Here is a 57,671-nt window from a genome sequence, read left to right on the forward strand (position 1 = left end):
GTGAATTCCACGGCCAAGCTGGGTAATGGTTAGCTTGTTCTGATGCACTGCACTTTTCACACAGGCTTCAAGCGCCTGTCGGCGCTGGCTGTGCATATTGGGCGTGACGGCTTTCACAAAACGGGTTAGCATTTGCAGAACATTCATGGCGTGTCCTTGATAGGTTTGTTTGGCGATAGATCTGATCACCGAACGCCATGAATGTTCCTTCTGAATTCATCTTTTTGTTTTAGCTAACAATTTTGTGGGGATACCTCAGCCTCTGAGGTATTTAATAACCTGATGCGTGAAATTGCCGAACAGCAGGAAAACATTGGCGCTGCCATCCGGATTTTTAACCAGAACGTTGAAGACTTTAACAACGGCATTCAGGTGTTTCCCAACTCGCTGGTAAATGCCAGCCTGAATAAAAAAAGCCGGGTTACCCCCTTTCATGACAGTGAGGCAGAGGCCGGCTTTGAATATAAGTTAAAGTAGTTCTATATCATCCAGCTCAAAGCAGGGTAATGGCAAGCTCAGTTTTATCTTTGACCTCAAACTTGGCCTTGCTCCATGGTGCAGGGCCATAGGCACCCCCATTGTTAGAAAAACCATAGCCTTCTTTGGGCATCCCCAGCAAATTGGTGTCGAGCTTTCTGTTATCGTTTTCATCGTGGATGACCTTGATGCCATACTCACCCGCTTCCACCTCCTCGAAAACCACCTGGTGCTCCGCTTCAGTCACTTTCACTTTATGAAGCTTATAGGGGGTATTGTTGTTGTAGTTTTCCTCGCCTTTAAACATCGAAATCAACAGGTGCCCCTGCAATTTGCGGATATCCTTGATGGTAAGGGCCACTTCATCGGCCAACGCCGGGGCCATAGCGCCAAACAACAACATACCGGCGGTCGCCGCAGTAACAATAGATTTTTTCAAGTTAAGTTGTGACATGGTTTACACTCCTGAGTAAATAAAAAAAGCGGTAGCATCAGTCGCCCCGAATGGCGAGAGATACCGGAATTCTGATGGCATGGATGGCCGGCAGTATGCCGCCCAACAGACCGATAGCGACGGCAAGCAGTAACGCCTGGACCATCCATAATGGTGAAATGCTAAAGTTAAACATGATCTGGCTCAGGTTGGCGGCATTGTTGGTGGCCGCCGTGACGCCATTAAGGCCGATGTATAACGGCAATATACCGATGATGCCACCAATGATGGCCAACAGAATCGATTCGAACACGACTGACAGGGCAATAGCGCTTGGATGGAAACCGATGGCCTTGTGCACAGCAATTTCCTTGCTGCGTCCGGCGATGGCCGAATACATGGTATTAAGCGCCGCCACCACAGCGCCCAGCGCCATTATCAGCGCCAGCGGAATACCCAGCCAACGTATCAAGCGGGTGATGTTTTCAGATTGCTGAGCAAAGTAGGCGTTTTCGCTGACCACCCGCACATTAAGCCTGGGGTCGTCCAACCACTGTTGTCGCACCTGTTCTATATCCACATCCCCGGCAAAGGCGATACGCAACGACTGAATACTACTGCCGCGCTGATAATCGTTTTGCACCGTATTCAAGTCTGCCCAGACTTCCGACTCAAACACACTGTAGTTGTCAGCAAAAATGCCCGCCACCAGCCACTCTGAACCACCGAGCTTGATGGTCTTGCCCACTTCCAGTTGCGGATACTTGCGGGCAACGCCCTGACCGACAATCACCTCACGCAGACCAGGCTTAAAATAACGCCCGGTCACCAGTTTAAAATGTGGACGCATTTGCCCGGCACCGCCACTAACCCCACGCAGCGCCAGACTGAGCGAGCTGCGTTCGCCGTTCACCTCCGGTAACATAGTCACAGCATTAACAAACATTTCCGCCGAGTACAGTGGTCGGCTGTGCTCATCACGAATGATCTCAGGATGATTAAGCATGGTGTTCACTTCAACAGGAAACAACACGCTCTGCAGTTCTGAGCTGGAGCCGGCCCGCATGGCAATCAGGGTGCTGTCCCAACCGGATTTTTCCATAATTTTGTTCATGCCGTGGATAAGCGTCAGGACTGTCAGCAGTACGGCAGTTACACAGGCAATACTGAAGATGGCCACAAAAGAGCCCGCCATACGTTGCGGCAGACTGAGCAAAGTGATACCGCACAATGCGACCAGCTGTCGGTTAAAAGTATTATTCACATTCACGTCCTCAAAGTGTGGCTGATGCCCAATCGATAAATACGGATGATCGGTGTCAGGCAACAGACGGCTGCCAGCACCACCGCTATGCCGCCGACTTTCCAGTAGGTAACAGGGTCAATGTGAATGCCCGGCAAAAAAGTGGCAAACTTCATCTGAACCAGATCAATGCTTACCGCGGCACAAATTACCCCGAGTATCGCGCCCGCCAGCACCATGTATAAGGCCTCCATGTAGATCAGGGTTGCCAGCATATCCGAGGAAAAGCCCAGTGATTTCATCACTGCCAGCTCGTTCATCCTCTCGCGTACCGACTGGCTCATGCTATTGGACGCTATTAACAGCAAGGTAAAGAACACCGCCAGCACCACCAGTCGCAGCAGCCAACTCAAGTCCACAAACTGCCGGGCCAGCTCTTTGATAAACACCTGCTCTGTCGTCGTTCGGGTGGCAGCAGGCGAATTGGCAAATAGTTGATCAATCTGGCGGCTGAGCGCTTCGGTATTGCTACCTACCCGGGCTTTGGCCACCAACCAACTGGCTTCATAACGCCCGTAAGCTCTGGCCTCATCAAAGAAGTCGTGACGCAGAAACAACATTGAATTGATGGTATCCGGGGTGGCGGTGTCGTAAATGGCCGCCACTTCCATCTCCCAGGTGAATGAACCACTGTCATTGTTAAGCCAGATGGTCGATTGGATCGGCACCTTGTCACCTACCTGCCACTGGTGTTTTTCGGCCAGCTTCCGGCCAACCACCATGCCGCTTTTCAGCCGGTTCCAGTTAATTCTGTCCTCAGCCGTCAACAGGTACTCGGGGTATATGAGCTGATAACTCTCAGGCTCCACCGCTACTGCATGCAACTGGTTGCTTTCATCCCGGAAAAAACCACCAAACCAGCTGACATGAGTCACCTTTTCCACCTCTGGCAACGCCTTTATCTTTTGCCCGTAATGAATGGGCAAACTCGAGGTAATGCAAATTTTATGGGTGGTCATCAGCCGGTACTGGTTGTTGTCGGTACCGCTGGCTTCAAGAGCAGTATTAATAGCTGAGATCACCGTAAACAGATAAAACGCTACCACGATGGACAGACAGGTCAGCCAGAATCTGGCCGGCCTGCGCATGGCATTTTTCCAGGGCAGAATGACATTAATCATGCCATGGCCTCCGGGATGGCGATGTCAGCATTGTCGTTGATGGTCTGCTCAAGGTTAATCACCCGGGTGGCAACATCAGCCGCTTTAGCGTCGTGGGTGACCATCACTATGGTTTTGCCAAAATCACGATTAAGGATGTGTAGCAACGACAGAATCGCATCGGCAGTTTTGCGGTCAAGGTTACCGGTCGGCTCGTCACACAACAGTATATCCGGATCGGATACTATCGCCCGGGCGATGGCTACCCGCTGCTCCTGACCGCCGGAAAGCTCTCTGGGCAGGTGATTTGCCCGTTCCGACATGCCCACCAATGCCAATGCCGTTGCTACCTGCTTGCGCCGCTCGACTTTGTTAAGCCGGGTCAGGGCCAGCGGTAACTCGACATTGGCAAAAGCACTTAATACCGGCAGCAGGTGGTTAGACTGGAAGATAAAGCCAACATGTCTGGCCCGCCAGCGGGTAAGCTCTGCCTCAGAGCTTTTGCTGATAACCTTGTTGCCAACTAACACTTCGCCGGCGGTGGGCCGGTCGAGACCGCCCATCAGGTGCAACGCCGTGGTTTTGCCCGAGCCGGAAGGCCCCATCAAGGCCACAAATTCACCTTTATCGATAGTGATATTGAGATCATTAAACACCACCACCTTATTACTGCCTTTGTGGTAGATTTTGCTGATGTTTTGCAACGCTATGCCGTTTTCCATGAGCCTGTCCGCCTTATAACTTATTGATTGCTGGTGATGATTATTTAGCCGCCAGAAAACTGACCTTGACCGCCATATCCGGTAATATCCGCGCATCGGTTTCAAGCAGCTTAACCCGCACCTTAATGGTGGCCTTCTGACGATTTGCGGTTGGAATAATGGTCAACACTTCGGACTTGATGGTCCAGTCCGGGTAAGCATCCAGATGCGCCACCGCCGGTTGCCCCGGGGAAATCCGGTTAATAAAGCTTTCCGCCACGTCGACTTCGATTTCCAGCGAACTCATATCAACTATGGTGGCGATACCGGTTCGAATCGAACCGCCGCCAGACATCCCGCCCGAGATCAACTCGCCCACCTGGGCATTTTTCTGAATAACCATGCCGGAAAATGGTGCCCTGATGATATGCTGATCGACGCTGTAGCTTGCCAGCTTCACCTGCTGTACCGCTTTTTGGTTCAATGCCTTGCGATAATCAATTTGCGCGTTGAGCTGAGTAACCAGCAAGCGTGTGGTATCCAACTCTTCCTGAGTAACCACGTTGTTCCCAAGCAGACTTTCAATCCGTTTCAGTTGAATTTCTGCCAGCGTAAGCCGGCTGTAAAGCTCGCCAAGGCTTGCGTTACCAGCCTGCAGCTCCGCTTCAGTCCCGGCCAGATGATACTTAGCTTGCCGACCATCAAGCTGCGCCAGCACATCATTAGCCTCGACCAGCTGACCCTCCTCAATCAGCAAGGTTTCGACCTTACTGGTCACCAGTGAGGAAATGGTCGCGACCCGCCGGGCAATGATATGGCCGCTGGCATCCAGCACCTTACCCTTTTGCTTGTCCTCAGCAGAGTCTGTCAAGCCGCTACCGCCCTGAGCAGCAGTCAATGCCGCGTAACCTGTCTGTGCAACCGGGTTACTCTGCCGGGCAGTAACACCAGCATTGACAGCACCTTGCTGCAACAAAACGGCCATCGGTGCGACCTGCTGCCGGTTTTTGTCATAGTAAAGATAACTGCCGAAACCAAGGCCCATAACGATCACCAGCACCAGCAGCGGCTTGTTAGTTGAACGATGAAAGCCATCGTCCCTGGGCAGCGACAACTGGGCTATTTTAGGGTTGGAGTTCTCACTCATCAGTTTAGTCTTTTCGCTTGTAAGTTAATTGACGATCTAAAACAGGCTATTCCAGCTCGATTATTGCTATTTCAAACTCAAAGCTACCGGCAGGGCCAATCCAACTCAGCACGTTAACAGCTGACATATCGAGTGCCCGAAAACCTGCCAGGGGTAAGGTTACCGCTTGCCAGTCCTCTGTTACGGTGAAAGGCTGACTGGATGGCATCCAACTGCCAACAGTGAACGCATCCAGCCGGTACTGGCCGGGGGTGCCGCGAATGTTAAATTTAATACGGGTAATCTCACTAAAGTCACTGCCGGTATCTATGCTGGCAGCAGTTTGCCAGGCCACACCAGCCCAGGGGTAAGCAAAACCAGGACGGGTAGTTCCCGTTACCTTTAATACCCCTTGCTGCACGCTAATTTCTGCCGATGACTTTCCCTGCACCATGCTGTCGCTGCTGGCAGCAAAGCCGCCACTGCGGGCAGTTAAACCAGTATTAAAATCAGCGACCAGCCCGGCAGTTACAGCGGTGCTCTTAGCGGGCAATTCAGGCTGATGCAACCAGCCGTTTTTCCAGATAGCAGCAGGCGTCAACAAGCTGGTTAACTCTGTCATAGGATCCTGACTCAGCAGTAACATATCGGCCTTGTAACCCGGCCGCAGATAACCGACATCTGTCAGGCCAAAGGCCTTAGCCGGGGCCGAGGTCGCACTTTGCAGTACCTGCAGGCCTGACACACCAGCACGTTGCAGCAGTACCATCTCTACCAAAAGGCTGACGCCATGGGCGGTATTAGGGTTGGGTGCATCTGAACCAGCCAGCAGCAAGATACCGGCCCCGGCCATTTTTGCGGTATTAGTGGCCAATACCTGGTAGCGCTCCTGCGGGATCTGAAAATTACCAAAGCGCTGCTGCAAACTGCTGATAGCGGCAGCAGTAAGCTGTGCGGGCGGTGCCTGCAGCAGTAACTCGTCATTAATCTGATTAACAATCATCCCTTCCATTACGGTCATGGTGGGGATAATAAAGCGCTGCTCATCGGCCATCAGCTGCAGCAGCTCTGCGCTTACCGGCTCACTGAAGAAACTATGTACCAGGCCATCAGCCCCGGCGGCTATTGCTTCCTCGGCTGAGGGTAAATCAGCAATATGCACTACCGCCAGCACGCCCTGCTCTTTGGCTGCGGCTATTACTGCCTGCAGGGTTGCCAGGTCTATCGAGGGCGAGAAACGCCGCAAGGCTTTAGCGGAGGTATAGACGATTTTAATAAAATCAGAGCCCTCGGCCAGGCGATCACTAACAAACTTACTGGCCTGCACAGGGTTTTCAATTACCGGTATTGCCATACCATATTGAGTACCATGACCTTTCGGAGCGGTTACCAGTGTGCCAGCGCCATAGATATCAGCTTGTTTAGTGCGTTCAGTACCGGCCCTTGCTGCTTTTTGTGCTAGCAGAAACTGATGATCGCCAAACATATCCAGTACCGTGGTAACGCCAAAATCAAGCGCTTGTTGCAAGGCATCACCCCAGGCATGCACATGGCCATCAATCAGCCCCGGCATTAACCATTGATTATTACCGTCTATCAGTGGCAACTCGCTATCGGGTTTATCCAGATGCAATTGGCTTACCCGGCCAGCACGTACTTCAACATAGCGTTCTTCACGCCACTGCTGGCCATCAAACAACTTCACCGGTCCCAGCACAAAACTGTTGCTGCTAACGTCTGATGCGGCGGTGGCAGCGGGTTTAAGCTGATAAGTTGCGTCCGGTTGCGGCAACAACATAAAAACCAAGGCAAGCAGCACCGCAGTACCAATAAATACTAAGGTTTTCATTATTTAGCTCCAATAACACGACGAAACACAAACAGACATAACAGGGTTAGCCCGGCAGTGGTGAGTAACAGCAATGCCAGATGCAGCAGTGCAGCATGCCCCTGATCCATTGCCAGTAATTTCAAGCCCAGTTGTGATAAATGATAACTCGGCCACAGCCACGCCAACTGCTGCATAACGTGTGGCAGCATAGTAACGGGCACCCATAAGCCAGATAAGAATGCCATCGGCAAATACAGCAGATTGACTACCCCGGGCGCAGCCTTATCGCTTAAGGTTAAGCCCAACAGCAAGCCAATTAGCGCAAATGGCACTGTACCCAGTAACATCAGCAGGGCTAAACTTAACCACTGGCTGTGGTACAGCCGCACTTCACCAAATATCGCAGCGGCGCTGAATAACAGCAGAATAATAACCAGTGCAAACACCAGGCTGGTGGCCATTTTTGCCAGCAGGTAGGCGCTGAATGGCATCGGTGACAAACGCTTTAAGGTTAACCAGCCCTGCGCCCTTTCACTGGCAATATTCATCGCAAAATTAAACATCGCCGGGCCCATAATGCCAAAACAGCTGTACGTCACCAGCATATAAGCGGCATGGCTATTGCTGCCAGAAGGGCTGAACAGCACGCCAAAAAACAGATAAAACACCAGCGGAAAAGTCAATGACGGTATAACAAAACCCGGGGTGCGCCAGACGCTGACTAAATCGTACCAGGCTTCTTTTTGATATATCGTTATAACACTCATGCGGCGTGCTCCTGTTTTGCTGAGTCAGCATGTTCACTTCCAGGAGACTGGGTAAGTTGTAAAAAGGCCTGCTCCAATGCCACCTGCTTCACCTCCAGCTGACTCACAGTGTCATCCAGGCTTAGTAAAGCCAGTACCGTTTGTTCAGCGTGGCTGCTATGTAAGGTAATGCCATCCTGTTGGCGGCTTAGTTGCAACACCCCCGGCAGCGCCAGTAAGGCCGCATCAGTTAAGGCGCTGCAACATTTAATCACTTTGTACTGAGTGAGGGCTTTTAATTCGCCGGGGCTGCCATTGGCAATAAACTTGCCCTGATGCAGCACCATAATCCGATTAGCCAGTTGTTCAGCCTCTTCCAGATAATGAGTGGTCAGCACTATGCTTATCCCTTGCTGCTGCAGTTGGCTGATTTGCTGCCACAAATTGCGCCGGGCCTCAACATCCATGCCCAGAGTCGGTTCATCCAGAAACAACAGCCGCGGCTTGCCGGCTAAGGCAAGGGCAAATAACAGGCGCTGCTTCTGGCCACCAGACAAGCGGCCAAAACGTTGTTTGGCGTGCGCTTCCAGCCCGGCCAGCGTTACCAGTTCTGTCGCGCTGTAGCCGGCCGGATAGTAACTGGCAAATAAATCACAGTGTTCGGCCACCGTTAAGGTGGCTGGTAAGCTGCCAATTTGCAGCATCACGCCCAGTTGCCGGCGCAGCGCTGCACTGCGGCTGGCGCCTTGCTGCAATTGGCCCAGCAAATGAATTTCTCCGCTATCTGCAGCAATAAGCCCTAAAATTGCCGAGATAAGGGTGGTTTTACCGGCGCCATTAGGCCCGAGAATACACAGCACTTCGCCAGCCTTAACTTTTAAATCAACACCGTCCAGCACGCTCTTGCCGGCAAAGCTTTTACTAAGCCCTTTTAGCTGTAACAGAGTAAGTTTGTTATTGATTGCTGAATTCATAAGTTCGGGCTCCTTTGCTGGTGAGGGTAAGTATGCGCCGGGTACCGGGCAGCGCGCAGTGTGCTTTGTCAGCAAATGCTGATGACAAATGTCACTGGCTTAAGCCTGGCTGACAGTTAATAATCAGCTTAAGCATTCAATAAACGGTGGTGGCAATGGATAAAAGGCTGAGCCTGGAGCGGAAAATGAGTTGGGTTTATCTGATAAACCTTATTTTCTATTTTATCCCGCTTTTTACCGTGCGCTTTGCAGTATGGCAGTACGTCAGTATGGCTGTGGCTTTGCTGCTGTTTCTGGCCTGCTATTTTTGGGCTCACCGCAGCAGCCGCAATAAGATGCACTGGCCCATTTTAGGCATAGTGCTGGTGGCGACGCTGATCACCCCGATTAATCCCGGCTCAGTGTCCATGTTTGCCTATGCCGGCTTTTTTATTGGTTTTGCCTATGCTTTGCGCCGTTATCTGCTACTGATGAGTCTGTTAATCGGCTTGCTGGTGCTGCTGGATTTAACCCTTGATATTCGCTGGAACCTGTTTTTAATTATGGGCATACCCATTGTGTTAGCGGTCAGCTTTCTGGGCCGGGCTGAGCAGGCAAAGCAGCGCCATTATCTGTCTAGCCAACAAAGTGAAGATGAAATAAAGCAACTGGCGGCCATGGTCGAGCGCGAGCGGATTGGCCGCGACCTGCATGATATATTGGGCCACACCTTATCGAGTGTTATCCTGAAAGCCGATCTTGCGGCAAAACTGTTAGCGCATCAGCAAACGGAGCACGCCCAACAACAGTTAACCGAGCTTAGCCAGATTGCCCGCGATGCGCTAAGCCAGGTGCGGCAAAGTGTCTCGGGTTACAAACATCAGGGGCTGACCGCCGAAGTAGCTAAACTGCTTGGCCGGCTGCGTGATGCCGGTTTTCAGGCCGAATTAACCGGAGAAGTACCAAGGTTGGACAACCGGCGCGAAACGGCAATTATTCTGGCGCTGACAGAGCTGGTTACCAATGTGATGCGCCATAGTAAAGGCGACAGCTGCCAATTAAGTTTTCAGCAACAAGGGCCTGCGTTGCATATTTGCCTGAATGATAACGGCCAGTATGCACAGATGAAAGAGGGCAACGGCCTGACCGGTTTACGTGAACGGTTAGCCGCAATGGGCGGCACCCTGACACTGCAACAGCAAGATGGTGTCTCAGCCATTATTCAGCTGCCGCTGCAGGAGCCCTCACTGTTACAGGACGCTACGTAATGAATATTTTACTGGCGGAAGATCAGGCCATGATCCGTACTGCGCTGGCAAGCCTGCTGCGACTGGAGGCAGGCTTTGCAGTAACAGAGGCCGCTGACGGTAACGCCGCACTGGAACAACTTAAACAACAGCCATTTGATTTGTTGCTAAGTGATATTGAAATGCCCGGGCAAACCGGAATTGAACTGGCACAATTCGTTCAACAGCAAAAATTGATGACCAAAGTAATCATTATTACCACCTTTGGCCGGGCCGGCTATGTTAAGCGGGCGATGGACGCCGGGGTAGGTGGTTTTTTATTGAAAGATGCGCCGGTAGAGCAACTGGTGCAAGCCATCCAGCAGGTGATGGCGGGTAAAAAAGTGGTCGACAGTGAACTGCTGTTAAACTCGCTGGGCGAGCAAGACCCGTTAAGTGATAAAGAGCGCCAGGCACTGCGCCTGGCGGCAGATGGCAAAAGCACCAGCGAAATAGCTGCCGCGCTTTTTATTGCCGAGGGCACTGCCCGTAACTATTTGTCAGAAGCCATTAGCAAACTGCACGCCGCCAACCGGATTGACGCGGCGAGGATTGCCCGGCAAAAAGGCTGGCTGTGATACTACTTTGCTGGAGGGTTGGCTTTGATCAACAACAGTTTCGATTAGAAGTAACCGATTAACCCTAAGCCAACCGTTGAAGCCCTGGACGGGCGGATAAATTTGTCAGGAACGAATTTAAACAGCCTTGCTGGCCCGCAGGGTAAACTTCATGGATGAAGTTTATAAACGAGCCCCCATGGATGGGTTCACGGCGTGTTGGCGTGGGTTAACCGGTTGCGACCAAACTGCCTGTTATCCTAAAAGCTTTACAGCCAAGCGCATTTTACGCCACACTGAGATCATTTGCTGCAATAGCGGACATTGATATGGATTTTCGCAATAAAATCAAAGCCGACAGGCCACTACAAAGCCGCAGTGGCGATTTGCAAAGCGCGCTGGAAAGTGACCGTGGCCGGATTATTAATTCGGCCGCCGTGCGCCGGCTGCAGCAAAAAACCCAGGTATTTCCGCTGGAGCGCAATGCCGCGGTACGCAGCCGGTTAACCCATTCATTAGAAGTACAACAAACCGGCCGCTTTATTGTCCAGACCATCTTCCGGCTGCTATCAGTTGAACAACAGGCCGCCTATGGATTGACCGGCTTAGAGCGGCCAATAGAGTCGCTGGTAGAAATGGCTTGTCTGCTGCACGATGTCGGCAACCCACCCTTTGGCCATAGCGGTGAAAGCGCCATAAACAGCTGGTTTAGCCAGATATTGCCTGAACTTAGTGCCCGCCATCAGTTGCAGGATAGTCAGCTATGGCACACCCTGAGCATTGAGCTGGCCCAGTTTGAAGGTAATGCTCAGGCAATCCGGTTGGTACATAGCCTGCAACGGATGAACCTGACCTATTCACAAGTTGCCTGCATTTTAAAATACACCCGCTTAGCTACTGAGCGTAAACCCGATAAAAGTCACAACCAAAGCTATTTACAGAAAAAGCCCGGCTATTACTTTGCCGAGCAAACGTTTGTAGAGCAGCTATGGCAACAATTAGCAACCGAACCCGGCAACCGCCACCCGCTCACTTATATTATGGAAGCCGCCGACGATATCTCCTATTGTCTGGCTGATTTGGAAGACGCGGTAGAAAAAGGCCTGTTCAGCCTAGCCGAGCTGGCCCGGCAGCTTAACCTGGCTTTTGCCAAACTGGAGCCGCTGGGCCGGCTGATTGCCACCCACAGTGGCGCCAGTGAGAGCTTTTCAGCATTGGTCAAAGCCGCACTGGATAAAGCGCAAGCCGAGCCGATTAACAAAAACTCCGAGTTTTTTATCAAGTTGCGGGTTGGCATGATCCACCCCCTGGTGCGCCATGCCGCCGAACAGTTTATCGCCAATATCGATAAGGTGTATCACGGCAGCTTAAACCGCGCCTTGCTGGAAGATGACAGCCAGTACCATGCCATTACCGCCACCTTTAAGCAGGTGGCCCGCCAGTTTGTATTTAACCAAGCCGAAGTTGAAACCCTGGAGTTACAGGGCCAGCGGATTATTGGCGGCCTGCTTGAATGCTACCAACCGCTGTTGATGCTGGCGGCCACCGATTTTACTGCCGCGCTGGCCGACCAGGGTTATGCTTTTGGCCGGGAACAGCGGCTGGCACACCGCTTGCCGAATAAACATGTGGCCGCCTATCAGCTGGCGGTCGCCGCGATCAGTGACGACCACACCGGACATGACCAGCACTCAACGTTAGAGCTGTACTACCGCTGCCGGCTGCTGCAGGACTTTATCAGCGGTATGACTGACCATTTTGCATTTGATGAATATCAGGCGCTGGTGCTTTGCACCAGCTAACTGTTTAGCCATTGCCACTGCCGTAGCGGCAGGGTTTGACGGTTGCCTTATCCAACCACTTTGCGGTTTTTACGGTTCGCTTCTATGCTTGCTGTTTGTTGTAAATGTCTTGTTTAAAATTTTCAAGGAGGAACATCATGCAAGATCGTAAACGCTTATCAAAAAGTACTTTCGCCTGTACCCTGTCTATTGGCTTAATGAGTTTAAGCCTGCCTGCCAGTGCAAACAGCCTGAAACTGGATATTGAACCAGGCTTATGGCAACACAGTTTCAGCATTAAAACCGCCAGTGGCGAGCTGGAACGTGCCATGCAGCAGCTGGAGCAACAATTGGCCAGCATGCCTGCAGCCCAGCGGCAAATGATGGAAAGTATGATGGCCAGCCAGGGCATGTCTTTTGATTTAAAAGGCAGCTCTATCCAGGTTTGCCTAACCCAGCAGGAAATTGATCGCGGCCAGCTGCCACAACAGGACGGCTGTGAGCAGCAAATAAGCCAGACCGGCGACAACAGCTATAGTTTTTCCTTTAGCTGCGACACCAAACCACCCACCAGTGGTGAAGGTGATATGACCTTTAGCAGCCGCAAGGCGTATAGTGGCAGTGCCAGTTTTACCACTGAAGTAAATGGCAAAGCCGAACAAATGACCATGCAACAAAGCGGCAAGTGGCTTAAAGCTGATTGTGGCTGACTTTTTAAGCTAATACAGGACCCGTTATGCCCGCTACTGTCACAACCCAGAACTGTTATCCGCTGGCTAACCAGCTGCGCCAGCACAGCCGCTTAGTGTTTGGCTGTATGAGTTTAGGCGGAGGCTGGAACAATAACCCGCTGTGCGCTGCTGATATTACTGAAACCCATAAGGTGATAGACGCCGCGTTGGAAGGGGGCATCCGGATATTTGATCATGCTGATATTTATACCTTTGGTAAAGCCGAGCAGGCCTTTGGTAAGGTATTAGCAGAGCGCCCCGAACTACGGCAGCAAATGTCGCTGCAATCGAAATGCGGGATCCGTTTTGCAGATGATAAAGGCCCGCAACGCTACGATTTTTCAGCAGCGTGGTTAACCCAGTCGGTAGATGGTATTTTGCGCCGGCTGCAAATCGAACAGCTGGATATCTTGCTACTGCACCGGCCTGATCCGTTAATGCAGCCAGAGGAAGTGGCGGCCACGTTTGGCCAGCTGATCCAGAGCGGCAAGGTAAAACACTTTGGCGTGTCAAATATGCAGCAACACCAGTTAATGTTGCTGCAAAGTGCGCTGGTTGACCCTTTACTGGTTAATCAGCTGGAGCTGAGTTTAAGCCATCTGGCCTGGCTGGATGAGGGCACCACCGCAGGTTGCAGTGAGCAGCCAGCCGTCAACTTCAGCGCCGGCACGATAGAATATTGCCGCCGCCATAAAGTTCAGCTGCAGGCATGGGGCAGCTTAAGCCAGGGTCTGTTCAGCGGCAAAGATATCAGCGAGGCGCCAGAGCATATCCGGGCAACAGCTATGCTGGTGCAGCAATTAGCGGCCGAATATCAGGTAACTAAAGAAGCGATAGTATTAGGTTGGTTAATGCGCCACCCGGCGCATATTCAACCGGTAATAGGCACTACCAATATTCAACGGATTAAAGCCTGTGCAGAGGCCGGGGCAGTGCAATTAAGCCGCGAGCACTGGTATGCGTTGTACCTAAGTGCCCGCGGTACCCCATTACCATAAGTTTGCCACCCAGGTGCCCGAGGGTATTTAAGTAACGGCAGCCTCTGCAACAGAGTCACGAGGAATAAGATGGGGATCAAACACTTGTTGAACATTAATACTGCTTTGCTGGTAAACCTGCTTTAGCACCCAACGCGCTGCCATCTGCCCCATTGCACTGACTGGATAATCAATCGTTGATAACTTGGGGTAAGTATAATAAGCAAAGTTGACGTTATCGAAGCCCATTACCGAAAAGTCAGCCGGCACTTCATAGCCCAGCTCGCGGGCGGCGGTCAGGGCACCCGATGCCATTTCGTCATTGGCACAAACTACAGCACTGAATGGCCGGCCGCTGGCCAACAGCGCCTGCAGCCCTTTACTGCCGCCAGTTTCGCGAAAATCACCTTCAAAGAACAAAGCATCTTCGGCTGTTAACTGATACCCGGCCAGTGCCCGTTGATGGCCATGAAAGCGATCGCGGGCATCGGTTTTCCACATCGGCCCGGCAATGTAGGCAATATGGCGGTGGCCTTGCTCTAACAGGTAACGGGTGGCTAAATAGCCACCGAGCTCGTTGTCCAGGCTAATACAGCGATCCGCCAGCGCTGTTACCTGGCGGTTTAGCAATACAAAAGGGGTTTCTTTTTTGCTTAACTCAATTAAATACTGATCGCTGACTGCCTCTACATGCAAAATAAGCGCATCACAATTGCGGCTCAGCAAAAACTCGATACCATCTTCTTCGGTGGCCCGCTCACTGTGACCGGCCGCGATAATAACGTGCTTGCCCGCCGCCCGGAACTCGGCTTCAATCCCGGTCAGCATTTCACCATAAAAGGGACCATGTAATTCAGAAACCAGAATACCTATGCTGTTAGAACGACTGGACGCCAAAGACTGGGCAATAGAATTAGGCCGGTAACCAAGCTGCTCCATTGCCTGCAACACCTTATTGCGGGTGGCTTCGCTAACCTTAACATTATTATTCATTACCCGGGATACAGTAGCCAGTGATACCCCTGCTAATTCAGATACTTGGTAAATGGTTGCCATGACTATCCTGTATTAACCCTAACCGAAAGTAAGCAGGCGGCTAGCTTAGCACGCTGCCTATGATTTAGCAGCCAACTCAGCCGACACTTGCTGCACCCGCTGATTACTTAAGCGATACCGGGTCATCACCAGCGCCACCAATACCGAACATAATGCCGGCCATAGCGTGAAGCTTAGCAGTAAGCCATTAAGGGTCTCGGCTGACTGCGCTTGCCCCGCCTGATAGCCATACCAGGCCAGCAGCCAGCCAGCCATTGCACCGCCAATAGCTAAACCTAATTTAATAAAAAATACGATGGAAGAATACACCAGGCCAGTGACCCTCAGGCCGGTTTTAACATGACCATAGTCCACGGTGTCGGCCATTTTTGCCCATAACAACGGCGTGGCCATTTGCAGAAAAAAGCACCACAGAACATGCATAATAAAGGCCAGTTGCAGCTGATCAGGAGCAATAAAGAAACCCAGCGCACAAATCACTGCTGAAATCAGCTGTAAGCCGATATACGCCTTCACCTTATCAACCTTAGTGGCCAGATAAGACGCTAAGGCAACACCGGCAATATTACCGATCATACCCAACGTCATAAACCAACTGATTAAATCATCCCGCGCCAAATAATATTTAACATAGTAAATAGCCAGCGTATTACGCAGCACCATGCCAGTTAGCAGTATCATGGCGGCAACGCAAAGCACCCGCCACTGATCATTTTGCCACAGGGTTTGCAAGCTGCTTTTAAAGGTGAGCTTTTGACCAATCGGCGCTTGTACCCGCTCTTTCGTGCCGGCAAAGCACATTAAAAACAGAATTAAACCAAACAGGCTCATCGCCGCTATGGTCCACTGATAGCCTTTAGCCTGATCACCCTGCCCAAAAAACTGCACTAGCGGCAGGGTGCAGGCAGTCACAATTAAACCACCGAGCATACCAAACACAAAACGATAACTCTGTACTGACACACGCTCATTCGGATTGGCTGTTAGCACGCCGCCCAAAGCTGAGTAGGGAATATTAATAGCAGTATAAGCCAGCATTAACAGGGTATAGGTAACAAAGGCATACCATACTTTACCGTTTTCAGAAAACTCCGGCGTGGTAAAGGCCAGCACACTGCAAAAGGCAAACGGCAGTGCCAGCCACAATAAATAAGGCCGATACTGGCCATAGCGGCTGTGGGTGTTATCTGCCAGAGCGCCCATGAGCGGATCGGTTACCGCGTCGATAATCCTTACCAGCAGAAACATGCTGCCCACTACCGCCGGTGAAATGCCAAAAATATCGGTATAAAAGAAGGTTAAAAACAGCATTACCGTCTGAAACACAATATTGCTGGCCGTATCACCGAGGCCGTAGGCCACTTTTTCTTTTTTTGTCAGCATGCTAACCCCATGATGGCGTGTTAATAGTACTTATTATTTTTTGTTAGCAATTTTTCTGGCTGGAGCCTGTCTGTTGGCAAAACAGTCACGCAAGGCAATAGCACTGGCTTTTAAAATACGCTGTTGCGTGGCGTAATCTACATAGACTATACCAAAACGCTTGGCGTAGCCTTCGGCCCATTCAAAATTATCCATCAGGCTCCAGGCAAAGTAGCCGTCGATCCGCATGCCGGCATTTATCGCATCTGCCACGGCTTGCAGGTGTTGCTGAAAATAGGCTACCCGCTCATAGTCATTTACCTGCCCTTGCTGCAAGCTGTCTGGCATCGCCGCACCATTTTCAGTGATATAAACCGGCGGCAACTTATAGCGGCTATTAATATCCAACAAAATTTCAGTCAGCCCTGCCGGATAAATTTCCCAGCCCATGTCCGTTAATGGCGGGGAGGTTGGTGGCACATCACTGAACCAGCCTTTGCCATTATCGCGGTACACCGTGCGGGTATAGTAGTTAACACCCAGAAAATCCAGCGGCTGGGCAATAATTGCCATATCAGTTGCGCCAATTTCCGGCTGTTCACTAACGGGTAACTGGTGCAATAGTTCAGGGTAATGGCCTGCCATTAATGGCTGAATATACCACTGATTATGATACTGATCGGCCATCCGGGCTGCCCGCATATCGGCATCGCTGCTGCTGGCCGGATGGCAGGGACTGAAATTCAATACGATGCCGTTTAGTGCGCCGGGGGCATTCTGTTGTAATACCTGCATAGCCAGACCGTGGGCCAGCAGTAAATGATGAGCCACCTGACGCCCCTGCTTCCTGTTTTGAACGCCAGGTGCGTGAATACCAGCTTCGTAGCTTAAATAGGCGCTACAAAACGGTTCGTTTAACGTGGCATAAGAATATACCCTGTCGCCAAAAGCCTGACTTACCTTGTCTGCATACTCTGCAAATTTATACGCCGTTTCCCGGTTTAACCAACCACCGTTATCCTGCAGATACTGCGGCAAATCCCAATGGTACAGTGTGACAAAAGCTTTAATATTACGCTGCTGCAGTGCATCCAGCAGTTGCAGGTAAAAATCCAGTCCGGCCTGGTTAACGCTACCATCAATATTGATCACCCGGCCCCAGGAAATCGAAAAGCGGTAAGCATCCACACCCAGCGCAGCAATAAGCTCAATATCTTCGCGCCAGCGATGAATATGATCACAGGCCACCAAGCCATCTGAACCATCTTTAATCCGGCCCGGTTCGGCACAAAAGGTGTCCCATATACAGGGCAGGCGGCTGTCGGCAGCACCTTCAATCTGGAACGAGGCCGTCGCTACGCCAAAGGTAAAGTCGGGCTTTAGTAGGGCTGAATTAGCAGCTAAGGAGATTTTCATCAATTTGGCTATCTTCCGAACGTAAAGTTACTGGCAGCTGGACGACAAAAAATTTGCCAACAGCGTGATATATGCTATAAATGAAAGCGCTTACATAATACTAGACGGCCCTGACGTGAACGTCAATAACCAGTCCGTCAATAAAAAACACTATGCACCCGAGGGGGACAAGATGGCAGCATCACCATTACCAACAACAGCAGGCATAAGTGCCGGTGGCGGCAACGAAAACTACCGCTTTGCACTGACTGCCCTGACCTCACTGTTTTTTATGTGGGGCTTTATTACCTGTTTGAATGACATTTTGATCCCCTACTTAAAAATGTTATTCGATTTGAACTACACCCAGGCTATGTTGATCCAGTTCTGCTTTTTTGGTGCTTACTTTGTTGTCTCAGTGCCGGCCGGCATGTTAGTCAGCAAAATTGGCTATAAAGCAGGTATCGTTACCGGCTTACTGATTGCCGGTGCTGGCTGCCTGTTGTTTGTACCCGCTGCCGCCATGCATGTGTACGCCATGTTTCTGCTGGCGCTGTTTGTCCTGGCCTCCGGCATTACTATTTTACAGGTCGCCGCCAACCCCTATGTCAGTGTGCTGGGCCAACCTGAAACCGCTTCCAGTCGCTTAACCATGACCCAGGCCTTTAACTCACTGGGCACCACGGTAGCACCATTTTTCGGCGCCTGGCTTATTTTTGGCGGTTTAGATGCGCCTGAGCCGGTACCTGGCACCGTTACCGAGTCAACAGTGCAGTTACCTTATATTATCCTGGCCGCCAGCCTGGTGCTGCTGGCAATTATCTTTGCCTGGTTAAAACTACCGGCGATGGGTAAAAAAGATCCTGCCGAAGCCTTACCGCTTGGTGGTGAAGCGTGGAAGCAGCGCCACTTAATGCTGGGCGCGCTGGGTATTTTTGTTTATGTCGGCGCTGAAGTTGGCATTGGCAGTTTTCTGGTCAGCTATTTATCAATGCCGGAAATTGGCGGCATGTCTAAAGGCGCAGCGTCGCATTATATTGCCTGGTATTTCGGTGGTGCTATGGTTGGCCGCTTTATTGGTGCGGTAGTAATGCAAAAAGTAGATGCCGGCAAAGTGCTGGCCTTTAATGCCGTTTGTGCCGTGTTATTACTGGCACTCACCATTTTATCGTCCGGCAAGCTGGCAATGTGGTCGCTGTTATTAGTGGGCCTTTGCAATTCAATTATGTTCCCAACCATTTTCAGTTTAGCGATAGCCGGCTTAAAACAATACACCAGTCAGGGCTCAGGTATTTTATGTCTGGCGATAGTGGGCGGTGCCATACTGCCATTGTTGCAGGGCGCATTAGCTGACAGCATTGGCGTGCAGCTGGCGTTTATCCTACCGTTGTTGTGTTATATCTATATCGCTTTTTACGGCCTGAATGGCTGCAAACCGCGCACAGTGGTGCCGGCTGCCAGCGTGACCAAGGAAGTATTATGATGTTATTTACCAAGCCTGTTTATGCAGAAACCTATTTAAAGCCTTTGCTGCTGGCATTAAGCAGTGCGTTGTTGCTGGCGGCATGCAGTAAGCCTACACCTGATTCGTCAGTCGCGGAGCAACCAGCCCCTGCAATAACTGACATTAGCATCTGGCCAAAGCTGGCGCTGCCCGTGCAGCAGGACCCCGTGATGGAACAGGCCATTACTGAGTTAATGGCTACGATGACCCTGCAGCAAAAAATCGCTCAGATGATCCAGCCGGAAATTCGCGATATTACCGTGGAAGATATGCGCCAGTATGGTTTTGGCTCTTACTTAAATGGCGGCGGCGCTTTTCCGAATGACGATAAGTACGCCACCCCGGCCGACTGGATAGCGCTGGCCGAGAGCATGTACCAGGCATCGGTGGATGTCAGCCTGGATGGCAGCAGTATTCCTACTATGTGGGGTACCGATGCGGTGCACGGCCATAACAATGTGATTGGTGCCACTATTTTTCCGCATAATATTGGCCTCGGCGCTGCCAATAACCCGGCGCTCATAGAACAAATAGCCAAAGTTACCGCCCGCGAAGTCATGGTAACCGGCATCGACTGGGTGTTTGCCCCTACGGTGGCGGTAGTGCGCGATGATCGCTGGGGCCGCACTTATGAAGGTTACTCAGAACACCCGCAAATAGTGCATGACTACGCCGCAGCCATTGTTAAAGGCTTGCAGGGCGCAGCCGAGGGCGACTTTCTTGGTGATGATAAAGTGATCAGTACTGTTAAGCACTTTGTTGGCGATGGCGGTACCACCGGTGGCATTGATCAGGGTAACACTGAAGTGACTGAACAGCAGCTGTTTGCTATTCATGCCCAGGGTTATGTTGGTGGCCTGCAGGCAGGCGCGCAGTCAGTGATGGCCTCTTTTAACAGCTGGAATGGCAGTAAAATTCATGGCGATCAGTATTTGCTGACCGATGTGCTGAAAAACCGGATGGGTTTTGATGGTTTTATTGTCGGCGACTGGAATGGCCATGGCCAGATCCCCGGTTGCACCAACGAAGACTGTCCACAGGCAGCCAATGCCGGGCTGGATATTTATATGGTACCAACCGCAGCCTGGAAACCACTGTATTACAACCTGATTAAGCAGGTTGAGGCCGGCGAAATCAGCATGGCGCGGATAGACGATGCCGTACGGCGTATTTTGCGGGTGAAAAAGCGCGCTGGCTTGTTCGACAAACCCAGCCCGGCGCAGCGGCCACTGGCCGGTAAAACCGAACTGATTGGCGCAGACGAGCACAGAGCAGTCGCCCGTGATGCGGTGCGTCAGTCACTGGTGTTGCTGAAAAACCAGAACCAGTTATTGCCGTTAAATCCGCAGCAGCGATTATTGGTTACCGGCCCAGGCGCCGACAATATCGGCCAGCAAGCCGGCGGCTGGACCATCAGCTGGCAGGGTACCGGTAATACTAACGCCGATTTTCCGGGCGGCAGTTCTATTTATGACGGTATTGCCCGTCAGGTTGCTGCAGCCGGTGGCTCAGTAGAGCTGTCAGCCGATGGCAGCTATCAGCAAAAGCCTGATGTCGCCATAGTAGTGTTTGGTGAAGAGCCTTACGCCGAGGGCAATGGTGATATTGATAACCTGGAATATCAGCGCGGCAATAAAACAGATTTAGCGCTGCTTAAAAAGTTAAAAGCAGAGGGTATACCGGTGGTAGCGCTGTTTATCAGCGGCCGGCCACTGTGGGTTAACCCCGAACTGAATGCTGCTGACGCCTTTGTCGCAATATGGCTACCCGGTAGCGAAGGAGAAGGGGTAGCAGACGTTATTCTGGCCAACGCCGATGGTGCTGTACAGTATGACTTTCATGGCAAACTGCCCTTTTCCTGGCCGGCCACGCCACAACAGCATGCTAATGTCGGTGATGCCGATTACCAGCCGTTGCTGCCTTATGGTTTTGGCCTGCGTTATGGCGATAGCAATACGCTGAGCAATCAGTTGAATGAGCAGGTAGCGGCGGATAACAGCCTGGATGATTTAGTGCTATTTGAACGCGCCGTGAAACCGCCGTATCAGCTGGTGCTGCACAGTGGCGATAGCAGCCAAACCATGGACAGTAGTGTGGCGCAGCTGGGTAATATCGCCGTGCGTACTTTTGATAACAAGGTGCAGGAAGATGCCCGCCGGTTAAGTTTTAGCGGCGCCGCTAAAGTCAGTTTAACCAGCGCCTTTCCGGCCGATTTACGCTCATACCATGAAGCAGGTAGTGCCTTGGTGGTTGAGCTACAGTACAGCGGAGTGGTGCCAGACAATGTTCTACTGGGCATGAACTGCGCAGATAGCTGCGATGCCAGCATTAATGTTGCGTCACAATTACGAGCGTTGCCAAACAGCCAATGGCATAGCTTTAGCATCGATTTGAGCTGCTTTGCTAAGCAAGGTGCAGATTTCAGTCAAATCTTTACGCCTCTGTCTGTGCAAACAGATGCAGCGATGCAGTTAAGCTTTGCTGATATCCGTCTGGTGCCAGCACGGGCCACCAACGCCAGCATTAGCTGTCAGGCCGAGTAAAACCCAGCGCCTGAGCACCATTTCTCTTGCGTGTGAATTTCTGCCAGCATTAGCTGGCAGTTTTTTTATCTGAAAAGAAGCCCGGCGTGAGATATCCCCAATTATTTGGTAAAAAAATCTAAGATGGCTCATGACCTACCCAATTAATTGGCAAGCAAGTAGTAACATTAAGACAACTCAGGTAGTGCAAATACCTGAAAAGGTTTCAGGCAGACTGGAACACACTGCAATAATAGTGAATACTCATTGATATAGATAAAAGCCGACCAAATACTCGCGACTAAATCGGTTATAAATGGCACTATTTACGTGCAAATTGACAGGCGTTATTTATGAAAATTGCGCATAACGTAAAACTTTTACGTTTACTTAATGTTGTGCCACCGCTTCTAGTAACTGCGTTTGCTGTCATGTTCATATTTGTTGTTGTTAATAATAATCAGATGAAACTGGAAAACGATTTACAAACACTTCGTGACGACTTCGTTTCATCAAGAAAAAGCATGGTTAAAGCACAGGTAGAGCAACTTGTGCAACAAATAGATTATGAAAAAAGTCGAACGGAGTTGATTTTAAAAGAAGATATAAAGCATCAAATATACACCGCTCATACAATATCAATGAATATTTTCAAAGAAAATAGCGATAAATCAGAGCAGGTTGTTACTAAGCTAATTAAATCTGCTTTGCGAGACATTCGTTTTAACAATGGGCGTGGTTATTTTTTCATTTATAAGACGAATGGCGAAAGCATTATGCATCCTGTTATTCCGTCCATGGAAGGTACTCAACAGATTGGCTTGCAGGATGTTAGAGGAAATTACATTGTTCGTGATATGGGCAGTTTAGCTAAAAAGAATGGTGAAACTTACTACACCTGGTGGTTTGTAAAGCCAGAGAATAAAAACGTAGAGTTTAAAAAAATAGGATTTGGTAAACATTTCGAACCTTACGACTGGTTTATTGGCACTGGGGAGTACATTGCTGATGTAGAAAATGACATAAAAAATACTGTTATAGATAACATCTCAAATATAAGGTTTGGAGACAACGGTTATGCTTTTCTCTATGACTATAGTGGCATTGTATTAGCCCATTTTGATAAAGAATTTCAGCATAGCAATTTGTATAACCATCAAAATCCGCTGATACGGGAAACAGGAAAAACTATCATTTCTACTGCACAACAAGGCGGAGGCTTTGTTAGCTACTTTAGCCAGTTCAAACCATTAACCGGAAAACCGGAGAGTAAAACTAGCTTTATTCGTGGTGTTCCAGAGTGGGAATGGGCTCTAGGCATGGGCTTCTATGAGAGCGAAATTGAAGATCCGCTTAATAAACGGGAATCAGAAATACTACAGGAAAACCAAAAACAATTATTTGAACTGTTGTGGTTAAGCGTACTTGTTGCAATGTTGTTTATCATTATTTCATTATATTTTACGAAAAAGCTTTCAAAGAGTTTTATGAGTTATGAAGATAAAATTAATAATGATTTTGATGAGTTGAATAAAGTTAAAGTGCAGATGCAATATCAGGCTTTGCACGACTCACTGACCAGGTTGCCTAACAGGGTGTTGCTAGAAGATCATATTTTCCAAGGGATTAATCTGTCTCGCAAAAATAATAACTTGTTAGCTGTAATATTTGTTGATCTTGATGATTTTAAAAAAATAAACGACTCTTATGGGCATTCAATAGGAGATGAATTTCTAAAGCTGATGGGCGAGTTATTTCATAAAGTTAAGGGTGCTAAAGATTCTGTTGCTCGATTTGGCGGGGATGAATTTATTTTTTGCTGCCCTGACATTGAAAGTTTAGGCGAGGCAGAAAATAAAGTTAGAGAAATACTGTCTATTTTTCACCAGAAATTCGAAGTCGCAGGTAAATCATTTTATTCTACCTGTAGTATTGGTGTATCAGTTTATCCAAAAGATGGTAGCAAAGCAGAACAGTTGATTAGCAAAGCAGACATCGCGCTTTATAAGTCAAAATCTTCGGCGAAAGGAAGGGCATTGTTTTTTAATGGCAGTGTCGATGAAGCCGTAAAGAGAGCTTTTGCGATAGAAACTGAATTACGAACGGCACTGCTAAATGAAGAGATTAGTATTGTTTATCAGCCACAAATTTGTGCGAAAACCGGAAACATTGTTGGCGTTGAGGCGCTTACACGTTGGCATAGCAAAAAATTGGGGGTTGTGTCGCCTGCTGAGTTTATCCCAATCGCAGAAAACAGCGGTACAATTAATGCGTTAGGCGATTATGTCATTTATAAAGCACTATTCGATATCAATTCGTTTAACATCAACAACGCCTTTAAACTGAATCTTTCTATTAATATTTCGCCAAAACAGCTACTAGAGCCTAACTTTGTCGAGAGTGTGGTTCAGGCTAGCGAAGATCTTGCATTTGATCGGCAATTTATAACCCTGGAAATCACCGAGAATGTCCTCATTACAGATTTATCAGTAGTGCTGCCTATTCTGCTTGAGCTCAGAGAGAAAAATTTTAAATTGTCGTTAGATGATTTTGGTACCGGTTATTCCTCGTTAAGCTACTTAAGTAACCTGCCAATCAACGAAATAAAAATAGATCGTACTTTCATAGATAAGTTTCTAACGAATCACCAGAGTGAATCACTGGTAAAAACGATCATCGCCATTGGGGGCTTTTGCGATTTTACCGTGGTGGCAGAGGGTGTAGAAACTAAGGCACAATTAGACAGACTTACCCAATTCCATTGCGATCTTATTCAGGGTTATTATTTTGACAAGCCACTTCCCTTCAACGACTTAATCGCTAAATATCAATCTTGTAATGTTAGTTGTGATTAGTGGGCAGAGTACGTTTATTATCAGCTACAATTGCCAATAGACTAATAGACTTGGACGCTGTGTATGACGGCAAAATTTAATCTGCACCCGCTTGCGCTGTTTGTGTTGTTTGCCGCTGAAACAGCTAAAGCTGAAGCGCAAAGTGATATTTCCACAATTGAAGTCATCGAAGTTACTGCTCAAAAACGTAGCCAAGCGATCAGTGAAATTCCGATGGCCATATCTGCCTTTAATGATAAGCAGTTACAAGAATTAGGTGTTGAAGATACTACCGATCTGGCAATGGTAGTACCGGGCTTCAACTATAGCGATACTGCTTTTGGACCACCGGTATATACGTTAAGGGGCGTTGGCTTTAACGAGTCAAGTGCACAAGCAACCTCTACAGTCGGCATCTATATTGATGAAATCACCATTCCTTTTCCTATTATGACCAAAGCAGCGAACCTTGACCTGGCCAGAGTGGAGATTTTAAAAGGACCACAAGGTACGTTGTTTGGCCGTAATGCTACCGCAGGTGCGATTAACTATATTGCTGCAAAACCTACAGAGAGTTTTGAAACCGGTGTCATTGCCAGTGTGGGCAGTTTTCGATCGCTTAGTACAGAAGGCTTTGTCACTGGCGCCTTAACGGAGAATTTAAATGCACGTTTAGCAATACGGGCAATTTACTCGGGCGAAGGCTGGCAACAAAGTGTATCCAGAGATGACAGACTGGGTGAAAAAGACCGGCTCGCTGCCAGAGTGAGTTTTGACTGGACTGTTAACGGTAAAACAACTGCGCACATTGCGGTAAATTACAACAGCGATAGATCAGAAACACTTGCTCCTCAAGCGATAGAATATATAGCAGCAAAAGCAGGCAATGCGATCAATGGCTCTTTTGATGTTTTTGGCCCAATACTAGATCCCGTAACAAATCCACAGTTTTTTCCTGGCAATCGCCGTGACATTCGCGCAGCAGATTGGACGGCAGATAGAACGCCGGCACTGGCGCATAACATGTATTCCTTATCGCTAAATGTTCAGCATGCATATTCGGACACGTTGCGATTTGTGTCATTAACCGGTTTGCATCGATTTGAAGACAACGGCTCTGAATACGAAAGAGGCGGCGCCGCAGGCGTTAGCGCAGGATATATTCGGAATTTAACCGGCGGCTCGTTGGACACTGTTTTTAATGGGATATACCAAGATTTCTATGAAGGCCATTTACATGGAGATTACGCCTTTATAGCGGATGAAGAATATGTCACATCAGACTATGTTTTTCAGCAGGGTGAAATTGACTCATTCTCGCAAGAGTTCAGGTTTATAAAAGAGCTGCCACGCCATGTCTGGATTGCCGGCGTCTATTTAAGCAACAGCAAAGTGGACTACCGTACAACACAGGATTGGGGGTTAGCGACAAACGTAAATATATTGCCGGCACTGGGATTTGGCTTTAATAAATTACGTAATGTTGTGGTGCAGGAAACATCAACACGTTCGGCTTTCACCAGTGTTGATTGGCATTACAATGACAAGTTAACCTACACCTTTGGTTTGCGCTATTCGTATGATGTTGCCAAATACGATGGTTGCACAGAAGATTTAGACGGTGCAGGATTGGCATTATTTAACCAGTTTTTTTTCGGCGGAAACGATTCTGGCGGTACAGTGAAAGGTTGCGTGACGGTTATAGACTTTGGCCAACCAGGCCAACGAGTTGGTAACATAGAAGACTCATTAAAAGAAGATTCTCTGTCATGGCGTTTTGCCGCAAATTACCAATGGTCGCCCGCCATATCGGTTTATGCTTCGTACAATCGAGGATTTAAAGCCGGCAGTTACCCTTCTTTAGCCGCTATTGTGGCCAACCAACTCGATCCGGTTGTGCAGGAGCAGTTAGACGCTTTTGAATTAGGTATTAAAGCCTCGCTGGCAGAGAATACAGCACAACTCAACCTCGCTGCTTTTTACTACGATTATAAAGACAAGCAACTGCTGACCAAAAAAACTATTCCGGTATTTAGAACGGCTTTTACCCTGGGTAATATCGATGAATCTTATATACGGGGCGTTGAGTTGGACTTGCAATGGTTTGCAACAAACAGGTTATTTATTGGTGCTACAGCCAGTTATATTGATTCAGAAGTAACCAGCGGCAATGGCTTTAACCAGCTGGGCCAGTCGCTGGATTTTGCAGGCTCACCCTTACCCTATACATCAAGCTATCAAGCTAATCTTTTAGCAAAATATGAATGGAATTTGCAAAAAGAATACAGCATGTTTGTTGCTGTTGAAGGGGCCTTTAGTAGTCAGTTTAATGCTGATTTCAAAGCTAATGTCAGTCAAACTAGCCCAGTGGCAGATTTCATTGGCAGCCCGGTAGAAGTATTCATTCCAGCCGAGCCATATTTGTACGATGATCGCTTTACTCAACCTGATTATTTTATAGCAAATGCAAGGTTAGGCTTCGAAAGCAAGGCGGGAGATTGGCGGGCATATTTTTGGATCAAAAATCTAACTGACGAATATTATGTCTCTAGTGTCGTTAAAAATAATGAAATGGTAGCCGCTTATCCAGGCACCACCAGAACATTCGGTTTAACATTCGAAATGACCTTTTTTTGAAAAATAAAACGAGAGGTAGATCGGCACTCGGCCACTTCAAAAACAAAGTCTGATTAATGCACTTGGTAAGTAGCCACATCCTTGTTATCTGGCTTTGGCTGAAGCTGAGCGGCAACAAGCCTAACGTGATATGTTCGAAGGCGAAGTGAGTGCAGCCTTGTTGTGTGATATTTGAAGTGCGACGAAAAGTGGTATGGCGCTGGGTAATGACAGGTTTAAACAGGAAGTTGCGGATTTATCGGGACGGCGGCAGCAAATGGGGCAGAGGGGACGGTCGACAGGGTGGCAAGAGCCGATTTAATTTTAATCTAACCCTAATTATCAATATAAATATCAGTGCAATATACAAAATCAGCGCAAAAAAAGTGCCCGCATGCGGGCACTAAACCGGAGTTACAACAGGGAGGGTATTACAGTATGATCAATTGCCCATGGTGTATCTGACACCAATGGCGTACCTTGGCCCATATTGCGCAGCACTTAAGAACTGCCGTTCGAACCGGCCAAAGCTGCGCTCGGTTTCATTGGTCAGGTTAATACCTTCGAAGAATACGGTCAGGTTTTCATTAACGTCGTAGTTAACGCTTAGATCCCACTGTAAGTATTCTTCAACATAATTAGGCGGCGCATCAGTTGTGTCTGGCTGGCCCTGTCCCGCCAGATATTCGTCACGCCATGCGGCCGTTAACCGGACCGACCAGCCTTCTTTCTCGTAGAATACCTGCCAGTTGGCCGAGTTACTCAGACCGGGCAGAATCGCCTGTGCCGCCAGCACGAAATTATCGTACTCCACATCACCGTCCACCAGGGTGCCGTTGATTCCCGTGCCGAAACCACTGTCGCCAAACACGTGCTGAACCGCAAATTCCAGGCCGTTTACTTTTCTGGCACCGACGTTTTCAGGAGAATTGATTGTCCACGAAATCAACGGATCGGTAGCAGGATCCGGTAACACACGGTTGTTTTCACCTATACCCACACCATTGGCAACAATCTCGTTGTAAATGGCTGCATCGGTAGCCTGCTCGCCACGAGCCTGAATGGCCGCAACCGCATTATTCCAACGCTGGCCCTGATAAACGTCATGCAAGCCCTCGAAGGTTGTGGTGACTTGTGAGTTATCGATCCAATCGTCAACGTCTTTCCAAAACAGGCCTATGGCCGCATAACTTGCATCGCCGTAGTAATATTCCAGCGAGAGGTCCAGGTTGGTTGATTCAAATGGTTTCAGATTAGGGTTGCCGCGGCTGCCACTTCTGGCGCCTATCTTGGGTGAAGGTGTCAGACTAAGGTTGCCAAGCATCTGCCCCAGGGTGGGCCGGGTAATGGTTTTGCCTGCCGAGAAACGTCCAACCCAGTCTTCGGTGATATCGACTTTCACGTCAAACATGGGCAGCAGTAAGTCATAGTTGCCGGTGAACTCGACCTCTACCAGTTCACCGCCACTGGCGAACTGCGTCAGCCACTCTGACCCTCCGGCCCAATAGACATACTCAGGCACGCGGCTCCGAGCCGGGCTGACAATGTCGGTTTCTTCATAGCGTAAACCGAGGTTCACATCGACATAGTAACCTTTGACTTCAAATTCCCACTCCGTTGAAACATAAAGGCTGAGCGTTTCTTCTTCGATGCGATTCACCGGGAACATCTCCGGCCCGAATGTGCCAATCTCGTAAGCATCAGCGCCCAGCACATCCTGTGTGAGGAAGGCCATTTGCCGGATGATGGCTTCATCGATATCAAAGGTATAAGCATACCCGGGGGATACCCCATCTGGTCCGAAGGCAAATTGATTCAGAAAGTCACTCAAGTCAACACGTTCAAACATGCTATCCGGGAAAATTTCGGCAAAGGTGCCGTTGTTGAATCCCGGCGCGTTGGCGTTATTGGAGCCACCAGACCCGCTAAGAGATTGCTTGGTGTAAGCCGCACCGAATGAAACACCCATCAGGCCATAACCAAGATCGGGCAGCCAATCCCCGCCAAACTGATACTGAGTAACTTCTGATTCACCCGGGGTACGGGTGAAGATGCTGAAGTTCGATCCTATTTCACTCGGGCTGAGTTCATTGGAGCCATTTTGCCAGCTGATGTTGTAGCCTGGAATATCACCCTCGCGGAAAAAATACTCCTTAGATAACAGAGCAGCCGACCCCAGAATGACCCGTGCCTGTGCCCCTAATCCCTTATCCTTGCCATTGTCTGTGGTGGTTTTGGACGTATGGGCATCAAAGCTGAAGTTTAATGAATCAGAAAACGCCCATGCGACGTTAAAACCAGTAGCTTTTGAGTCGACTTCGCCAGTCTCCCTGAAACCGGTAAAAGAGCCATCATCGCCGGATGAGTTGTAATAAATGGCCGTGCCATTTTCATCTAACTCATAGGCATTAGCATTGCCACCAAAGGAACCGTTCCACACGCCCCACGACAGCGAGTTATTGCCGGTCACCGCATTGGAAATGGTGTGATCCAGCGTCAGGATCACATCATCCGTTGCCGCAAACTGAAAGGTCACCTGACCATTGGTTCGCTCACGTTGAATATCATCGCGGGCGAAACTGATTTCCTGAGGAAAGAATGCTGCGGTAACAGGCTGTAAATCGCCGTTGGCATCAGGTGCCCAGAAACGGGGAATGACCTCGCCGTTGGCATCCATCGGCCGGCCATCCACAACATCCGACGCATCCACTGACAAGGACGGGTTTAACTGCCAGGAGCGGATATTTGCAGACTGCCGCTGGAAGTCTCTGCGGTGGAAGGAAAAGTTAGCGGTAACGCCAAAACGGTCATCCATAAAGGTATTGCTGTAAATACCCGCAAATTCAGGCGTCAGGTCGTCACCGGCTTTATTCGAGGAGTCATGCAGGCCCTTCGCCATAAAGGAGTAACGCTCTCCCGGATTTTGCAGAGGTTTAGCAGTAACAATATTGACCGTTGCGCCCAGGCCACCTGTTGGCACATCTGCTCGGGCGGTTTTGTATACCTCTAACGCACTGACTCCCTCGGAAGATAAGTTTTCAAAGTTAAACGACCGTGAAAAACCTGTTCCGGCCATCTGACGACCATTGAGGGTAACCAGGTTGAATTCAGGACCAAAGCCCCTGACAGTAATCTGACTGCCTTCACCGTTTGCCCGACTAACCGATACCCCGGTAATACGCTGCAACGATTCAGCCAGGTTAGTGTCGGGAAACTTACCCATTTCCTCTGCTGAAATGGCATCCACCACGCCCGAGGCTTCGCGTTTCACGTCCATCGAACGCGCTAAACTACCACGAATCCCCTTTACCTGAACAATCTCAATATTGACGTCCTGCGCCTGTTCTGGCTCTTGTTCCGCTTCCTGCGCCTGCACCGGCATGAGCAGGCCGGCTGTCAGTACGACTGATACCGCAATGGCAACCCGGCTTTTATTAAATAATATTGGTTTCATAATGGTTTTACTCTCGTCGCACTGATTAGTTATTAGAAATTTCAGCGTTATCAATTTGATACACCGCACCCGTGCCAGTACCCCAGGCTGGGAATACCATAATTACACTGATGTCGCTGATATCTAAGCCAGCGTCAAACAGGCTTTGTAACGGAAAGCTGTAACGTTGCCATTCGCCGGTTACCGGTGTCTGGTCGTTGTTACCCGCCGCTAACGGCAGCTCTACCGCACTGGCAGCACCAGAGGACTCGATTTTAAATAGCCAGCTTGAATCCGGATTGGCAGGGGCATCTACTACCCGCATGTCAAAACTTACACTGCCATTGGCCAGCAGTGGCGTAGCGTCAAAAGATACGCCCGGGTTGGCTAAAAAGCCCTGTACGGTTTCTGGCGAGCCCAATACTGAAAACTGCGCGACGTTACCGTAAGGAGCACCTGCATCAACAACCTGCGGCGTAGAGCCGGCACAACAATCCCACAGAGTCCAGTCCGGGTTAACGTCGTCCCGGAACAGCGTTAACAAGCCGGCATTCTGGGCATTAGGGTTATAGATCCTGACATTATCCAGCCGGTATATCGCGCCCTCGCCAGTACCCCAGGCAGGAAATACCATCAACACATCAATGGCACTGATATCAAGGCCGGCATCTGACAAGCTTTGAATGCTGAAGGTATAAGTGGCCCACTCACCGGTAACAGGCTCATTTCCGGCATTGCCAGCACTGAGCGGCAGTTCTACAGCAGAAGCCGCGTTATCTGCTTCAATTTTAAACATCCAGCTCGAATCCGGGTTAGCCGGTGCTGCTACCACTTTCATTTCAAACTGCACTACGCCCTCAGCCAGCAAGGCTGATGCATCAAACGGCTCACCAGAACCATCTGGCGCACGGTTAATAAAGCCCATAACGGTTGGAGAAGCGCCAATAGTGAACTCGGCGGTCAGGCCATGTGCTTCGTCATCCATTGCTTCAACCGGAGTTGAACCGCCACAACAATCCCACATAGGCCAGGCCGGGTTCTGGCCATCGGTAAAAATAGTCAGCTCGGGCGAGGCACCATCAGGCTGCGCAATTTTTACGTTGTCTACCCGATAAACCGCACCATTACCGGTATCCCAGGCTGGGAAAATCATGACAACATCGATAGCTGATAAATCCAGGCCGGCATCGGCCAGCATTTGAAGCGGGAAAGTATAGGTTTGCCATTGACCGGTAACTGGCGCAATGCCCTCGCTACTGGCGGTAATAGGCAGTTCGGCGAAGGTGGTGTTTTCATTGCTTTCTACTTTAAACATCCAGCTTGAACCGGGGTTAGATGGCGCAGACACTACCTGCATATCAAAGCTGATACTGCCATTTTCAATTAAGGGTGAGGCGTCAAACGGGCTGGCCACACCTGCCGGATCAGTAATAAAAGCTGAGCGGGTAATAAAGCCATTTACGGTAGGCTGAGCATTAACAACAAACTCGTACACATTACCACGGCCCTCAACTTCAAGCAGAGCAGGGGTAGAGCCACCACAGCAATCCCAGGCAGGCCAGTTCGGGTTAGGCGTGTCAGCAAAAATCGTCAGATTCTGGGCAACATCGGTAGAAGGTGGCGACGGGATCGGGGCTTCGCCTGTGACCAGAGTTTCTTCATCTTTATAGCCGGCACGCACCGTCTCACAACCTTTGCCGCTGTCTAAATCCTGGCCGCATTGGTATACCCGGACATAATCAATTTCGTAAGTCTGGCCATCAGCAAAAGCAGCAGCGTCAATTCCCAGGTTGTTGACATTCTCCGGCCAGTTACCGCCAACTGCCAGATTCAGCAATAAGTGGAAGCGCTGGTCAAATGGCGCGTTATTCCACTGCGTTTCCAGTGCGCCGGTGACAATATTATAATACTCAGCAAACCAGCCCCGGTGACTGAGGCCCACCGCTTCGCCGCGGCTGTTAAAGCGCACTTTAGACGCCATTTGAGTCTGATACAGATAATCGTCAACATACCAGCGAATTTCGCCTTCATTCCACTCAATAGCATAGGTATGGAAATCATCAGCAGGGTTAACACCCTCTGGCAACAAATAGGCCTTGCCTGAGCTGGCGTTATTCGGCCAGTCGCGACCATAATGGATAGTGCCGTGGACATTGGCTTCTGCCACGCTATCTTCACCAACCACTTTCAGGTTAACTGCTTCGACAATGTCGATTTCACCCGATTTCGGCCAGCCGCCATACACTTCATCAGTAGGCAGCATCCAGAACGCCGGCCAGCTACCCTGACCCGAGGGCAATTTGGCCCGCATTTCAAAGCGGCCATATTTAAAATCGCCCTGGTATTTGGTATTCAGCCGGGCCGAAGTATAAGGCAAAGGAGCGCCTTCTGCTGCAGGTAACGCTACGATCTTCAGAGTGCCGTCTGATACAAAAGAGTTTTCCGGGCTGTCGGTATAGCATTGTTTTTCATTATTACCGCCACCGGCGCAATTTACTTCATGCGTCCACTTTCTGTTGTCGATGCTGGTGCCATCAAACTCGTCACTCCAAACCAGTTGCCAGTCACTTACCGGCGCGGTTGGGTTAACCGCGGTTAAATCGGTATTAGTGGCAGTATCGCCACCACAACCGGCCAGGCCTGCCGCCATTAGTAAGGCGGTTAACGTTGAAATATGTTTCATTTTAATTATCATCCCCTGGGTCTTTGCTACCTGCTGACTGAAACGCCAACACCAATAAAGGTATCTGCAACACAAAAATGTAAGCGCTTACAAAAGGTAGATGATTAAATTTCAGCCGTCAATAGCGCTGCGACAAAAAGCCGAACCAAAGCAGGGCAGGTTATGTCAACTAAATGACTTTTTTATTAAGTTTCAAGCAATAAGCATGCACAAATAAAAAAGGGCCCTCAGGCCCTTTGCTAACTTTTGGTGCAGCTTATTCGACAGTAACCGATTTTGCCAGATTACGTGGCTGGTCTTGCGTTAAGTTGATGACACGAGTATGCCGGCAAGTCTCATGTACAATATCCTTACTTGTTCACTAAAATGGCTTTCCTGTACGTTTCAGCTTTTCAGATATAGGAAATCAATAAATTTATACATATCCGCCTCAATGTGTATAGTTTTTTGAATTTTTTATACATACTGTATCAACATATATATAAAAATCACCGGGAACTTTGCATGTCCTACGTATTAGCAGCACTGCCACTACCAAGCATTGAACAATGGGAAACCCGCGCGGTATTAAAGAAGACAGCAGAAGCGCATCGTTATCTAGCCGAACTGAAAGGTGTTGCTGCGAGTATCCCCAACGAAGCCATACTGATCAACACGCTAAGTTTGCAAGAAGCAAAAGACAGCTCAGAAATAGAAAACATCATCACCACTCACGATGAATTATATAAAGCCAATCTGTTTACAGATGCGGTTACCAACCCTGCCGCCAAAGAGGTGCAGGACTATGTGTTTGCCTTAAAAGAAGGTTTTCAAACTGTTAGACGGCAAAAACTAATTCGACTGACCGATATATTGCAAGTGCAGGAAAATCTGGAGAGAAACCAGGCAGGTTTACGCAAACTGCCGGGAACAGATCTCAAAAACGCCCACACAGGAGAAATCATTTATACGCCACCACAGCATGCAGAAACCATAGCTGGGTTAATGCACAACCTTATCGAATACATTAACAATGATGAACTCTGTGATGCTGACCCGCTGGTAAAAATGGCGATTATCCATCACCAGTTTGAAAGCATACATCCATTCTACGACGGTAATGGCCGCACAGGCCGGATCCTGAACATTTTGTATCTGGTGGCCAAAGAACTACTAAACCTGCCGGTTTTGTACCTAAGTAGATTTATGATTCGTGACAAAGCAGCTTATTACGCGCAATTACAGCAACTGCGCGAAACTGGTGATTGGGAGTCATGGCTGATCTATATGCTTGATGGTGTAATAGATACTGCAATTAATACCATTTCGCTGATCACTGAAATAAAAACCCTGATGGAAACCTACAAACACCGAATCCGGGACGAGCTACCCAAAATTTATCGTCAGGAGTTGCTGAACAATGTGTTCAACCATCCGTATACTAAAATTGAGTTCGTAATGATTGACCTTGGAGTATCCCGCATTACCGCAACTAAGTATTTAGAAGAACTTGTCCAGCATGGTTTTCTGCACAAAGAAAAAATTGGCCGCAGTAACTATTACATTAACCATCTGCTGTATAGTTTACTGATGCTGCATGCTTAACCACCATGCAGCGCTTAGAGCCAAATTTCAAACTGAAAGCAGGCTCTTAAAAACCTCCAAACTCAACAGATAAAAAGGCCATCACAATATACTGTTGATGGCCTTTAACGTTATTACAGTACCTTATTCCACCGTAACCGATTTTGCCAGATTACGTGGCTGGTCTACATCGGTGCCTTTAATAATGGCAACGTAGTAGCTGAGTAACTGCAACGGCAGGGTGTAGACGATGGGAGCCAAAATGTCGGCGACGTGGGGCACGTTAATTACCCGCATGGTAGCGTCTGACTGGAACCTGGCATCAGCATCAGCGAACACGTATAAAATGCCGCCGCGGGCCCGCACTTCTTCGACGTTCGACTTCAGCTTCTCTAACAGGTCGTTATTTGGCGCCACTACAATAATCGGCATCTGGGCATCAATCAGCGCCAGCGGGCCGTGCTTAAGCTCGCCTGCGGCGTAGGCTTCAGCGTGAATGTAGGAAATTTCTTTGAGTTTTAACGCACCCTCCATGGCGATAGGGTATTGATCGCCACGGCCTAAAAACAGTGCATGGTGCTTGTCGGCAAATTCTTCGGCCAGCGCTTCAATTTGCGGCGCCAGCGCCAGCGTTTGCTCCAGTTTACCCGGTAAGCTTTGCAGGGCTTCTGTCAGCTCGCGCTGCTGCGCATCAGTTAAACCATTATATTTACCAATGGCCAGGGTTAGCATGGCCAGCCCCACTAACTGAGTGATAAAGGCTTTGGTCGACGCCACACCAATTTCGGCGCCGGCGCGGGTCATAAAGGCTAAGTCTGATTCGCGCACCAGGGATGAGCCCGCCACATTACAAATGGTTAAGCTGCCAACATAACCGGCTTCTTTGGCCAGCCGCAACGCGGCTAAGGTATCGGCGGTTTCACCGGACTGGGAAATACTGACCAGCAGGCTGTTCGGCTGCACGAACGATTTGCGGTAGCGAAACTCTGAGGCAATTTCGACATTACAGGAAATGCCACCCAATGATTCTAACCAGTAGCGCGCCACCATACCGGAATGATAACTGGTACCGCAGGCAACAATCTGCACATGCTTAACTTTTTTAAACAGCTCGGCGGCGCCGTTACCAAAGGTTTCGTCCAGCACCGAATCCCGGCTTAAGCGGCCTTCCAGGGTGTTGTTGATGGCATGCGGCTGTTCGTAAATTTCCTTTAGCATAAAGTGACGGTACTGGCCTTTATCGCCAGCATCATAACTGACATTAGACTCATGCACTTCGCGCTCAACGGCGTTGCCGTTGCTATCGAAAATACTGACGCTGTGGCGGGTAATTTCTGCCACATCACCTTCTTCTAAAAAGATAAAACGGCGGGTAACCGGCAACAATGCCAGTTGATCAGAAGCGATAAAGTTCTCACCAATGCCCAGGCCAATCACCAGCGGGCTGCCTGAGCGGGCTACCACTACCCGACTCGGGTCAGTTTTATCCAGCAACACAGTGCCATAGGCGCCATGCAGCTGTTTTACTGTTTTTTGCACGGCCGCTAACAAAGAACCGGCGCTTTTTAACTCTTCCTCTACCAGGTGAGCAATAACTTCAGTATCGGTGTCAGAAGTAAATACATAGCCTTTGGCTTTCAGATCGTCGCGCAGCGGGCTGTGGTTTTCGATAATGCCGTTATGTACCACAGTAATATTGCTGGAAAGATGCGGGTGGGCATTACGCTCGCTTGGCTCGCCATGTGTGGCCCAGCGGGTGTGGGCGATACCGGTGCCGCCGGTGGCCGGCGTAGCCGCTACTGCGTCGGCTAACTCTTTTACTTTGCCTAAACGACGCAGCCGGGTCAGCTCGCCACTGGCGTTAACCACTGCTACCCCGGCAGAATCGTAACCGCGGTACTCGAGGCGGCGCAAGCCTTCAACCAGAATATCCACGACATCACGTTGCGCCACAGCGCCGACTATTCCACACATATTCTCTCTCCATTAGTCCGTTAAATTTAATTGCAGGGGAATTGATCAGGGCGCAACCCTGATTACCTTTACACCTTGTTCGGTTATGCTGGCTGCGGCATCGTCACTTAAGCCATCGTCGCTAACCAATACTTTTATCATGGCCCAGGGGAGTTCCAGATTGTGGATTTTTCGCCCCAGCTTGTCAGATTCCAGCATTACTATCACTTCGCGGGCGCTTTCGGCCATTACCCGGCTTAAACTGTACAGCTCATTATAAGTTGTAGTGCCGCGCGTCAAATCGACACCATCAGCGCCAATAAACAACTGATCAAAATCGTAGGCGCGCAGCACTTGTTCTGCCAGCTGGCCCTGAAAGGCTTCCGATTGCGGATCCCAGGTACCGCCGGTCATCAGCAAAGTGGGCTCATTTTCCAGCTCGCGCAGGGCATTGGCAATGCCCAGTGAGTTAGTCATCACCACCAGGCCTTGTTTACTGGCCAGCTCTGGCAATAAAGCAGCCGTAGTGCGGCCGCTATCAATAATAATCCGGTAATGGTCTTTAATCAGCCCGGCCGCGGCTTTGGCGATGGCCAGTTTTCGCTTTGAAACTTTCTCGAAGCTGGAATCGGCAATAAAGTCCTGCGGTACCGGTACGGCACCACCATAGCGACGCAATAATAATCCTGCCTGCTCCAGCACTGTCAGGTCTTTGCGAATAGTCACTTCTGAAGTCTGAAACTGCTCAGCCAACTGCTCGACTGACAACTCGCCCTGCTGTTGTAATTGGCTAACAATCAGATGGCGCCGCTGTTGGGTATTACGTTTATTCATTGGCTTCGCTTATTTTCTTTCGACAAAATCTTTCGATTAAGTTTCAAACCGAAAGATATTCTAGAGATCTGGTGCTTAATTGCAAGATGCTGCTGTAAATTACCGCAAAAAAACCTTTAAAACAGCCAAATTCTTAATGATAATCGTTTGCATTTAAAGTGTTGCTGGTTTATAGTTCTTGCCGTCACGGACTGACACAGACTGGCCCGGGACAGGCCGCCTCTGGTCGTTGTTTTACTTGTCTTGCACTTTGGGGTAGCTAACGCTGCCCCTTTTTTTAAATACGGCTTGGCAGCCGCTCTAAAGCTGGCAGTCCAGTTCGCAGCAACCAGAGTGCTGCTAAACAGGTATTTACTGCACTTTACTACCGGCTGCTGGGGCTAAACGCCAGCTTGCCGTCCTGCACGGCCATATTTAACGGCATTGAGGTCAGCAATTTAATGGTGGGGTTGGTTTGGTCAAGCCGGTACACCGGGTTCGACGCCAGATAACCATTTACCAGCTGCAGCAGTTCATTGCTTACCGGCGCTAAATTGCCACGATAACCGGCTGCTTCAATACTGCTATCCAGCAATTTCACCGAGCGGATAAAAATAGCCTTTTCAGTAGCGTCATAATAAGGCGCGCCCTCAATTTGTAGCTGCAAATTAGCCGGGTAACTTAAACCAAATAACGACAATACAGCTGACGCATCGGTATTAATCCGCACCAGATCACTGTTATCGGGGCCGATATCAACCTGCATTTTCTCCACTGCCATTTTCAGCGGAATACCTGCCACATTGGCCTGGCGTGTTAGTTTAGGTAGCTGTGAGCTTAGCATCTGCTCTAAATCCGCTTCGCTGACATTATAAGTAGATAACGAGCTAAGCTGAGCACAGCTGGCTAGCAACAATATAAACATTAAACTCAGAACACTACGCATACGCTTTTCCTGTAAAACCAAATTATCCGGCTAACACCTTAACCGTTGTAACTTAGTATAACCTGAATAAGGAGTTGTTAAGCCATTATCACAAAACTGCATTGTGACTATTTTGTTATTTTTGTTTAAAACCAACTTGTATCTCAGAGCTAACTGCATTAGTGTATTAATACAGTTTGTCGTCGAGATAGGGATATGCCCGATATTATTGAGATCACCCGGCTGCACCGCCGTTATAACGAGCAGCCGGTGCTGCAGAATATAACTACCAGCGCGCAGCAAGGTGATGTTATCGCCTTACTGGGAAAAAATGGCGCCGGTAAAACCACCTTACTGGAAACACTTCTTGGTTTTGCGATACCAGAGCAAGGCGAGGTGCGATTGTTTGGCACGCCCACTACCGAAATAGATGCCAGGGAAAAACAGCTGATCGGCTTTGTGCCACAACAGGATGAGTTACTGGCGCAGTTGAACGCTTACGAGCATTTACAACTGTTTGCCCGCTTTCAACCCAGCTGGGACCAGGCATTATGTGACCGGCTTTGTCACAGCTGGGAAATTCCGTTATACACCCGCATTAGCACCTTATCTGTTGGTTCGCGGCAGAAGCTGGCAATTATCCTGGCGCTTTGCCATAAACCGCAACTACTGGTGCTGGATGAACCGGTTGCCAGCCTGGACCCTATTGCCCGGCGCCAGTTTTTAACCGAGCTGGTTAATATCGCAGCTGATCAACAAAGTGTCATTATTTTTTCCTCGCATATCGTGTTTGATATGGAACGGGTTGCTAATAAAGTGTGGTTGTTAAAAGACCATCAGCTTGCCTGGCAAGGCGAACTCGACACTCTGAAAGAGTCGGTAGTGCGGCTGCATATCAATGCCGCAACGCTATTACCCAATCCACTGACATTACCCAATATTTTGCGTCAGCGGGTACAGGGAACAAGCGCCACAATAACAGTACAACACTGGCAGAATACAGAGCTGACGTTGCTTGAGGAGCAACTGCAAGCAAACATCCGGGTCGAGCAGCTTAACCTGGAAGATATTTTCCTGGAGTTGCATGAATGCTAAGGATGAGCCTGCAATGACATCAAAATTATCTTTACCGGTTCTTGTTCAGTTTTATCGTTTATTAATATTGCGTGAAACTGATTTTTTCTGTTGGCTTTTTATCGCCTTTTTTTGGTTGATTGGTGTAGCAGTACCTTCCTATTCCGTTGCCGCTAATTTTTTCCTTTTTACATACTATTACTTGCGGGTTTTACCTGCCGCAGGTTCACTGCTGAAAAGCCATTACGGACGGTTTTTTTTCAGCTCGTACTTGCGGGCAAGCGTGCCTGCGGTATTTGTAATTCTGCTGACATTGTTAACCCTACCGGGTTTTCTGCAATATGCTAATTTGCCCTTCGCAGAAATACTGGCACTGTTATTGTTCAGTCACGCCGTCTTACATATTTTGGTATTTATTGTTAGGGCCGAACAACGCTATTTCTGGCTTGTATTGTCGATAATAGTACTACAAGTTAATCCCGGCTGGTTGATTCAGCTGTCTGGGCCCTATGCAATAGAAGTATATCTGGTGCTAGCAATTACCGCGTTGCTGTACCTTGTAACTTTCCATATAAGTTCGTCACATGGTGCTCGAAGCAAAACAAATAACAGCTGGCGTTTTTGGCTCCGACCGATACCGCGTAATCATTCTTCGTTAGCAAATAGTTTGTTGTTTCAAAATAATGCAAGTCTGACATCACGGTTAGTAATTTTCAGTAGTGCTTGCTTCACATTACCCTTAACTAACAGTGTAATTAACTACTGCTTAACCAGACAATGGCTATGGATGCCCGATAACGGCTGGCAAATTTTAGAGGATTTTTATTTTACAATGCCATTATTTTATTGGTATTACACCGTCTCAATTACGGTCAGCAGGCTCAAGTTAAGCTGGCTACAGATCCCAGTGTCACGCCAGTATATGTTTAACTACATCGAGCGTTACTTCTCACTCCAGTTAGTTATATTTAGCGTGCCGATATTAGCGCTGCTGTACCTGTGGCAGCCAGCTAATCCGAATTTTGCAGCATCTGCAATCCTGACTCTCAGCACGTTAGTATTTCTAACATATTCTTTTTTATGTTTTTTCAACAACAACACAGTAGCAATTGCCAGCGGTTTTGTATTGTACAGCTCAATGTCACATTGGCTTTATTTATCAAAGCAGTCGCTACAACTGGAAATAGCAATAGCCCTACTTCTAATAAGCTTAATAGTGCGTTTCATCGCTTTTAAACGCTGGTCAAAACTCGACTTTACAAAAGGCGGGTTCAGGCTCAGGAGGCGCCATGTTTAGTATCAACCCGAGCAGTGGCGAACCTATTTACCGCCAGCTTACCGGCCAAATTAAACGAATGGTGGCCGGCGGCCAGTTAAAAGCCGGTGATGAGCTACCATCAGTCCGGGAGCTTGCTTCGCAGTATGCGGTAAACCCGATGACCATCTCCAAAGCCTATAGCCTGCTTGAAGCCGAGGGGGTGTTAGAGCGCCAGCGTGGTAAACTGATGACAGTTGCAACCCAGGCTTCGCCTGCGCAAACTGAACACAGCAGGTTGCAACAGCTGTTGCCACAACTGGAGCAACTGGCAATGGCCGCCCGGCAGCTGCAGCTACCAAAAAAAAGGGTATTAACAGCGCTTTGTGAATTATTTGAACGGATGTCTGATACCACCCCGAAACGCTAGGACATAGCAAACAGCAAAGTAAAGTATGCTTCACGTGAAACATCTTAAGCTGAAAATCAGTAAGTTTAAAAAACCGGGCTGAGCAGCATTTACCTGAACCTGAAATTATTCAACAAGTTATTCTGAAACAAACAACTGGTTAAAGCTGCTTGAAAATACAGTCAAAGCGGGTATTCTACAATGAGTATTTTCTAATTTATTTAGAACGAATGCATGCTAAATCAAGCCTCTTTGACAACAAAAGCCTTATCCCAGTCACAGGTCAAGCTGGTGTTGTTTCTAATGGCGTTGATTCTGATAACGTTCTTACCTTTACTGCTGAATATCGATCTACCTGAACTAAGCCATCAGGCTTATCTGCCGTTACATACCGTACTTGAGATTTTAGCTATTGTTATTGCGGCAATGATTTTTGCTATTATCCGTGAGCAAGCACTGGTAAACATGACCCTGCGGGGAGTGGTTTTAGCTTGTTCATTTTTTACTATTTTCTGGTTAGATCTGGCGCACCTGCTGTCTTATCAGGGCATGCCTGATTATTTCACTGTTAACGACCAACAAAAAGCTATTAACTTTTGGCTGGCAGCACGGTTAATTGCCGCATTTGCCCTGTGTTTTGCTGTTTTACCTGTTGCCGACAAAAGTACCGGCTTAACCACTTACTACAAGATACTTTTAGCAGCGATAGCCACAGTAATTAGTCTGAATTATTGGTTTGTTAATCACCCCAATACCTTACCGGTATTTTATATTGATGGTGTTGGCCTGACTAAAGCAAAAATTATTGCTGAATATGTGGTTATCTTTATCAACCTGATAACAGTATTTTTTATTTTACATTACCGCGGGCATCAGCGGCCTTTTCATACACCAGCGCTGTTTGCTGCTGTTGTTACTATGATCCTGAGCGAGTTTTATTTCACCTTGTATGGCAAATTCAGTGACAGCTTTAATATTTTAGGCCATGCCCTGAAACTCTTGTCGTATTTATTTTTATACCGGGCTCTGGTTTTTGAAACGCTGGCAGCGCCTTTTGCGCAGATGCTGCAATCGAAAGCGGAGCTTTCAGCTACCCTGGCTGCGGTACCTGATATTTTATTTGATGTTGATCTTGAAGGACGCTTTCATCGCGTTCATTCCAGACCCGATAGCAAACTTTATCTTAGCCCCGATCTGTTTATTGGCAAAACAGCTACCGAAGTGCTGCCGGATAACGTGGCGAAAGCCATGCAAAAAGCGATAAACGAAGCCTACAGTCATCAGGGCTGCTCAGATGCCCATCAATATGCCCTGACAATTGAGCAGGATGCTGACCCAAGCTGGTTTCAGGTTATTGCTGCAGTAAAAACAGATAACAACGTCATACCACACTTTATCCTGGCCGTAAGGGACATTACCGCACAAAAAAATATGCAGGCGACAGAGCAGCTTAATGCTCTGGCATTTCACACCCGCGAAGCCATCATGATTACTGATGCAGAGCGGCGTATTATCCGGGTAAACCCGACCTTTACCGAGATTACCGGGTACAACGAAGCCGAAGTTATTGGTCAGAAGCCATCGGTGCTTAGTTCTGGCCTGCACGATCCGTCTTTTTACCAACATATGATGCAAATGCTGGAGCAGTATGATGTCTGGAGTGGCGAGATTTACAACCGACGAAAAAATGGACAAGTTTATCCTGAACATGTTGTGATTAATGCCCTGAAAAATAATGAAGGCCTGGTTACCCATTACATCGCCAGTTTTAACGATATCAGTAAAGCCAAGGCAGATCAGCAACGCATCCACCGGTTAGCATTTTATGATCCCTTAACGCACTTACCAAATAGGCGTTTACTGCTGGAGAAAATTAAGGAGGCACAGCTTGAGTGCCAGCGTAGCGGCGACTTCGCAGCCTTACTGTTTATCGACTTAGATCACTTTAAACGGCTTAATGACAGCTTTGGCCATTCATTTGGTGACGACTTACTGCGCCAGTTGGCAGAGCGGCTGCAGTTAAGTATTCGCGCTACCGATACCCTGGCCCGGCCTGGTGGTGACGAGTTTATCTTGCTGGCCAGGTTGCAAACCGCAGATCCGGTAACAGCAGCCGCAGACGCTGAGATTCTCGGCAATAAATTATTAGCGGAAATACGCCTGCCCTTTGTGTTGAAGGGTCATCATTACCAAATAACCGCCAGCATTGGCGTTGCCCTGTTTAATAACAATAGTAAAGGTATAGATGAGTTAATGTCGTCAGCTGATTTGGCTATGTACCACTCAAAAGAACATGGCCGTGATCAACTCTACTTCTTTGAACAACAAATGCAGCAGCAGTTGCGACAGCGACAAAAGCTGGAACATGAATTAAAACTAGCGTTAACAGAGCAGCAATTCTCGCTGTATTACCAACCCAAAGTTAATAGTGTACGGCAATTAGCAGGCTATGAAGCTTTGATTCGTTGGCATCATCCAGAGCAAGGTATGGTTTCGCCGGATCTTTTTATCCCGTTAGCAGAGAGCTCTGGACTGATTATTGATATTGGCACATGGGTACTGAAAACCGCCTGTCTGCAAATTAAATACTTTATGGATCAGGGAAGCCGGTTAGTTATTGCTGTCAACGTTAGCCAACGCCAGTTGGTGCAAAAGGATTTTGTCGATACTGTTAAGCAAATCATAAAAGATACCGGTATTCAGGCTAACTTATTGGAGCTGGAAATTACCGAGAGCATGCTACATGATGATCTGGTAGCGACACGTAAAAAGTTACTGGCCCTTAGTGATATAGGTGTCACATTTTCACTGGACGATTTTGGTACCGGCTATTCGTCATTATCTTATTTAAAAAATCTGCCTATACATGTGCTGAAAATTGACCAGTCATTTGTTAAAGAATTTCTGATAGAAAAGACCGATCGCGCCATTGTACTTACCATTATAGCGATGGCTGAAACGCTGGGTCTAACAGTGGTAGCTGAAGGCGTTGAGCAACAGCAACAATTTGAGGCACTGGCTGAAATGGGCTGCGCTCTGTTTCAGGGTTACCTGTTTGGCAAGCCAGCACCATTACCTGAGCTGATGTCGGAAAAAATAAATTTAATTGATGCAAAGCAATAAGTTGAACTTTGCCTGACCCTACACTAAGTAACAGCAGAGAGCAGTAGCAGATGAGCAGCCTATGACGAGTGCAAATAATAACGTCGCAGAACCGATCCAGCGGCATCTTTTTGTCAGCAAACCGCAAACCGCCGGGCTGGTTTCTGGCCACAGTATGCCAACTCAGGCTGCTGTACAGCGCATTTTGCAGCTAATCCCTGAAATCAAACCTCAGCACACTGTTATGCATATCGGTGCCGGCACCGGCTACCTTAGTGCAGTTTTATCTGCATTGGCTGCAAAAGTATATGCGGTAGAACGCGATGCCAGGCTAATCAGTGATGCCAGTCAACGCTTTGCCGCCTTGGGTATTCATAATATTCAGCTGGTGCTGGCAGATGTCAACGACAGTGTGCCGGCAAGCGAGCCCTGCCAGCTTATTCTGGTAACCTGTTTGCTGCAAAGCTACCAGCACCTGCTATCGCCACTGGCAGAAAATGGCTTGCTTGCGGTGATCGAGGATGAAAAGGATCATGTTTCAAGTTTAGTGTTATACCAAAAACAGCAGGGGCAATTTAAACGGCTTAGTAATCTGGGCTGGATTGATTTCAGCCGCAGACTGGAGGATATGGTAACAGACCTCGGTTATGCTGATGACACCGCCCTGGCCGAAGCAAGGCTGGAAGCAAAACGCAATAATGAGCCAATTGCACAGGCCCTAAACCGCAAAATTCAGCAGCAAAGTAAACCTTTATACGAGGCCATGGCGGCTGAACGAAAACTGCCTTTCATCGATTATGACAACCTGATAAAGCAAGTAGACCCCGGTTTATTCAGTCATTTTGCCCGCACCTTTCTTGACCGCAACAGGGCGTTGCCGGTAAACCTGCTGGACAACCGGCTTATGATAATTACCGATAACCCGGATGCAGATCTGGCTGAGCTGGCTGTAATGAATGGCAATGGCAAAGTTCACTGCGCCCTGGTAACACCAGAAGATTTTCACCGGATATGGACCCAGCTGGATATTAGTTCCAAAGCGCTGCAGCAATCAAATTTTGCCAGTAAGTCAGATAAAGATGACGCGGTAACAGACCCTTTACCAAACCCGGTAAGCCCCTACCTGGTGTCACTTTATGAGGCGCTTCTGATGGAAGCGGTCAGTGAGCACGCCAGCGATATTCATCTGGAGTGTTATCAGAAGTTGCCGAGAGTCCGGCTTAGAATTGACGGCGACCTGCACGACTTAACAAATTTTGAAATCAGTATGTCGGAACTGACAGGCCTGATTAACGTGATCAAAATTCGTGCAGAGCTGGACATCGCGGAGCGGCGATTACCGCAAGGTGGTCGCAGCCAGGTAAAACAAGCCAATCATCTGTACGATTTACGGGTGCAAACCCAACCAGCATTACACGCCGAACATGTGGTTATCCGCTTGCTAAAACACACTGGCCGGGCCATGACCATGCAAGATCTGGGAATGTCAGCAAGAGTTGCCAGCATGTACCAACGTTTACTGAATAATCCGGCAGGGCTGGTGTTAGTTGTCGGTCCAACCGGCTCAGGCAAATCCACTACGCTATATGCCGGCCTGCAAGAGCTGGCAGATGATGGCAAACGCAAAGTTATCACAGTTGAAGACCCGATAGAGTACTCAATAGATAAAGTACAACAAACCCGGGTAAGAGCCGATATCGGCTTTGATTTCCCCGACGCGGTGCGGGCCTTTGTCCGACAAGATCCCGACGTGATTCTGGTAGGCGAAATCCGTGACCACCCAACCGCGCTGGAGGCAGCCAGGGCCTCTCAAACCGGCCATCTGGTGCTATCCACTTTGCACTGCAACGATGCCGTTGATGCCATCCAACGGCTCAGAGATCTCGATATTCACCCTAATTCTATAGCCAGCGAACTGCTCGCCGTTATCGCCCAACGCTTAGCAAAACGTATTTGTCCGGACTGCCGGGCCCTTGCCGAACCCGACCCAACCATCCTGGCCGAACTATTCCCCGAAGGGGTACCAGGTAATTTTCGCTGTTTTGCCGGCGCTGGTTGTAAACGCTGTCATGGCAGAGGCACCCTTGGCCGGATTGCTGTAGTCGAGTTTTTGCTGATGAATACCGACATTCGTAATGCGATTTCCAGAGAAAATACGGCTATCGAATTACGTTGGCAGGCGTTAGATGCCGGCATGATCACAATGCGCGACAGTGCGCTTAATCTGATAATTGACGGCATCATCCCATTAAGTGAGCTGCCCAAAGTATTGCTGCAGGAGCGGATGGCGCCCGAGCATCGGGGGGGCGTGAGGGAGCAATGATGACAACAGCTAAAGCACAGAAAAGACCGGCTGAGCAGCACTATGCCGCCGAACTACAGCGACTGCAGCAAGCAGATACTGCACCAGTGCCACCCGGCTGGTTTATGTCAGCTGTTGCCGTGGAAAAATTTATCAATGGCGATGCAGAGCTGACAATAGAGCGCAAATTTGTCGCCGAACCGGGCGTGGTTACCCGGATCATCCTGGCTCTATGTACGCAGCGAGGCGCATTGCTTACCGGCGAACCCGGCACGGCAAAGTCATGGCTATCCGAGCTGCTCAGCGCCGCAATCAGTGCCGACTCTACTAAGATTATTCAGGGTGGCGCAGTCAGTAATATTAATCAATTGCTATACAGCTGGAACCCGCAACTGCTGCAACAACGCGGGCCCTGCGTCGAAGCTCTGGTAACAACGCCCTTATACCGGGCAATGCGGGATGGCAAAATATTGCGTTTTGAGGAAATATCCCGTTGTCCGCAGCCATTGCAAGACGCAATATTATCGATTTTATCTGAGCGAATGTTAGTGGTACCGGAACTGCCCGCCGCGCAGAGTACGCTTTATGCCAAAGCGGGTTTTAATATTGTTGCCAGTGCTAACAGTATTGATGAAGGTTTGCAACGAATGAGCGCGGCGTTAAAGCGCAGGCTCAGTTTTGAACATATTCGGCCCATTCGCCATATCGACGATGAAATGGATGTTATTTTGTGGGAAACCAGCAAATTAATGGCAGCTAATAACATTGATAGCACCGCAGATGCCGAGCTGATTGAGGTGCTGGCAACTATTTTTCATGAATTGCGCAATGGGCAGACTCTTGATGGCCGCAGTACAGACCGGCTGGCCGGGGCGACTATGTCTACCGCCGAAGCAGTTAGTGTGGCTCATGCCATTTATACCCATGCCTACTATTATCAACAAACTAAGCCAGATGCCCAACTGCTGTTGCATGTTTTACTGGGCTCGGCATTAAAAGATCATCCGCAGGACAGGCGCAGATTAAAACACTACGTGGAAACTGAGTTTGCAGAGCGTAAAGGTAAATACTGGCAGGCACTGTACCAATACCGATCGCTAATATAATAAGAGGAACATATTATGCTGGAAAGTGGTGACCTTTTACTGATCTGTTATCGCAGATTATTCAGCAACGATGAAAATCGTTTTTTCCTGGGCAAGGTAGATGACTATCAGGCTGGCATTGTCAAAATAACCGGTCACAGTTTTTTGCGTGACAGTGTTACCGGCAAGATGGCAGAAAAGTCTGATCTGGCTACCAAAATTCTGTCAATCAGCTCAGGTTCGCTTATCGTCTATCAATTGCCATCCACCCTGATGCTGGCTGATTTGCGCTTTGAGCAAAAGATGATGCAACTTATATTGCTTGATGATCAAGGGTTTTCGCTGGACCTGACCGAGAAATTACAACGGCAAAACTAACAAGCTAAATTGGCTTAGTGCCATGATTCACTCCACTTAAAACACAGCCGACCAGCTAACGCAGTCAGCTGTGACAACTTATGTTATGCTCAGCCGCGACAATCCTGAGTTGTAATACATATAACAAAAACTTTATATAACGAGAAGATTATGGCGCTAATTTTAAAACTGATTGCCGGTATTGTGCTGGGCATGCTGCTTGGCCTGTATGCTCCACATTGGCTTACCCAAATTCTGATTACTTTTAAAGCACTGTTTGGCCAACTGTTGTTTTTTACCATTCCGCTGCTTATTCTATTTTTCATTACCAGCGGTATTGCCGCCTTGCCGCAAAAATCCGGTAAGTTACTCGGTCGCACCCTGGGCATTGCTTATTTATCGACGATTTTAGCCGGCACCCTGGCTTTTTTAGTGGCGGCGATAGTAGTACCGATGCTGGCACCTGCTGCTGCAGCAACGTCAACCGGCGTAGTGGCAGACTTAACACCTTATATTGAAATGAATATCCCACCGGTTTTCGGCATTATGACCGCGCTGGCACTGGCCTTTATTTTTGGTTTAGGTATTGCTGCTACCCAGGCACAACAACTGAAACAGCTGTCAGATCAGGGCCGCGACATCATTCAACTGCTGCTGTTAAAAGTGATTATTCCACTGTTACCCATTTATATCGCCGGGGTATTTGCCCAACTGGCCGCAGCCGGTACCGTGTTTGCGACCCTGCAAACTTTTGGCGTAGTGTTAATTCTGGCGCTGCTGCTGCACTGGCTATGGATTATTGTGCTGTACAGCATTGCTGGCGTTAAAGCCGGTAAATCGCCACTATTGCTGATTAAAAATATGCTGCCGGCCTACTTTACCGCGCTGGGCACCATGTCGAGCGCAGCAACCATTCCGGTATCACTGCAGGCCACCAAAGCCAATGGCGTAAAACCTAATATTGCTGATTTTACTGTACCGCTATGTGCCACTACTCATTTAGCCGGCTCAACCATTACTATTGTCAGCTGTGCTGTGGCGGTAATGGTGATGCAAAATGGCCTGGAAATTCCGTCCCTGCTTACTATGCTGCCATTTATTTTAACCTTAGGCGTAGTGATGCTGGCCGCCCCTGGTGTGCCGGGTGGTGCGGTAATGTCGGCGGTTGGCTTGCTGGGCTCCATGCTCGGCTTTGGTGAAGCGGCAGTAGCGATGATGATAGCGCTGTATATGGCGCAGGACAGCTTTGGTACCGCCTGTAATGTTACCGGCGATGGTGCTATTGCGGTGTTAGTGGATAAAGCAGAATAGACGGTATCAGATTGCGCAGGTTGGAATCCCGATTTGGGCGTCACAGAGTGTCTGAGCCCGGCCGCAGGCTTTAGGGCGAGTTGCTGTGACGAGCCAAAGCGGGAGTTGCAACCGAAGCCTGACGCAGCTTAAATAGTCATGCAAATAAAACAGCCCGCATTTGCGGGCTGTTTTATTAGTGCTTTGTCAGTTCTGAAGTAATTACTTTTTAATCTTCACCGGCCGCTGCCAGCCTGCAATATGCCTTTGCTTAGCACGGGCGACCACTAACTCGCCATCGGCGGCGTCACGGGTTAGCACACTTCCCGCACCGACAGTGGCATTAACGCCCACCGTTACCGGCGCTACCAGTGAGCTGTTCGAGCCGATAAAGGCACCGTCTTTAATAGTGGTAACAAACTTATTAGCGCCATCGTAGTTGCAGGTAATGGTACCAGCACCAACGTTAACCTTATCGCCAATCACTGCATCACCCAGATAAGTTAAGTGGTTGGCTTTTGAGCCTTTACCCAGAGTGGTTTTTTTCATTTCAACAAAATTGCCAACATGGCTGTCATCCAGCATCACGCTGTCTGGCCGTAAACGGGCATAAGGGCCCACCGAGCAGTCACTGCCAACCGTGGCTTTTTCAATCATTGAATTGGCTTTAATTTCAGTGTTATCGCCAATGCTGCAATCTTTTAAAATACAGTTGGCACCGATGGTCACGCCTTTACCCAGCACCACTTTGCCTTCGAGAATAACGTTGATGTCGATCATCACGTCATTACCCACCTCTACGCTGCCACGCACATCAAGCCGTGCCGGATCGCGCAGGTTTGCCCCTGCGAGCATCAGCTCTTCTGCTTTGCGCTGCTGGTAAGCCCGTTCCAGCGCAGCCAGTTGCATCCTGTTGTTAGCGCCTTCTACTTCCATCGCATCTTGCGGCTGGGCCGTGGCAATCTCAATGCCTTCACGGTGCGCCATGGCAATCACATCCGTTAAATAATATTCGCCCTGCGCATTGCTGTTCGAGAGCTTACCCAGCCAGCTTTTCAGCTGCTTACCTGGCAGGGCCATAATGCCACTGTTTACTTCGTTAATTTGCAATTGTGCTGGGGTGGCATCTTTTTGCTCGACAATACCCACTACCTTGCCGCTATTATTTTCACCAGCACGTATAATCCGGCCATAACCCGTCGGGTTCGCTAAATTCACCGTTAAAATCGCCAGGCCATTAGCCGGCTTAACCGCCAATAACTGCTGCAAGGTATCCAGTCGGGTTAACGGCACATCGCCATACAGCACCAGTACGGTATCATCATCAGCGATATTCGGGTTAGCCTGAGCCACTGCATGGCCCGTACCTAACTGCTCAGCTTGTAAAACCCAATGCAACGGTTGTTCGCCAAGTGCTGTTTTTAATGCTTCAGCACCATAACCATATACCAGCTGTGGTTTATCTGCACCCAGTGCCCGCGCTGTTTCAATAACATGTTGCACCATTGGCCGCTCTGCCACTTTATGCAATACCTTGGGTAAGTCTGATTTCATCCGTGTGCCTTTGCCGGCCGCCAGAATTACAACATTTAAAGCCATAAAATAAATCCCTGTAATCTCGTCTCAATGATAGTACGCTAAATCTAGTTGGTGCTTATTCTAATAGGTGCTTATTCTAATAGATAGGGGCGTAGATTACAGGGATGGGGTGAAGTTTTGCTGAATGCAAAACGCCACCCTAAGGTGGCGTTGCAGATTATGGCTTGGTAAAGGTTAGTTCTTTTCAGTTTCACCGATATATTTATCAAAGAAGGCCAGCATTCTCTGCCAGCGTTCCACGTTATTTTCTGGTTTATAGAAGCCGTGGCCTTCCTTCTCTTTTACCAGCCATTCAAATGGGTGATTTCGTTTCTCCAGTTCCTCCCGCAGCCGTTTAGCATGGATAACCGGCACCCGACGGTCTTCTTCACCATGAATAATAAATACCGGCGCTTTTAACTTATCAAGCTGCTTAATAGGCGACTGCGCATCCAGTTGCGCCTGATCGCGGCCAATAGCCATCTCCAGATAGTTAATACCACTTTGCCGCTCTGGAATATCACCATCGGTATACATCAGATTTAAGTCAAACACTCCGACAAAACCAACAGTACACTTGTATAAATCAGGCTCGCGCACGGCACTCATTAACGCAGCATAACCACCATAAGAACCGCCATAAGCACATACCCGGTTCTTATCGACCATACCTTGCTCTACCAGATGCATAACGCCGTCGGTCATGTCGTTAATCATGGTCGTGCCCCAGTTCTGGTAACCAGCCTGCAAAAAAATACGACCAAACCCGCCTGAACCGCGGAAATTTGGTTGCAGCACAGCATAGCCATGCTGAGCCAGCACTTTGGCATCTGTGTCAATCTCCAAAACATCACGCGGCCCATGTGGACCGCCATGTGGCAGCATTATCAGCGGCAGGTTCTTAGCATCTTTGTCCCGCGGTAAGGTTAAAATGGCATGAATATCTAAACCGTCGCGGCTTTTATAAATAATGGCTTTGGTTTGGGCTAATAACTCTGGTTTCATCCAGGGCCGGCCATTCAGTAAAAAGCTTAGCTGGTTATTTTTGGTATCGAACAGGTAGAATTCTGGCGGATGATTGGCCGAACGGGCGGTCAGCACTAAAATACTGTTGTCGCGGGTTGCTGAATTGATTGCGATTTTTTTACCCGGAAAGGCCGCTTTCAGGCTTTGTAAATAACCACTGAACGTTTTGTCTTTAAATATCAGCAAAAAATACGTCTTCATGGGTATCGTACTCATAAGAAGCGCCGATCACCTCTTTTAAAAAGCCATCTTCAATGCTGAATTTTGGGGCAACATCTACTTTAGGATGATGAGCCAGCACTTCTTCCTTGCCGGTTTCCGGGTCCATAATACTGATTGCTTTGGTGTCTGTTTGGGTATCACTCAAGCCAACAATACGTTTGTTGTCTGGTAAAAACGCTATCGGATTAAAACTGCCATCACGCTGGCCATAACGACGCAACGTTACCCAGTCTGCTTTATCATCTTTGCGGTACATCAGCACCATTTCATTGTCATTGTTCTGATCTTCGCCAACTGACATGCGGGCCACGCCGTTATTGTCGGTAATCATGCCGGAAGAGCGCATCGGTGCCCGGGCAATTTGCCGGGTCCGCCCATTTTCAATGTTTAAGCGTTTCACCAGACTGAAGGATCCACGGCGGCTGGGCGAACTGGTTACAATCAATACGAATTTATCGTCGTCAGGCAAATAGTTGATCACCTGTGCAGCGTCTTTCTCATTATCCGCCCGATACCCCGTTAACATTCTGGCATTACTACCATCGGCGTTTACTGCGAAAATCTCACCAGTTGGCACCGGCTGCTCTAAAGCGCCGATGTCTCTTACCAGAGTAATCAACAACCGCTCATTATTGGCCCAGTCAATTGAACCAATAGAATCGCGGCCGGTAAAATGGCGGACACTGATAATTTTGTTTGATTTAATATCAATAACATTCAGGTAAATATTGCCTTCTTCGCTGCGGCTGGTGGCTGCCAGATATTTACCAGTTGGCGAAATTTCAATTTCCAGAAACTGGGATGGTCTGGCGTAATCTTCCAGGGTCAGCTCCGCTGCCTGCACGCCGGCAAAGGCACAAAGCAGCCAGCTCAACAGTATTACTCTCATTTGCTATTACCTCATTAACCAGTCAGGGCCCGGGTATTCCTGGCTGCCAGTCAGTTGTTATTGTTATATACAGCTGTATTACCTGCTAGCTGACCAAAGGATTCTGCAACAACAAAAAATGCAAAAGCAGCCAGCTGCCGAACCAAATTAAGCCCCAGCCCACTACCCGGGCTGGTTCTGGCTTATTTAACAGTTTTAACATTACCGGCTTCCTTGCTGATTAACAACGTTGTGCCCTGATTATTTTACTTGCTGAACCTGATAGCCGGCTTGTTGCAACAACGCCAGCACACTGTCTTCGCCAGCTAAATGACCACCACCGACCAGCACCAGCTCTTTGCTGTCGTTACCAAACATTTTTTCAATTTGCGGCAACCAGGCATTATTTCGTTTTACAAATAATGCCTGATACAACACCGGGTCCAGTTCCCGGGCTGGCTCGACCGCCAGTTTATTCAGCGCCTCCATATCGCCGGCGCGCCAGGCGGTGATCATTGCAGCAAAATAATTTTCAAAGTCGCTAACCTGCTCCAGGTTCATCTTAATAAACGCATCTTCATAGCCTTCACCCATATTTGCCAGCAGGTTTAACTGGCTCTCGACAGTTTCCAGATAAGCCATAGTTTTGCCATCAGCTTGGGCTTTTTTATCAAAGTAACTGTCGACACCTTCACCGGCCATCTGGGCTTTCATCATCTCCAGCGCCAACATCTGTAAGGCGACAAATCCTGGCTTAAAACCATCGAGCTGCTGCAACTGCACGCCATAAGGGGCGAAATAATCACTAACCTGCTGGTACACCTCTGGCGACAATACTTTGGTCAGACTGCGACCATCGGTATAGGCCATTGCCTGCAACATGGCGTTTTGTGCTGCAGCATCCGTCAGGTCCGGCATTTTTACTTCCAGCACCAGGGTATCAGTCGCCTGATAGGCTGCATCGAACTCAGCCGGCAGCGGAAACGCGGACTCTGGCAACAGATGCACGGTACCGCCGATGTACAGGTAGTCATTACCCTTACTGACTTTCCACATTGATGTTTCAGCCAGCACCGAAGCAGAGCTAAACGCCGCGGCCAGTAACGCTGCGCCAACACTTACTTTAAAGATTTTTGTTAATTTCATTTTTGTTATCCTGTTTAATTTTATTTTGGCAGGTAAAGCGCAGTAAAAGCGCTGCCCTCTGTTTATCTGGTTAAGGTAGTAACGCTTTTACCGACTCAGCGATATTGCTGACAGCACTGTTTACCTGCTGTTTAATGCTGTTGGTAAGTTGTTGCTGTAAATCCTCTACCAGGTTTGCCTTAACCTCGGTTAGCTCTTTTGCCACCTCGTTTTGCAGCTGAACCACTGTTACTTGTTGTTCCGTTTCTTCTGCCTTTACTGCTGCACTGGCCAACAGTGCACTAACCATGATTACGCGGCTAATGTTAGTCGTTAAGTTTTTCATTTTGCTGTTCCTTATTTTTCAGTAAGTGTCGTGTTTGTCGGTTGACAACGGCGGACTCACTGCCTGTCCGTTTTGTTGTTGAGCTCAATCTAGAGCAGCCACCGCAAAAAGTCGCTTATCTGAAGCTAAGCAATTTATTGCTAAGGAAATAACATTTAAGTAATTGTTTTTGTGAGCAATAAAAAACCTTATTTAAACCTTATGATGAAATAGCAGCCAAAAATCACCTAAGTTAATTTCGCTTGAATCACCATTAGTATCTGTTAAAGTTACAGCGCATTTAAAAACGGAAAAATAATTAACAAATGGAAAAAATTGTTCTGGGCCCGTGGGTTTTTACCCCCAGCGAATATACTATCAGCGATGGCTCAACCGAAACCGAGCTGGAGCCGCTGCTAACGAAGCTATTGCACTATTTTGCCGTTAACCCAGGAAAGATTTTATCGCGCCAGCAGCTGGTTGATACCATCTGGCAACAAAGCTATGTCGATGACAATGCGATAAACCGGGCCATTTCCGAGCTTCGTAAAGCCTTACAGCACCCGGCACTAAGCCAGACACCAATTAAAACGCACCACCGCAAGGGCTATAGTTTACAGTTGCAACCACTAACCAGCCCTGCCATTTCAACTATTGCGGCAACTGCAGCCGGACAATTTAGTGAGCCCCAGACTGCCACAATTTCAGTAACTAAAAAGCACACTTCAGTTTTTTGGCTTGCTCCGCTGGCCTTGCTGTTACTTGGTATCGGCGGCATGATGTTTTACTTTTTTCCTGCCGAACCAGAGCCTGTAACGCAAAGCCGGCAAAGCGATGGCAAACCTCAGATAATCGAAGTTGATATTGTTAACCAGCAAAAAATCACCTGGTATAAAGGCATCGAATCCCGGCCATTGCTGTCACCAGATAAACAACTTCTTGCCTACAGCCACTCTCAACCTGATGGCGCCATCAGAGTATTAATCCGAAAATTAGGGATCAGTTCAGGCAATACCTTACAGGAGGTAGCGATAGAAAGTAATGATGCTTTATACAGCGTGCAAACCTGGCAACCACAAAGCCTTAACCTGCTTATTCAGGCTGTCAGCAAAGATGGCAAGCAATGTGAATACCTGAACTATGACTTTAGTCAGTATCCGAAGTATCAGGTAACGAAACTTACCCAATGTTCCGGTTTGGTCCTGGGAGTAGCCCAAGTCAGCCTGGATAGCCAATGGCTGTATTACAGCAAAAGCAGCGGCGGCATGTACTCCAGCAATGCCTTAATAGCTGAAAACCTGATCAGTGGCACTACACAAACATTGCATGCTGCACCATCTGCCGGGCTAGGGGTAACCATGCTGGCCTTGTCTGGGGATGGCAGTAAGCTGGCATACATTCTAATGCCGGAATCAAATAAGCCTGATATTTATTTGTATGACCCCGCTACCCGTGAACATAGCCTGGTCGGCAGCCTGCCATTTGCCATATTGTTATTAGGCCTGGAATGGAGTATTGATCAGGCCAGCTTAATATTGCCCGGTGCCGACGGCATTTTGCAGTATAGGCTGGCAGATAAAAGCCTCACCTTGTTAAAGCTACCAGACGGTGTCACGGTCGGTGAATTGTCGCTGCTCGACCACAACCAGGCCTATATTTCGGCGCTGACTGCCGCCATTGCTACTCAGGGCAGTTTTCAACTAGTTCGAATCAACCTGCCTTTTAATGAAGCAGAGCGGCAAATACATTTTGTAAATGATGCAGCGGGCAGTTCAATGGCGTTGGCCGTATCACCAACCGATGTCAGTAAATACGCTTTTGCTGCAAACTGGACCGGGGGCTGGCAACTGTGGCTTAACAATGATGGCAAAAACATCCAGCTCACTGAACTGGCGCAAGACGACCCAATGCCCATCAACAGCATCAGCTGGTCTGGTGATGGCCGCTATATTGCATTTATTAAGCAAGCTAACCTTTATTTGTACGATACCCAGCGCCATCAACTGATCCCTAAACGACAAAGCAACGATGTCGGCCAGCCGATTTGGCTGCCTGACAACAGCGGCCTGGTGCTAACCCTGGTTCAGGGGAAAAGTCAGAACCTGTGGCAGTTAGATTTAGTCAGTAATGATTTAAGCCAACTTACTTTTACTGCCGGCAATTTTGCCCAATACGATAGCAATGGCCAGTTGCTCTATCATCGGGATGGCAAGCTGTATCAGTTTGTCGATGGTGCAAAACAGGATATTGAGCTCAAAGCTAATTCTGACAGTAACTATATGGCTATGTGGACGCTGCAGGCTGATCAGCAATATCGTTATAGTATGTTGGGGCATATTGAGCAGTTTGATGTGATTAGCGGTGAAACCCGCCAAAGCCAATTGCCTTACCAGCTTGTTGGACTACACCCTGACCCGCATAACCCCGATAACCTATATGCCACAGTGTTTGTCACACCAGAGCTGGCGCTGGAGTTTATTCAGTGGCAGCCAGCCGTGGCTAAATAGCACAGTAGAATGTGTAATAAAAAAGCCACCCGCAGGTGGCTTTTCTGACAAACTTAAACTTACTTTTTGCGCAGTTTCTGAATAACCCGCAGCTGGGCAATGGCTTCAGCCAGTTGCGCTGCTGCTTCGGCATAGTTGAAATCTGCCCCGGCATGTTGCATTGCTTCAGTCGCCCGTTTCTGGGCATCTAATGCGGCTTGCTCATCCAGGTCTTCGCCGCGTACCGCGACATCGGCCAGCACGGTAATGCTGTCGGGTTGTACTTCAAGTACGCCACCGGCTACATAAATTACGTGCTCTTCACCGAATTGCTTCACGATACGGACCATGCCAGGTTTCAGAGGAGTCAGTAACGGGGCGTGGAAAGGTAAAATACCTAACTCGCCCTCACTGCCTGTGACCTGCACGGACTCGACAAGGCCAGAGAAAATTTTCTCTTCAGCACTTACTACATCCAGTTGCACTGTCATCGCCATTTCGCTCTC

At 48.7% G+C, this 57,671-nt stretch carries 41 protein-coding genes and 1 pseudogene; 20 read left to right on the forward strand and 22 right to left on the reverse strand.

Features of this window, described 5'->3' with window-relative positions; genetic code table 11:
- Nucleotides 1–270 precede the first annotated feature (270 nt).
- A pseudogene (locus tag H141_RS0110220) lies at nucleotides 271–477 on the forward strand (LemA family protein); the annotation flags it as partial.
- A gap of 16 nt (nucleotides 478–493) precedes the next feature.
- Here H141_RS0110220 and H141_RS20095 read toward each other — a convergent pair.
- The 8 genes from H141_RS20095 to H141_RS0110260 are packed head-to-tail and all read right to left on the reverse strand — an operon-like array spanning nucleotide 494 to nucleotide 8,691.
- Nucleotides 494–931: a DUF2141 domain-containing protein gene (locus H141_RS20095; protein ID WP_019676170.1), complete on the reverse strand. Its 438-nt coding sequence runs from the start codon at nucleotides 929–931 to the stop codon at nucleotides 494–496.
- 37 nt (nucleotides 932–968) lie between these two features.
- Nucleotides 969–2,174, reverse strand: a complete 1,206-nt coding sequence (locus H141_RS20100) for an ABC transporter permease (protein ID WP_051090399.1) — start codon at nucleotides 2,172–2,174, stop codon at nucleotides 969–971.
- Between the two features lie 2 nt (nucleotides 2,175–2,176).
- Nucleotides 2,177–3,334: an ABC transporter permease gene (locus tag H141_RS0110235; protein ID WP_019676172.1), complete on the reverse strand. Its 1,158-nt coding sequence runs from the start codon at nucleotides 3,332–3,334 to the stop codon at nucleotides 2,177–2,179.
- Entirely contained in the window at nucleotides 3,331–4,035 is a 705-nt protein-coding gene (locus H141_RS0110240; protein ID WP_019676173.1) for an ABC transporter ATP-binding protein, read from the reverse strand. Before H141_RS0110240 ends, H141_RS0110235 begins: the two co-directional genes overlap by 4 nt.
- A gap of 40 nt (nucleotides 4,036–4,075) precedes the next feature.
- Nucleotides 4,076–5,161 carry an efflux RND transporter periplasmic adaptor subunit gene (locus tag H141_RS20105; protein ID WP_019676174.1) on the reverse strand — a complete coding sequence of 362 codons (1,086 nt, stop codon included), beginning with the start codon at nucleotides 5,159–5,161 and terminating at the stop codon, nucleotides 4,076–4,078.
- A 46-nt stretch (nucleotides 5,162–5,207) separates the two neighbouring features.
- Nucleotides 5,208–6,989 (reverse strand): amidohydrolase family protein, encoded by a 1,782-nt coding sequence (locus tag H141_RS20110; RefSeq protein ID WP_019676175.1) that lies wholly within the window; start codon nucleotides 6,987–6,989, stop codon nucleotides 5,208–5,210.
- Nucleotides 6,989–7,738 (reverse strand): ABC transporter permease, encoded by a 750-nt coding sequence (locus H141_RS0110255; protein WP_019676176.1) that lies wholly within the window; start codon nucleotides 7,736–7,738, stop codon nucleotides 6,989–6,991. The genes H141_RS20110 and H141_RS0110255 overlap by 1 nt, the downstream gene beginning before the upstream one ends.
- Entirely contained in the window at nucleotides 7,735–8,691 is a 957-nt protein-coding gene (locus tag H141_RS0110260; RefSeq protein ID WP_019676177.1) for an ABC transporter ATP-binding protein, read from the reverse strand. The genes H141_RS0110255 and H141_RS0110260 overlap by 4 nt, the downstream gene beginning before the upstream one ends.
- 155 nt (nucleotides 8,692–8,846) lie before the next feature.
- Here H141_RS0110260 and H141_RS0110265 point away from each other — a divergent pair, with 155 nt between their 5' ends.
- The 5 genes from H141_RS0110265 (at nucleotide 8,847) to H141_RS0110285 (ending at nucleotide 14,023) form a co-directional block, all read left to right on the forward strand.
- Nucleotides 8,847–9,938, forward strand: coding sequence for a sensor histidine kinase (locus H141_RS0110265; protein WP_019676178.1), 1,092 nt, complete (start codon nucleotides 8,847–8,849; stop codon nucleotides 9,936–9,938).
- Complete coding sequence (locus H141_RS0110270) at nucleotides 9,938–10,534, forward strand: response regulator transcription factor (protein WP_019676179.1); 597 nt, start codon at nucleotides 9,938–9,940, stop codon at nucleotides 10,532–10,534. Before H141_RS0110265 ends, H141_RS0110270 begins: the two co-directional genes overlap by 1 nt.
- A gap of 308 nt (nucleotides 10,535–10,842) precedes the next feature.
- A complete protein-coding gene (dgt, locus tag H141_RS0110275; protein ID WP_019676180.1) occupies nucleotides 10,843–12,315 on the forward strand; it encodes a dGTPase in 1,473 nt (490 codons plus the stop codon).
- A gap of 137 nt (nucleotides 12,316–12,452) precedes the next feature.
- Nucleotides 12,453–13,004 (forward strand): DUF3617 domain-containing protein, encoded by a 552-nt coding sequence (locus H141_RS0110280; protein WP_019676181.1) that lies wholly within the window; start codon nucleotides 12,453–12,455, stop codon nucleotides 13,002–13,004.
- Between the two features lie 26 nt (nucleotides 13,005–13,030).
- Nucleotides 13,031–14,023: an aldo/keto reductase gene (locus tag H141_RS0110285; protein WP_019676182.1), complete on the forward strand. Its 993-nt coding sequence runs from the start codon at nucleotides 13,031–13,033 to the stop codon at nucleotides 14,021–14,023.
- A 27-nt stretch (nucleotides 14,024–14,050) separates the two neighbouring features.
- On the opposite strand, the gene H141_RS0110290 is transcribed toward H141_RS0110285, so the two are convergent.
- From H141_RS0110290 to H141_RS0110300, 3 genes are read right to left on the reverse strand one after another with little or no spacing between them, the layout of a single operon-like run.
- Nucleotides 14,051–15,058 (reverse strand): LacI family DNA-binding transcriptional regulator, encoded by a 1,008-nt coding sequence (locus H141_RS0110290; RefSeq protein ID WP_019676183.1) that lies wholly within the window; start codon nucleotides 15,056–15,058, stop codon nucleotides 14,051–14,053.
- 57 nt (nucleotides 15,059–15,115) lie between these two features.
- Nucleotides 15,116–16,441 carry a glycoside-pentoside-hexuronide (GPH):cation symporter gene (locus tag H141_RS0110295; protein ID WP_019676184.1) on the reverse strand — a complete coding sequence of 442 codons (1,326 nt, stop codon included), beginning with the start codon at nucleotides 16,439–16,441 and terminating at the stop codon, nucleotides 15,116–15,118.
- Nucleotides 16,442–16,474: 33 nt separating this feature from the next.
- Nucleotides 16,475–17,836, reverse strand: coding sequence for a GH1 family beta-glucosidase (locus H141_RS0110300; RefSeq protein WP_019676185.1), 1,362 nt, complete (start codon nucleotides 17,834–17,836; stop codon nucleotides 16,475–16,477).
- A 172-nt stretch (nucleotides 17,837–18,008) separates the two neighbouring features.
- Here H141_RS0110300 and H141_RS0110305 point away from each other — a divergent pair, with 172 nt between their 5' ends.
- The 4 genes from H141_RS0110305 (at nucleotide 18,009) to H141_RS20925 (ending at nucleotide 27,312) form a co-directional block, all read left to right on the forward strand.
- The gene (locus H141_RS0110305; protein ID WP_019676186.1) at nucleotides 18,009–19,298 is read left to right on the forward strand and encodes a sugar MFS transporter; all 1,290 of its coding nucleotides are present in this window, start codon (nucleotides 18,009–18,011) and stop codon (nucleotides 19,296–19,298) included.
- Complete coding sequence (locus H141_RS0110310) at nucleotides 19,295–21,862, forward strand: glycoside hydrolase family 3 N-terminal domain-containing protein (RefSeq protein WP_019676187.1); 2,568 nt, start codon at nucleotides 19,295–19,297, stop codon at nucleotides 21,860–21,862. Before H141_RS0110305 ends, H141_RS0110310 begins: the two co-directional genes overlap by 4 nt.
- A 332-nt stretch (nucleotides 21,863–22,194) precedes the next feature.
- A complete protein-coding gene (locus tag H141_RS0110315; protein WP_019676188.1) occupies nucleotides 22,195–24,696 on the forward strand; it encodes a bifunctional diguanylate cyclase/phosphodiesterase in 2,502 nt (833 codons plus the stop codon).
- Nucleotides 24,697–24,759: 63 nt separating this feature from the next.
- On the forward strand, nucleotides 24,760–27,312 hold the full coding sequence (locus H141_RS20925) for a TonB-dependent receptor (RefSeq protein ID WP_019676189.1): 2,553 nt from the start codon (nucleotides 24,760–24,762) through the stop codon (nucleotides 27,310–27,312).
- A gap of 421 nt (nucleotides 27,313–27,733) precedes the next feature.
- On the opposite strand, the gene H141_RS0110325 is transcribed toward H141_RS20925, so the two are convergent.
- The gene (locus H141_RS0110325) at nucleotides 27,734–30,745 is read right to left on the reverse strand and encodes a TonB-dependent receptor (protein WP_026349377.1); all 3,012 of its coding nucleotides are present in this window, start codon (nucleotides 30,743–30,745) and stop codon (nucleotides 27,734–27,736) included.
- A 25-nt stretch (nucleotides 30,746–30,770) separates the two neighbouring features.
- The gene (locus H141_RS0110330; protein ID WP_205620374.1) at nucleotides 30,771–33,407 is read right to left on the reverse strand and encodes a glycoside hydrolase family 16 protein; all 2,637 of its coding nucleotides are present in this window, start codon (nucleotides 33,405–33,407) and stop codon (nucleotides 30,771–30,773) included.
- Nucleotides 33,408–33,854: 447 nt separating this feature from the next.
- On the opposite strand from H141_RS0110330, the gene H141_RS0110340 reads away from it, so the two are divergent.
- On the forward strand, nucleotides 33,855–34,991 hold the full coding sequence (locus H141_RS0110340) for a Fic family protein (protein ID WP_240473118.1): 1,137 nt from the start codon (nucleotides 33,855–33,857) through the stop codon (nucleotides 34,989–34,991).
- Between the two features lie 123 nt (nucleotides 34,992–35,114).
- Here the strand turns inward: H141_RS0110340 and glmS are convergent, their stop codons facing one another.
- The 3 genes from glmS to H141_RS0110360 form a co-directional block, all read right to left on the reverse strand.
- On the reverse strand, nucleotides 35,115–36,944 hold the full coding sequence (gene glmS / locus H141_RS0110345; RefSeq protein WP_019676195.1) for a glutamine--fructose-6-phosphate transaminase (isomerizing): 1,830 nt from the start codon (nucleotides 36,942–36,944) through the stop codon (nucleotides 35,115–35,117).
- A 45-nt stretch (nucleotides 36,945–36,989) separates the two neighbouring features.
- Nucleotides 36,990–37,757: a DeoR/GlpR family DNA-binding transcription regulator gene (locus H141_RS0110350; protein WP_019676196.1), complete on the reverse strand. Its 768-nt coding sequence runs from the start codon at nucleotides 37,755–37,757 to the stop codon at nucleotides 36,990–36,992.
- Between the two features lie 364 nt (nucleotides 37,758–38,121).
- Entirely contained in the window at nucleotides 38,122–38,682 is a 561-nt protein-coding gene (locus tag H141_RS0110360) for a YceB family lipoprotein (RefSeq protein WP_019676197.1), read from the reverse strand.
- A 195-nt stretch (nucleotides 38,683–38,877) separates the two neighbouring features.
- On the opposite strand from H141_RS0110360, the gene H141_RS0110365 reads away from it, so the two are divergent.
- From H141_RS0110365 to H141_RS0110400, 8 genes are all read left to right on the forward strand, one after another.
- Nucleotides 38,878–39,756, forward strand: coding sequence for an ABC transporter ATP-binding protein (locus H141_RS0110365; RefSeq protein WP_019676198.1), 879 nt, complete (start codon nucleotides 38,878–38,880; stop codon nucleotides 39,754–39,756).
- A complete protein-coding gene (locus H141_RS0110370; RefSeq protein WP_019676199.1) occupies nucleotides 39,746–41,032 on the forward strand; it encodes a hypothetical protein in 1,287 nt (428 codons plus the stop codon). The genes H141_RS0110365 and H141_RS0110370 overlap by 11 nt, the downstream gene beginning before the upstream one ends.
- Nucleotides 41,025–41,420, forward strand: a complete 396-nt coding sequence (locus tag H141_RS0110375; RefSeq protein ID WP_019676200.1) for a GntR family transcriptional regulator — start codon at nucleotides 41,025–41,027, stop codon at nucleotides 41,418–41,420. The genes H141_RS0110370 and H141_RS0110375 overlap by 8 nt, the downstream gene beginning before the upstream one ends.
- Nucleotides 41,421–41,702: 282 nt before the next feature.
- On the forward strand, nucleotides 41,703–44,522 hold the full coding sequence (locus tag H141_RS0110380; protein ID WP_019676201.1) for an EAL domain-containing protein: 2,820 nt from the start codon (nucleotides 41,703–41,705) through the stop codon (nucleotides 44,520–44,522).
- Between the two features lie 61 nt (nucleotides 44,523–44,583).
- Complete coding sequence (locus H141_RS0110385; protein ID WP_019676202.1) at nucleotides 44,584–46,824, forward strand: ATPase, T2SS/T4P/T4SS family; 2,241 nt, start codon at nucleotides 44,584–44,586, stop codon at nucleotides 46,822–46,824.
- Nucleotides 46,821–47,909, forward strand: coding sequence for an ATP-binding protein (locus H141_RS0110390; RefSeq protein ID WP_026349379.1), 1,089 nt, complete (start codon nucleotides 46,821–46,823; stop codon nucleotides 47,907–47,909). Before H141_RS0110385 ends, H141_RS0110390 begins: the two co-directional genes overlap by 4 nt.
- A 15-nt stretch (nucleotides 47,910–47,924) precedes the next feature.
- The gene (locus H141_RS0110395) at nucleotides 47,925–48,266 is read left to right on the forward strand and encodes a hypothetical protein (RefSeq protein ID WP_019676204.1); all 342 of its coding nucleotides are present in this window, start codon (nucleotides 47,925–47,927) and stop codon (nucleotides 48,264–48,266) included.
- A 150-nt stretch (nucleotides 48,267–48,416) separates the two neighbouring features.
- On the forward strand, nucleotides 48,417–49,556 hold the full coding sequence (locus H141_RS0110400) for a dicarboxylate/amino acid:cation symporter (RefSeq protein ID WP_019676205.1): 1,140 nt from the start codon (nucleotides 48,417–48,419) through the stop codon (nucleotides 49,554–49,556).
- A gap of 201 nt (nucleotides 49,557–49,757) precedes the next feature.
- Here H141_RS0110400 and glmU read toward each other — a convergent pair whose 3' ends face one another.
- The 5 genes from glmU to H141_RS0110425 form a co-directional block, all read right to left on the reverse strand.
- Nucleotides 49,758–51,134: a bifunctional UDP-N-acetylglucosamine diphosphorylase/glucosamine-1-phosphate N-acetyltransferase GlmU gene (glmU, locus tag H141_RS0110405; protein ID WP_019676206.1), complete on the reverse strand. Its 1,377-nt coding sequence runs from the start codon at nucleotides 51,132–51,134 to the stop codon at nucleotides 49,758–49,760.
- A 174-nt stretch (nucleotides 51,135–51,308) separates the two neighbouring features.
- Nucleotides 51,309–52,355, reverse strand: coding sequence for an alpha/beta hydrolase family protein (locus H141_RS21745; protein ID WP_205620375.1), 1,047 nt, complete (start codon nucleotides 52,353–52,355; stop codon nucleotides 51,309–51,311).
- A complete protein-coding gene (locus tag H141_RS21750) occupies nucleotides 52,312–53,250 on the reverse strand; it encodes a hypothetical protein (RefSeq protein ID WP_205620376.1) in 939 nt (312 codons plus the stop codon). Before H141_RS21750 ends, H141_RS21745 begins: the two co-directional genes overlap by 44 nt.
- 240 nt (nucleotides 53,251–53,490) lie before the next feature.
- Nucleotides 53,491–54,375, reverse strand: coding sequence for a TraB/GumN family protein (locus H141_RS0110420; RefSeq protein ID WP_019676208.1), 885 nt, complete (start codon nucleotides 54,373–54,375; stop codon nucleotides 53,491–53,493).
- Between the two features lie 70 nt (nucleotides 54,376–54,445).
- A complete protein-coding gene (locus H141_RS0110425) occupies nucleotides 54,446–54,700 on the reverse strand; it encodes a hypothetical protein (protein ID WP_019676209.1) in 255 nt (84 codons plus the stop codon).
- A 305-nt stretch (nucleotides 54,701–55,005) separates the two neighbouring features.
- Here H141_RS0110425 and H141_RS0110430 point away from each other — a divergent pair, with 305 nt between their 5' ends.
- On the forward strand, nucleotides 55,006–57,186 hold the full coding sequence (locus H141_RS0110430; RefSeq protein WP_019676210.1) for a winged helix-turn-helix domain-containing protein: 2,181 nt from the start codon (nucleotides 55,006–55,008) through the stop codon (nucleotides 57,184–57,186).
- 59 nt (nucleotides 57,187–57,245) lie between these two features.
- Here H141_RS0110430 and H141_RS0110435 read toward each other — a convergent pair whose 3' ends face one another.
- Nucleotides 57,246–57,662, reverse strand: a complete 417-nt coding sequence (locus H141_RS0110435; protein WP_019676211.1) for a F0F1 ATP synthase subunit epsilon — start codon at nucleotides 57,660–57,662, stop codon at nucleotides 57,246–57,248.
- Between the last annotated feature and the right edge of the window lie 9 nt (nucleotides 57,663–57,671).

This window comes from Arsukibacterium perlucidum DSM 18276 (genome assembly GCF_000382165.1).
Lineage (GTDB): Bacteria > Pseudomonadota > Gammaproteobacteria > Enterobacterales > Alteromonadaceae > Alishewanella > Alishewanella perlucidum.

What these genes read in the sequence shown, in the direction of transcription:
- H141_RS20095 (WP_019676170.1), bottom strand. Translation starts at nt 931, where the DNA reads ATGTCACAACTTAACTTGAAAAAATCTATTGTTACTGCGGCGACCGCC.
- H141_RS0110235 (WP_019676172.1), bottom strand. Translation starts at nt 3,334, where the DNA reads ATGATTAATGTCATTCTGCCCTGGAAAAATGCCATGCGCAGGCCGGCC.
- H141_RS0110240 (WP_019676173.1), bottom strand. Translation starts at nt 4,035, where the DNA reads ATGGAAAACGGCATAGCGTTGCAAAACATCAGCAAAATCTACCACAAA.
- H141_RS20105 (WP_019676174.1), bottom strand. Translation starts at nt 5,161, where the DNA reads ATGAGTGAGAACTCCAACCCTAAAATAGCCCAGTTGTCGCTGCCCAGG.
- H141_RS20110 (WP_019676175.1), bottom strand. Translation starts at nt 6,989, where the DNA reads ATGAAAACCTTAGTATTTATTGGTACTGCGGTGCTGCTTGCCTTGGTT.
- H141_RS0110255 (WP_019676176.1), bottom strand. Translation starts at nt 7,738, where the DNA reads ATGAGTGTTATAACGATATATCAAAAAGAAGCCTGGTACGATTTAGTC.
- H141_RS0110260 (WP_019676177.1), bottom strand. Translation starts at nt 8,691, where the DNA reads ATGAATTCAGCAATCAATAACAAACTTACTCTGTTACAGCTAAAAGGG.
- H141_RS0110265 (WP_019676178.1), top strand. Translation starts at nt 8,847, where the DNA reads ATGGATAAAAGGCTGAGCCTGGAGCGGAAAATGAGTTGGGTTTATCTG.
- H141_RS0110270 (WP_019676179.1), top strand. Translation starts at nt 9,938, where the DNA reads ATGAATATTTTACTGGCGGAAGATCAGGCCATGATCCGTACTGCGCTG.
- dgt (WP_019676180.1), top strand. Translation starts at nt 10,843, where the DNA reads ATGGATTTTCGCAATAAAATCAAAGCCGACAGGCCACTACAAAGCCGC.
- H141_RS0110280 (WP_019676181.1), top strand. Translation starts at nt 12,453, where the DNA reads ATGCAAGATCGTAAACGCTTATCAAAAAGTACTTTCGCCTGTACCCTG.
- H141_RS0110285 (WP_019676182.1), top strand. Translation starts at nt 13,031, where the DNA reads ATGCCCGCTACTGTCACAACCCAGAACTGTTATCCGCTGGCTAACCAG.
- H141_RS0110290 (WP_019676183.1), bottom strand. Translation starts at nt 15,058, where the DNA reads ATGGCAACCATTTACCAAGTATCTGAATTAGCAGGGGTATCACTGGCT.
- H141_RS0110295 (WP_019676184.1), bottom strand. Translation starts at nt 16,441, where the DNA reads ATGCTGACAAAAAAAGAAAAAGTGGCCTACGGCCTCGGTGATACGGCC.
- H141_RS0110300 (WP_019676185.1), bottom strand. Translation starts at nt 17,836, where the DNA reads ATGAAAATCTCCTTAGCTGCTAATTCAGCCCTACTAAAGCCCGACTTT.
- H141_RS0110305 (WP_019676186.1), top strand. Translation starts at nt 18,009, where the DNA reads ATGGCAGCATCACCATTACCAACAACAGCAGGCATAAGTGCCGGTGGC.
- H141_RS0110310 (WP_019676187.1), top strand. Translation starts at nt 19,295, where the DNA reads ATGATGTTATTTACCAAGCCTGTTTATGCAGAAACCTATTTAAAGCCT.
- H141_RS0110315 (WP_019676188.1), top strand. Translation starts at nt 22,195, where the DNA reads ATGAAAATTGCGCATAACGTAAAACTTTTACGTTTACTTAATGTTGTG.
- H141_RS20925 (WP_019676189.1), top strand. Translation starts at nt 24,760, where the DNA reads ATGACGGCAAAATTTAATCTGCACCCGCTTGCGCTGTTTGTGTTGTTT.
- H141_RS0110325 (WP_026349377.1), bottom strand. Translation starts at nt 30,745, where the DNA reads ATGAAACCAATATTATTTAATAAAAGCCGGGTTGCCATTGCGGTATCA.
- H141_RS0110330 (WP_205620374.1), bottom strand. Translation starts at nt 33,407, where the DNA reads ATGAAACATATTTCAACGTTAACCGCCTTACTAATGGCGGCAGGCCTG.
- glmS (WP_019676195.1), bottom strand. Translation starts at nt 36,944, where the DNA reads ATGTGTGGAATAGTCGGCGCTGTGGCGCAACGTGATGTCGTGGATATT.
- H141_RS0110350 (WP_019676196.1), bottom strand. Translation starts at nt 37,757, where the DNA reads ATGAATAAACGTAATACCCAACAGCGGCGCCATCTGATTGTTAGCCAA.
- H141_RS0110360 (WP_019676197.1), bottom strand. Translation starts at nt 38,682, where the DNA reads ATGCGTAGTGTTCTGAGTTTAATGTTTATATTGTTGCTAGCCAGCTGT.
- H141_RS0110365 (WP_019676198.1), top strand. Translation starts at nt 38,878, where the DNA reads ATGCCCGATATTATTGAGATCACCCGGCTGCACCGCCGTTATAACGAG.
- H141_RS0110370 (WP_019676199.1), top strand. Translation starts at nt 39,746, where the DNA reads ATGAATGCTAAGGATGAGCCTGCAATGACATCAAAATTATCTTTACCG.
- H141_RS0110375 (WP_019676200.1), top strand. Translation starts at nt 41,025, where the DNA reads ATGTTTAGTATCAACCCGAGCAGTGGCGAACCTATTTACCGCCAGCTT.
- H141_RS0110380 (WP_019676201.1), top strand. Translation starts at nt 41,703, where the DNA reads ATGGCGTTGATTCTGATAACGTTCTTACCTTTACTGCTGAATATCGAT.
- H141_RS0110385 (WP_019676202.1), top strand. Translation starts at nt 44,584, where the DNA reads ATGACGAGTGCAAATAATAACGTCGCAGAACCGATCCAGCGGCATCTT.
- H141_RS0110390 (WP_026349379.1), top strand. Translation starts at nt 46,821, where the DNA reads ATGATGACAACAGCTAAAGCACAGAAAAGACCGGCTGAGCAGCACTAT.
- H141_RS0110395 (WP_019676204.1), top strand. Translation starts at nt 47,925, where the DNA reads ATGCTGGAAAGTGGTGACCTTTTACTGATCTGTTATCGCAGATTATTC.
- H141_RS0110400 (WP_019676205.1), top strand. Translation starts at nt 48,417, where the DNA reads ATGGCGCTAATTTTAAAACTGATTGCCGGTATTGTGCTGGGCATGCTG.
- glmU (WP_019676206.1), bottom strand. Translation starts at nt 51,134, where the DNA reads ATGGCTTTAAATGTTGTAATTCTGGCGGCCGGCAAAGGCACACGGATG.
- H141_RS21745 (WP_205620375.1), bottom strand. Translation starts at nt 52,355, where the DNA reads ATGAGTACGATACCCATGAAGACGTATTTTTTGCTGATATTTAAAGAC.
- H141_RS21750 (WP_205620376.1), bottom strand. Translation starts at nt 53,250, where the DNA reads ATGAGAGTAATACTGTTGAGCTGGCTGCTTTGTGCCTTTGCCGGCGTG.
- H141_RS0110420 (WP_019676208.1), bottom strand. Translation starts at nt 54,375, where the DNA reads ATGAAATTAACAAAAATCTTTAAAGTAAGTGTTGGCGCAGCGTTACTG.
- H141_RS0110425 (WP_019676209.1), bottom strand. Translation starts at nt 54,700, where the DNA reads ATGAAAAACTTAACGACTAACATTAGCCGCGTAATCATGGTTAGTGCA.
- H141_RS0110430 (WP_019676210.1), top strand. Translation starts at nt 55,006, where the DNA reads ATGGAAAAAATTGTTCTGGGCCCGTGGGTTTTTACCCCCAGCGAATAT.
- H141_RS0110435 (WP_019676211.1), bottom strand. Translation starts at nt 57,662, where the DNA reads ATGGCGATGACAGTGCAACTGGATGTAGTAAGTGCTGAAGAGAAAATT.